This window comes from Agrobacterium tumefaciens (assembly GCF_031801495.1).
GTDB lineage: Bacteria > Pseudomonadota > Alphaproteobacteria > Rhizobiales > Rhizobiaceae > Agrobacterium > Agrobacterium tumefaciens_K.
Window position 1 is genome coordinate 1 of record NZ_JAOEGC010000001.1, and the last position, 56585, is coordinate 56585.

Below are 56585 nucleotides of genomic sequence, written 5' to 3' on the forward strand. Positions count from 1 at the left end.
CTGTTGGCGGGGGTCAGGACTTCGAGCTTCGACATGATGGTTCTCCGTAAGATTGATGAGCCGGTAGCGGCGGGTTGAAACGTCGTCGCGAGGGTTGACCGGCGTGTCGTGTCTGTTGACCGGTGTTTCCGTTGCGTCTCTGTTGGAACTATATCTAGCCCGATCAGCAGCAGCACAAAATTGCAATAATAATTGAGATTGAATTGCGATTATTGAAATAATAAATCGTTCCGTTTTTTGCGTGCTTCCATGATGGCTCTGGTTGCCGTTCTTATGAAGCATTTCCGGCATCGCCATCTTGTCTAAAACGCGCCGATTTTGGATATTTCTGACTTTTGCCGCAGCGCCGTTGTGCGACACTTTGCATCGCCTTGCATCAACGCTATAATGTCTCAGAACAGAACCTTAATCCATTGTAAAATAATGAATTTCAGAACCAACCGCTGAAGACTAACGTTGTCACGGATTGCGCAGAAGTTGTCGAAATCAATGTCCACAAACAACCAGTATATGGAGTACCTGCGGGTCAAAAAGGCGAACTCCGTCGCCGCATCCGTCCTGAGTAAAAGCCTGGTGACGGCGACGCGGATAGCACGCGAAACACCAAACCACGGCTATGTGGACCAACATGTGGCAGAAGATGCTTTTCTGCTCTCTGTCCAGCTTCGCGACTATTTTGGCGATCTATGGGTGGACGGACGAAGGGTGGAGTTTCAAAGCTTCCGAAAAGGCAATTTTTCACTCTACGACTACAATCGAAGCTGGCAGGCCAACTTGCGCTCCGCGTTCGATTGCGTCAATTTTCACATTCCCCGGGCCGCGCTGGACGCTTTGGAAGAAGACCACGGCACCAGGCGCATTGAAACGCTGAATGTCATGCCCGGCGCCGACGTCAACGACCCGACAATACGTGGCCTTGTCGAGGCGCTGCTGCCAGCATTCGCCAATCCGGCACAGGCAAGCCGCCTGTTCGTCGATCATGTCGGGCTGGCACTTGCAACCCACATGGCCACCACTTACGGCGAAGCGCGCAGCTTGCCTTTGATGCATCCCGGAGCACTCGCGCCGTGGCAGCTCAAACGAGCGAAAGCCGTGATCGACGCCAGACTCGATGGCGACCTGCCGGTTGCCGAACTGGCACGGGAATGCGGCCTTTCACCTTCCTATTTCACGCGGGCCTTCAAGGCTTCGACCGGTATGCCACCCTACCAATGGATGATGCGCCGCCGTGTCGACAAAGCTATGGAGCTTCTGAAAGGCGGTCATTTGCCGCTGAGCCAGGTGGCGGGCATCTGCGGCTTCGTCGACCAGAGTCACATGACGCGGGTGTTCACGCGAACAGTTGGCATCCCCCCAGGTTCCTGGCGACGGGCAGGACGCGACGATGGGAACGCATCCGAAAACTAACGATATTTCTGGCGCCAGCTTGCAGGGGAATCACCGACTGCCTCGGAAAAGACCCGCGTCATATGGCTCTGGTCGGCAAAACCGCACGCCGCAGCGATATCGGACAACGGAAGCGTGCTGCAAAGCAGGTCCTTCACTTTGGAAACGCGATAATCGATAAGCCACCGATGGGGCGTCTTGCCGAAGGTTTTTTTGAAAGCCTTGTTGAAGTAACTTGAGGATAGGCCGCATTCCTCCGCAAGCTGGGCAACGGAAAATCGCGCATCCAGATGCGCGACAAGAAACTCCAGCGCCCGACGTTCCTGCCAAGGCGCAAGGGCGCCTTTCCCCCGCGGCGGGAAATAAAGACCGCCATAGGTCTGCATCAGATGGATGATCAACGCAAAAGCAACATTTTCCAGAAACAGCCTGCTTGCCGATCGATCGCCGTGGCCATCGAAAAAAGGCAGCAAAGCGCTGGAAAGCCCGACGATCACCGGGTCCGCCGCTCCAAACGCACATTCCAGATTTCGAAACTCCGGGCGACCGGCCTCAGCGGCATGATGCTGGATGAAAGAAAGCGGAAACTTGAACTCCAGAACATCGAAAGGCGCAAGGTGGTGATACTGCCAGGGCTCCCTGAGATCGGTGATATCCGTGAGACCACGCGACCGGTGCCCCTCAAACGCAAGCTCACCGGCCTTCCATAACCGATAGTGTCCCGGATCCGCCAGATGGCTGATAACCCTCAAACCCTCTTCGAAGTCATTCGCAAGACCGACAGGAAAGGAAGCATCCGTATGCTTCCTCCTGGTGATCGTCATGTCTGAGACGTGAATCTGCACCCCATCACCTCCGGCTGAACTTTGTGCCTCGATATGCAAATCTGCCAGTGTCAATGCAGGAAAGGCTCATCACGGCCCCTCCCAGAAGACAGTGGTGACCTGCGATAGTGATGCAGGACGTGCGCACATATAGCCATCGCCAGATGCCGCAGCATCGCATCTACTGCCTGTGGATCCTGTAGGAACATCGGCAAAAGTGCCGTGCCCAGATTGGCCAGAACGGGATCAGGCTTACCGCGCAGACACCGAAGCTCCACATGGCTTCCAGGTGTAGAAAGGGCGGCAAGCTCGTCAATCAGGACATATGGAATGACGAAGGCCACGGCATCCAGCGACATGTGGACGCTGATACGCGCACCACAACGAAGGTTTATCAGGCAGATCGAGCCGCGGCGAAAATGCCTTGAATGAGAACGGCTTCCGTCTGTCGCCACATCGCAAATGACAGTATCGGACAGGTAAAGCATCAGAAAATAGCTGTCCTGCGCGGGAATGGTGACGCCGAAGTCTTCGCCCGTCTTCAACACCCGCCGGATCCGAGTGGCGCTGAAGGTGGCAAATCCCAAGGGCATGCAACGCAGGCAAACGGCATCCGGCTCTCCAAAAAGAGCGCCGACACAGTCGCTGGAACTGCCGAGTGAATTCATCCGATACGCCCCATGCAACCCTGACACCGAGCCCAAGGGCCTGCCGTGGCGCACCTCATCGTCTCGGGGAAAGGGTTAGCACACACCCGGCATATGGATATTGTTAATTCCTGCCATCCGCCTCGCACCGTTTTTTCGATCCGGATATGCCAGACAGGTAAAAATCCCATGCGAAGAACAGACGATGCCCCCGGATGATCAAGCGTCTTCCTATGGAACCCTCAACCCACATCATCCGTGTATCTGCAACTCGACAACACACGCCACCCTTGCTTTCGGCGGGATAACAGCTAACATGCCAGACAGGTTACTAACAAGTAAGGAACGGACATGGAAGCTGCGAACACGACCGTGCGTGGTGCATCACTTGCGGCAACCATCAGCGCTGCGCTTCGGAAGGATCTGACGGAAGGCGTCTTCCGCCCCGGCGACCGGCTTCCGAGCGAGAATGCGCTGACGCGTGAATATTCCGTCAGCCGTACCGTCGTACGGGAAGCAATCGCCATTCTCCGCGCCGACGGCTTGGTCGAGGCGCGGAAGGGTGCGGGTATATTTGCACTTGAGATGCAGCCGAAACCGAACTTGCCATTCAGGGATCTGACGACGGAGCGGATTTCGTCCGTTATCGAGCTTCTCGAACTGCGCACCGTTTTCGAGGTCGAGTCGGCGGGACTTGCGGCATCGCGCCGCTCCGCAGCACAGATCGAAGCCATCCTCGATGCCCATCAGCGCGTCGGCGAATGTCTTGCGACCGGAAACCCCACCCGTGATGCGGACTTCGAGCTGCATCTCGCCATTGCCGAAGCCACGCAGAACCGGCGTTTTCCTGAGTTTTTGCAGCTTATCCGTTCAGGTATCATTCCACGCGGGGAGCTTCAGGGCTCCGCACCTGGATCGCGACCAAAAGACTACAATCTTCACCTGCAGGAAGAGCACGGCCTGATTGTCGAAGCGATCATTGAGGGCAACGCAGAAGCGGCACGCGAACGGATGCGCGCGCATCTTCGCGGAAGCCTGGAACGTTACAACGTGCTGTTGCGGTCCCGAACGATGACGGCGGAAACGTCCTGACGAAAACGCTCGGCCTCGTTCACGGCGGCAGGCTATCCACTGTTTTTCCGTTCGTAAGCGCAACTCGAACGTACACGTCGAAAACCTTGCCAGCTGGCCATTTGCCCCGACAGACAAGAAGCATGCATTGGCTTGCACTTTCGCCGCTGCACGGCGGATTTCCCACTATCGCTTCTCGCATCCTCTCGAAATCTGCACCGGGACAGCAACAATTATTCTGCGCCCGAACCGCTATAATCGCGTGGCGTCCACCATCTACCGCCCAGTTGCGTTTGCCTGCGCCGGTAACCCTCGCTTGACAGCCCCGCAAACCTGTGACAGGTTTTAAGAAATTGTCATACAGGATGGGAGCCTGTATCGCCGCACGTTCTTAAAGCGGCCACAGGGAGGAACCATGTCAAAACGCCCCTTACGATTTTACGGTGCAGCCGGGCAGATCGGAACCATAGCGATCACGCTACTTGGTCTGCTGCTTCTGACCTTCTTCATCGGCCGTCTCATGCCTGCCGATCCGGTCCGCGCCATCGTCGGCGAAGATGCGACCCCCGAAACCTATGAACAGGTCTTTCGCTCGCTTGGCCTCGACCGGCCACTCTGGGAACAGTTCCTGTATTATCTAGGGGATGTATTCACCGGCAATTTCGGCACCTCCATCCGCACCGGACAGCCTGTCATCCAGGATATCCTGCATGTCATGCCCGCAACAATCGAGCTGGCTACCTTTGCGATCCTCATCGGCGCAGGGCTGGGCATTCCGCTCGGCGTCATTGCCGCCGTGAACAAAGATCGCTGGCCCGACCATGTCGTGCGCGTCTTCAGCCTCTTCGGCCATTCGATGCCGATCTTCTGGACCGGCATGATCGCGCTGATTGTGTTCTATGCGCATCTGGGACTTGTCGGCGGCAGCGGGCGGATGGACCAGTTCTACATCGGCCTCGTGGATGAACGAACGGGCTTCCTGCTGATCGACAGCCTGCTTGCGGGCGAAATGGACGTCTTCTGGTCAGCGGTCAATCACATCATCCTACCGGCTGCCCTGCTCGGCTACTCATCGTCCGCCTACATTACCCGCATGACACGCAGCTTCATGCTGGACCAGCTCGGCCAGGAATATGTCACCACGGCACGCGTCAAGGGTCTTTCGCAGAACCAGACAATCTGGCGGCATGCGTTCATCAACATTCGCGTCCAGCTGGTTACGATCATCGCGCTTGCCTACGGCTCCCTCCTTGAAGGCGCCGTGCTGATCGAGACGGTATTCGCATGGCCGGGCTTCGGCCAATATCTGACAAGCAATCTCATTACTGGCGACATGAATGCCGTCATGACTTGCGTGCTGATCGTCGGCGTCATCTTTATCGGACTGAATCTTCTGTCTGACGCTCTCTACCGTATCTTCGACCCGAGGACCCGCTAATGGCTACCCGCGCTGAACCCATCGTGCGACTGCCAGCGCCGCTGGCCGCACTCAAGAATATCGTTCTTTTCCTTCTCAAAAGCCCGACCTCGGCGTTCGGCCTCACCGTACTGGCTCTGCTCATTCTGACGGCCACGTTCGCTCCACTGATTGCGACGCACGACCCCTATGCCCAGAATCTGGCGAACACCCTGCAGGCACCCGGCAGCGGCCACCTGTTCGGCACCGATGAACTCGGGCGCGACATTTTCAGCCGCCTCGTCTGGGGCGCGCGCATCACGCTGACGATCATCTTCCTCGTTTCCATCGTCGTTGGTCCCATCGGGTTGATCGTCGGCGCCACATCCGGCTATCTCGGCGGCAAGGTCGATACCGTGATGATGCGCGTGACCGATATCTTCCTGTCGTTCCCGAGCCTCATCCTGTCGCTGGCTTTCGTCGCCGCACTTGGTCCAAGCCTTAACAACGCGATCATCGCCATCGCCCTGACGTCATGGCCGCCGATCGCTCGACTGGCACGCGCAGAAGCCATGACCTTTCGCAACGCCGACTACATATCGGCCGCGAGACTGCAGGGTGCGTCCTCCACACGCATCATCGTGAAATCGATCATGCCCATGTGCCTTCCGTCGGTTCTCATTCGCCTGACACTGAATATGGCGACCGTCATCCTCACCGCTGCCGGCCTTGGTTTTCTCGGCCTCGGCGCGCAGCCGCCACTGCCGGAATGGGGCGCGATGATCGCCACAGGCCGCCGTTACATGCTCGACAGCTGGTGGCTTGTGACCTTTCCCGGCGTGGCAATCCTTTCGGTAAGCCTTGCATTTAACCTTCTCGGTGACGGATTGCGCGATGCGCTCGATCCCAAGCAGATGAACCGGAGATAAGGCGATGGACAAGACAATTCTTCAGGTCGAAAACCTTCGCATCCGCTATGGTGGATCGCCCACGGACGCCGTGCGCGGCGTTTCCTTCACCCTTGGCCGGGAACGGCTCGGCATTGTCGGAGAATCCGGTTCGGGTAAATCGACGGTCGGCCGCGCACTTCTGCGCCTGCTGCCGGGAGCGACCATCACTGCCGACACGCTTCGTTTTGACGGCATGGATCTCACGGCGCTCAACGAAAAGGAAATGCTCCGCATTCGCGGCCGGCGCATGTCGATGATCCTTCAGGATCCGAAGTTCTCGCTGAACCCCATCGTGCGTGTGGGAGAACAGGTGGCGGAAACCTACCTGCGCCATTTCAAATGTTCCCGGAGCGAGGCGCGGGAGAAGGCGCTTTCCATGCTCGACGCGGTGAAAATCCGCGATCCGCAGCGTGTCTACGAGCAATATCCGCATGAAATATCCGGCGGCATGGGTCAGCGCGTGATGATTGCAATGATGTTGCTTGCAGACCCCGATCTGGTGATCGCCGACGAGCCAACGTCTGCGCTCGACGTGACCGTGCGATTGCAGGTGCTGAACATTCTGGACGGACTGGTGCGCGATCGCGGCATCGGCCTCATCATGATCAGCCACGACCTGAACCTTGTCCGCAACTTCTGTGATCGCGTTCTCATCATGTATGCCGGTCGCATCGTCGAAACGCTGGCGGCGAAGGATCTCGAAAACGCCGCCCATCCCTACACCCGCGGCCTGCTGGCGGCTCAACCGAGGATCGGCGGCGCCCGCGCCCCACTTGCCATGCTTGATCGCCGTCCGGAATGGCTGGAGGAGAGAGCCTGATGTCCGTTTCCGTAGAAACCCGTAATCTTTCCATCACCTTCGGCGTTGGCCCTGCTGCGACCAAGGTTCTGCCGGACGTCACCTTCAGGGTGGAACCGGGCGAGTGCTTCGGCCTCGTCGGTGAAAGCGGCTCCGGTAAATCCACCGTCCTGCGCTGCATTTCCATGCTCAACGACATATGGACCGGCAACATCCTGATCGATGGGAAGTCCGTAAGGGACATGCCCCTCATCGAACGTTGCCGCACGCTGCAAATGGTGTTCCAGGATCCCTACGGCTCGCTGCACCCGCGTCAATCGGTGCGCACCGTTCTTAATGAGCCTCTCGCCATCCACAAGCTGGATGACCGTGAAGCCCGCATGCGTAAGGCCATCACCGATGTCGGCCTTCCCCTATCTTTCCTCGACCGCTTTCCTCACCAGCTTTCCGGCGGGCAGCGGCAGCGTGTGGCGATTGCCCGCGCTCTTATCCTTGAACCATCGCTGCTGCTACTCGATGAGCCGACCTCAGCACTTGATGTCTCGGTCCAGGCCGAAATCCTCAACCTGCTTCAGCGCCTGCGCGAGGAGCGTGGTTTCACCTACATCATGGTCACGCACGATCTGGCCGTTGTCGATCACATGTGCGACCGCTTCGCGGTCATGCTGCGCGGCGAAATCACCGAAATCCTCCCGCGTGAGGCTATCGAAGGCAACAAGGCCAGCCACCCCTATGCACGCGAACTCATCGGCGCGTCGCTGGAGTATGAAGGGGCGCACTGACCATCCCGTCGCCTCACGTTCTCCGTCGTCAGCGAAAACGTCCTTCCTCCCAAACTTACCCGGCCCCAGCGCCGGGTATTTTTTTGACGAGCAGGACTGGAGCCGTTGAGCAGCAAGTCCTTGATTTTATAACAGACAAAAGAAAAAGGCGTGTCATGCGACACGCCTTTTCATTGGTTTAGCTATCGAAAGCCGGGATCAGCGCGCTTTCGTCACGCCTTCGAAGCGCGAGAGCCAGGGGCTGACGATCATGCCCTTGACATCGCTTCTGAATGCGGCCGTATCGACCACCTCCGAGAAGGGCTGGATCGACATGACGATCTCATCCATGTACTGCTGCACGCCTTCATAGAGCTTGGCCTGCTTGGCAGGGTCACGCTCCACAAGCGCGTCTTCGATCAGCTTGTTCAGCTTCTCGTCATAAAAACTCGTGCGCCAGCTCTGATAGTTCGTCAGCTTTGCTTCGTCCGAATTGTTCGGGTTATAGGCGATGGAGCGCAGGTTGTTGTCGGGATGCGGCTGCTGACCGCCGCCGCCGCGACCGAGAAGCATTTCGAACTTGCGTTCGCGCATCGCCCCATAGATCTGGTCGCCCGAACCGCTGATGAGTTCCGCCTGGATTCCGGCCTGCGCCAGCGTGTTCTGGATCGCCGTCGCTGCCTTCATGAACGGGTCTTCGGACAATACGCGCAGCGTCGTCTTGAAACCGTTCGGATAACCGGCCTCCGCAAGCAGAGCCTTGGCTTTTTCAATGTCGAGCTTGTAACCTTGATCCGGCAGCGCGCCCATGACGCCTGTCGAGAGCGGACGCTGGTGGAGTTTGCCATAATAAGGCATCACCGCCTTGTCGAGGCCGTCATAGTCGATCAGGTAACGCAGAGCTTCACGGACCTTCTTGTTGGCGAAGTGATCGTCCTTCATCGATACGCTGAGGTAATAGAAACCGGAACCGGGCGTGGATTCTATGGCAACTTCCTTGTCAGCTTCCAGCGACTTCAGGTCCGGCGCCTGCAGGGAATAGGCGACATCGATATCACCCTTTTCGAGCAGAAGACGCTGTGACTGCGATTCCGGCAGGTGACGCAGCAGGACGCGCTTCATGGCCGGTGCCGCGCCCCAGTAGTCGCCATTGCGCGTGAGGATGATGAACTCGTTCGACTTCCACTGCGTCAACTTGAACGGACCGGATCCGGCCGAATTCAAGGTCAGCCATGCGCCGCCCAGATCGCCGTCCTTCTCGTTGGCAAGAGCAGTCTTGCTATCAATGATCGAACCGGGGCCGTTCTGCGCCAGGATCATGAGGAGCAGGTTCGGATCGTCTGGCTTCGGCAGGTTGATCACGAAGGTGCGGTCGTCTTCTGCGACAAACAGCTTGTCAGCTTCTTCCTGCTTGAAACCGCGTGTCTTGAGAAAAGACGATTGCGCCAGATTGCGTACCAGAAGACGCTTCAGGCTCCATGCGACATCCCCGGCCGTAACCGGATTGCCGGAGGCGAATTTCACATCGCCGCGCAGGTGAAAACGGATCGATTTGCGATCCTCGGAAATTTCCCATTTTTCAGCAAGGCGCGGCTGAACGCTGCGGTCTTCTGGAGAGAGAACCACGAGCGTATCGTAGATATTGTTGAGAACCTGGACAGTCTCGCGACCGGTAATGGCGGCGGGATCGAGCGTCAGGATGTTGTTCATGGTCGTCGCAACAACAAGCTGATCTTGCGGCGTTTCAGCCAATGCACTATAGGGCATGGCAGACACGAGAAGGGCGCCGAACGCCACCGTTGCCAGAAAATGTTTCATATTTCCTCCTTTTGTGGCCGATCACACGGAATACGGCCCACGGTTACAAGACCCGCCAGCCTGTTCCTCCACAGGAACTGGACGGTTCAACCCAGTATCGAGCGGACGGGCGCGGCCAGCGCCCGACCTATCGCAGCCGTTTCCACGGCCTCGAGATGCACACCATCGACCGGCGACGCAGAGGCGACAGAACCGGCATCGAAAAACCCGTGGCCGGTTTCATCGGCGAATTTGCGATAAAGCGGCGCGAGCCTCTCAGACTCGGCAATGCTGCGTCCGGCGGCGGGCTGGCCGCCAGCGCCGGGCCCACAGGGTGGCGGCGCGACGATCAGAAGTTTCGGCTTCGCGCCGCTCGGCTTGTACGGGAAAGTTTCCACGATCTGGGCCAGACGACGCATTCCGGAAAGAGCACCTTCCGCACGCCCGCCATGCACCGGCTTGATATCGTTTGTGCCGAGCATGACGATAACGAGATCAAGCGGCATATGACTGGCAAGCGCAACCTCGAGCGCTTTCGCACCATTGCGGCAGGCAGGCCCGGCATGATCGTCGTAGCAGGTGGTGCGACCGCCAAGACCTTCGGCGATCACCTTCACGCTTCCGTCGAGTTCCTGCGCCAGAACCTCTGGCCAGCGACCTTTTGGCGGATGTCGCAGACCCGTGGCCGGATCTGCACCCCATGTCAGACTGTCACCAAACGCCAGAACATTCTTCATGCCAGCCGCCTCATCATCACCGGACCCGATTGTTTTCGATGAAGTCGAAATTGATGTCTTCGCCAAGCCCCGGACGATCCGGAACGTGAACGAAGCCATCCCGGTCCATCGGATCGGAGAGTTGCTTCAGATAATCATGCCCGTCATCATATTCGAGGAATGGATGCAGAAGGCCGCGCTCGTACCAACGGCAATTCTTCGTGGCGGCCACCACATGCAGGTTCATCGCTGTATTGCCGTGCACCTCGCACTCCATGCCAAAGGCTTCGGCCAGATGCATGGTCTTGAGTGCCGGCGTAATGCCGCCGACATCGTTGACGCCGGTGCGGAGAATGTCGCACGCGCCAGACTTGATCCACTCGGCACGGTGCCAGTGCTTGCCGGCAGCACTTTCCGGCCCGACAACAGGAATATCGAGATTGTCCGCCAGCCACTTGTAGGAAGACAGGGACTGTTCGTCCATCGGCTCCTCGATCCAGTCGAAGCCAAGCTTTTCGAGACCGCGACCGAGTTCAAGTGCGTCAGTGCGTGAATACCAGTGGAAAGCGTCGATCATCAGGCGGATATCCGGCCCGACCGCCTCGCGCACCGCAGCACAGGCCTTCAGGTCCATCTTCACGTCGGGCGCCCAGCTGACCGGTGGCATCCATGTGTGCAGCTTGATACCCTTGTAGCCCCGCTTGACCAGCGTTTCACCGAAACGGCCATAGTCTTCAGGAGTGGCCAGACCGCCTTCGAGTTCATCACCGCACATGATCGAGCCATAGGCCAGAACCTTGTCGCGATACCCACCGATCAACTTGTATACAGGCTGATTGAGTGTGCGCCCTGCGAGGTCCCATAATGCGCAGTCGACCACCGCCAGCGTGCGATCCGTGAGCTGTGCAGCGGAACCGCGCTGCCAGTGCGCCAGATCCTGCCAAAGGCGTTCGCGATCGCGGTGGTCCTGGCCGATCAGCACTTTCTTGACGAATTTTTCGATGACGTGCGGGCGCACGATTTCCGGCGCCGTAAAGGAGTGTCCTTCATGACCATCTTCCGTGCGAATGGTCAGCATTGCCTGCTCGACCTGATGTGGCGCGCCAGGATGTGCGTGTCCGGCACTATCCGAATGGCGGCGCGTGGTCGTGCGGAAAACCCGCACTTCGACGTCGGTGATAATCATTTTTCCTCCAGTATGCGAAAGGGCGCAGCCTTGTACGCCGCCTTGTCTAACACGATATTAGACAGACACCAGACAACTTGTCAAACTTGCATGACAAATAATCTACAAGATGAAACAGACTGCGGCATTCACCCAGCCAATCCGCTGGTTTCATCCAGCGAATGCGAGGCGATGTATGTCGGAAACCGACTTTGCCGCCTTCACCACAAAAGATGTTTTGCTGTCCTGCCAGCAGAAAGACCTGCTGGCACCTGACGGTTTGCGCCGTCTGATTGGCGATCAGAAACGCCCGCTCCCCGACGGTTTCTACGTGCGAACCTTCGGCCACCGTCGTCACATCCTGATCCATCGGCTCCCCCACGCGGGATGAATTTCGTGGGCCCACTCATCCGCGGCAGGATGCTTTGCATATCATCCACAACACGGCCCATTCGCTTGATCGTCTGGCTGGCCGGATCGACCGTGGCGGCAGTAAGCGAGACGTCAGTCTCCCTCCCCCGGGGCCTCATCGATCGTGATGGTGAAAGCATTCCAATCTCGACGTCGCCTGTGCTGACGATCTGCACGAGCGGCTGGTTCGACTCCGTTATCTCATGTTCATGCGCGCGCATGAAAGCGATCCGCTGGCCGAAGGCGCCCGGATGACGCATCTTGCTGCGGAACGCTTCCAGTTCTGCTGCCGCCTTGGTCCATACTGGCCTTGGAAAGATCAACCTCATATGAACCGACAGCCTTCTGGCGCGCCAGGCGCGCATTCATCAGCTGATCAACGGCCTTTACGATACCACGCAGCGACGAGTCCACATCCGAACGGACATCACGCCGGGCATGTTCTCCGAACATCTGTTTCAGCCGCAAATCTTTATCAAGATGACATTTCAGGATTGGGTCAGGCACTTGGAGGGGTGGAGCGAACGACCAAAGAACAAACGTTGCGATCTGTTGAAACGCAGCGTATGTTCTCTTTTTGTTTCGATCCACCATCCGTTCCTTTCAAGTGCACCGTCAGCCAGAACCGCAATGAGCGACACCGCCGAGACCCGAAAGATTATCCATGTGGACATGGACGCGTTTTATGCGTCCGTCGAGCAGCGCGATAATCCCGAACTGCGCGGCAAACCACTGGCCGTGGGTGGCGCCGCGGCTCGCGGCGTTGTCGCGGCCGCAAGCTATGAGGCACGAAAGTTCGGCGTGCGTTCGGCAATGCCTTCCGTCACCGCCGCCCGCAAATGCCCGGAGCTGATATTCGTAAAACCACGATTCGAGGTCTATCGGGCCGTTTCACAGCAGATCCGCGAGATCTTTGCCGAATACACGTCGCTGATCGAGCCGCTATCGCTTGATGAAGCCTATCTCGACGTAACGGAAAACTTCAAGGATATGCCCATCGCGACCGAGATCGCGCTGGAAATCCGGGCGAAAATCAAATCCGTCACGGGTCTCAACGCGTCGGCAGGTATTTCCTACAACAAGTTTCTTGCCAAGATGGCATCCGACCTGAACAAACCCAACGGTCAGGCGGTTATCACCCCGAAGAACGGACCGGCATTCGTGGAACAACTGGCTGTCAAGAAATTCCACGGTGTCGGCCCTGCGACGGCCGAAAAAATGCACCGCCTTGGCATCGAAACGGGGGCAGACCTGAAGGCCAGGTCATTGCCTTTCCTGACCGAGCACTTCGGAAAATCCGGCAGCTATTTCTACGGCATCGCCCGCGGCGTCGATGAGCGGCAGGTTCGCCCGGATCGCATTCGAAAATCGGTGGGAGCCGAGGACACGTTCATGCAGGATATAGATGATCTCGACCATGCAACGCGTGAACTGAAACCGCTTGCGGAGAAGGTGTGGAGTTACTGCGAGGACAAGGGGATCAGCGGCAAGACAGTGACCGTAAAGATCAAATACTCGGATTTCACGCAGGCCACCCGCAGCAAAACCTGCACCTTGCCGTTCATGCGTTGTGACGATGTCCTCGAGGCCGCCTCGGGATTGCTGGCAACGGTCTATCCGTTCAGGCGTTCGGTACGTCTGCTTGGCGTAACCCTGTCATCGCTGACGACGGAACAGGACCAGCCCGATACAGCGTATCAACCGCAGCTCAATCTCAATCTGTAGAACACGGTCCGAAAGTCTGAATTGATTGTCGGTAAGCACGGTGCTCCCGGGGCACAAACGAAAAAGCCTGCCGCGGGAGGAGGTGCGGCAGGCTTTCCGAAAAGAACCGAACAGCGACTGGGAGGAGGAGTGCCGCTGTTCCTTCAGACTTCCCTTGGGAGGAGGAGTGGGTCGCCTGAAAATACGAAGCTCTGTGGGAGGAGGTACATCGCTTCGTTGGGTTGATTTATAAAGAATTCCCCAAAACGGGCTAGTGGCTCCGCCGCAGCCCAGCCATGCATAAAACGCAACACAGGAGAAAGCCTGCCTAATTTTAGGACATCCCATGCTGCGATCATTCGGAAACTCGACCCATATTCTTGTCGCAAGCCCGCAGATCACAAGCCAGATCGGGGATGTCCAGCAGCTTGTTCTAGAAACGACACTTTCCACCACGGACGACCGAAGCGAGGTCAACGGGTTTCCGGAGACGGACGACGGCCGCGCTCATACGTTTCCGCCCTACGAGCCCCGTATCGGCTGCGCAGATGTTACCGCCGTCATAACGGCAGCGATTGCCGGACTCGGCGTCGACCGTCTGCCCGACCATACATGTCGCCAGGCGCTTGATGAGGGAAAGCTTGGGCGCGTGCTGCCCGCATGGCGCGGCATGAAGGGGCTCGTCCATCTCGTCTTCCTCACCCGCCTCGGACTTCCTCCGTGTTACGCAAGTTTATCTACACCTTGGGTGCGGATTTTCCCAAGGATACTCCGGCAAAATAAGAAGGGCGGTGAACCAAGCCTGCGTAGGATATCGGCTATCAGCCACCAGCCTTATCCGTCTCGCTCTGCTCGGGAATGCTGTTATGTCTTCCTAACCGCAGGCATGCCAGACTGGCTGCGGTGGTGTCCTTCCCGTCTTCCGTCGAGAGGGATTCATCTGCGATCAACACTACGCCATACGCCCGGCCGGTGCGCAGAGGATAGCCGGTTTCCATGCCCTGGTTGATCGACTGCAGACCATGATGCGCGCCGCCATCCCCGGCTACACATCAATCCGCTGCTCCGTTTTTGCGTCGAAGATATGGACGTTTTTACGGTCGAAGGTAAGCCGGACCGTCTTGTCGGAGCCAATGGACGATCTGCCGTTCAGGACGACGACGATTTCCGGGGTGGTTGCCGTCGTCACATATGTCATGGCGCCCGTGGATTCGATTGCGGCGACCGGTATATCGAACCCGTCTTCATCCGGCAGTGCGAGCACCAGATGTTCCGGGCGAACACCGACAATCACATCCAGATCGGGCCGCAGGGGTCGCACCAGCTCCACAACACGCGGACCGGCAAGATCGAGCGTCAGCGATTTTCCATCGGAAGACGATCGCGCCGGAATGAAATTCATCGCCGGAGAACCGATGAAACCGGCAACGAAACGGTTGGCGGGCCGGTCGTAGAGATCGAGTGGTCTGCCCTGTTGCTCGATGACACCGCTGCGCATGACGACGACGTGATCGGCCATCGTCATGGCTTCGACCTGATCATGCGTTACGTAAACGGACGTCGCCCCGAGCCTGTCATGAAGCGCCCTGATCTCCTTTCGCATGTGGACGCGCAGCGCGGCGTCTAGATTGGAAAGCGGCTCATCGAACAGGAACGCCTTCGGATGGCGGATGATCGCCCGGCTCATTGCCACACGCTGACGCTGACCACCCGAGAGCTCGCGCGGATAACGATGGAGGAGACTGGACAGGCCCGTGATCGCCGCAACCTCTTCTGCAGCCTTTTTCGCTTCCGCCTTTTTGACGCCCTTGATCTTCAGGCTGTAGGTGAGGTTCTGCTCGACCGTCATATGCGGGTAGAGCGCATAGGACTGAAAAACCATGGCAAGGTCGCGCTTTCTGGGCGGAACGCCGTTCATGCGTTCCCCTGCAATCATCAGATCGCCACTCGATATGGTTTCAAGCCCGGCGAGAGAGCGCAGCAGCGTCGATTTTCCACATCCCGACGGGCCGACCAGTGCAACGAACGTGCCCTTGGGAATGGACAGGTCGATATCCCGCAATGCGTGATAGGCGCCGTAATACTTGTTGACGCCGGAAAGTTCGATCTGTTGGTTCATTTGAGAGCTCCCGAGGTGAGGCCGGAGACGATGCGCCGCTGCAGAAGAACGAAGATCGCAAGGATCGGCGTCACGTACATTGTGGCGTAGGCCATGATGTTGTTCCATTCGCTGGTGTTCGGTCCCATGAAAGAATTGAGGCCGACACTGGCGGGCTGCAGGCTGACGTCCTGGATCATCGACTTGGAATAGACGAATTCACCGAAGGCCTGCATGAAGATGAGGATCGCGCTGACCAGAATGCCGTTACGGGCAAGGGGCAGAACGATATGGAAAAAGGCGCCGACGCGAGAATTGCCATCAACCAGCGCCGCCTCCTCGAGTTCCATTGGAACGGCCATGAATGTCGCCCGGACAAGAACGACAAAGAACGGCATGCTTTTCGCGGCAATCGCCAGAACGACCGCCAGTCGCGGATAGTCGAGCAGGCCGATCTGCGTGAAACCGACGAAGATCGGTGTCACCATCAGGGAAGCCGGCAGAACCTGCAGCATCAGGATCAGGAAAAGGCCTGTGTCGATCCATACGTTGCGGTAACGTGCCAGAACATAGGCGCAGCCGGTACCGAGAACCGTGATCAGCGCAACAGATCCGAAAGCGATGAGCGTCGAATTCCACAGATAGCGGCCCATGTTCCGGCTTTCCCAGACATAGGTGAATGTTCCCCACTGCGCCGACGAAGGCCAGAAACTTGGTGGGTTGGCGAACATCTCGGAGCCGCTCTTGATCGCGGTGATATACATCCAGTAGAGAGGGAACAGATAGATGGCCGCCATGATGAGAGCGATCGCCAGCATCAGACGGTTGCGGGAAGTTTCGGTCATCCGCGCACCTCATGCCGTGTCGAACGAACATAGACCGCAGCGGCAAACATCACGAACACCGTCATGATCACCGAGATCGTCGCTCCCCTGCCAAAGTCGTACTGGCGGAAAGACAGATCCCAGGCCCAATACTGGGCAACGTTGGAGGAATTGTTCGGCCCGCCATCGGTAATTGCCGCGAATAGATCGAACTGCTGAAGGGTGAAGATGAGGCCGAGCGATATGATCGCGCCGATGGTCGAGCGCATCATCGGCAAGGTGATCGTCCAGAACCTGTGCCACGCATTGGCGCCATCCATCTCAGCAGCCTCATAAAGATCACCCGGAATGGCTGACAGGCCGACCGACAGCAGGATCATGTTGAACGACGTACCAAGCCAGATATTGGCGATGACGACCGCCCAGAGAGAGAAGTTCGGGTCCGAACGCCAGAAGATGTTGCCGTCGATCAGGCCGCTTTCGCGCAGGAAGAAATTCAACACACCGAAATCGCCTGACAGGATCCAGTTCCAGATGGCGCCCACGACGAGGCCGGGCATCACCCAAGACACGAGGAAGAGTCCGCGCAGCCAGCTTGAACCGGGAAAACTCGTCCAGAAGAACAGTGCCAGGCCGAAACCGATGATGAACTGCCCGGCAATGGAGCCGACGACAAAGATCAGCGTGTTCGTCAGGATCGGCAGCGTTTCGGGCTGCTGGAAAAGCGCAACGTAATTGTCGATGCCGACAAATGGCCGAATGAAGCTGCCGAGGCTGAACATATCGACTTCCTGAAAGCTCATCAGGATATTGTAAATCAACGGCAGCCCGGCCAACGCAAACAGGAAGGCGAAGGGTACGCCGACGAGCATCAGGTCGAAGCCTCGGCCATCGCTGATACTGGAGAGTACTCGTCTCATCAGGACCTCTTTTCATCGTTCAAGACTGCCCGGCACCGCAGTGCCGGACAGTTTCGGCCGGGAGGAAAGGGATGTTCATGATCCACACGGATAAAAGACGGCGGATCACAAAATGCATCAGCCTTCGATCGACTTGATCTTCTCGGCAGCCTGATCGAGTGCTGCCTTGGGTTCCATCTGGCCGGTCAGAGCTGCCTGAATGGCATCCTGAATGGCCTTGGAGATTTTCGGCCATTCGGGTGACGGACCACGCGGCTGGGCGTACTTCAGTTGCTCGATGAAGGTGGCGAGAGCCGCATCCTTCACGGCATTGCCCGTTGGCGGAACGGGCAGATCGGCGCGGGCCGGAAGCTGTCCGAAATTCTTGTACATCGTGTCATCCTTGGACGCGAAGAACTCCAGCGCCTTGAAGGCTTCGTCAGGATGCTTGGTTTTCGAGAAAATCGCCCAGTTGTAGTCCCCCATTGCCGAGGAACGCTGCGCGCCCTCCTGCGGGACCGGCAAAAGCGCTGTACCCCACTCGAATTTGGCATCGGCCAGCATACGGTCGATTTCCCATGGGCCGGAAATGGCCATCGCCGCATTGCCCGCATTGAACGTTGCCGTGGAATCCCACTGGCTTCGCGTCAGCGTATCGGGCGACGTCAGTTTTTCATCCAGTATCTGTTTCCAGATCGTCAGGGCGCGTACGGCGCCTTCGCCATTGATCGCCTTGTAGCTTGCGCCACCCATCTGCGCCCAGGGAAGGAACTGGAACGTGCCTTCCTCATTGGCCTTGGCCGAGAACGTGATGCCGTAAATATTCTTCGACGGATCGTTCAGCTTTCTGGCCGTTTCGACAAGTTCGTCCCAGGTCTGCGGCGCCTTTTCCGGATCAAGCCCGGCAGCCTTGAACAGATCCTTGTTGTAGTAGAGAGCGATCGTATTGGTCGCTTTCGGAACGCCGTAATATTTGCCATCCCAGGTGGCCGACTTCAGCGGTCCGGGGAAGTAGTTTTCCGGCTTGATGACCGTCGATTCCTTGATCTTGTCCGTCAGATCGAGAAAGGCGCCACGCGACGCAAACATCGCATGATTGGGATTGTCGATGGCGATAATGTCAGGCGCCTTGCCGGTCGAGTAGGCGCGCATCGCCTCACTCACCACATCATCGAACTGGATCTGGCGATATTCGATCTTGATCCCGTTGTTCTGGGCGTTGAATTCCTTGATCAGGTTTGGAGCCGGCTGAATGTCGCGATCCAGCGACCACAGGGTCAGCGTGACGTCTTCGGCCTTCACGTCGAAACCGACGAATGAAGCGCATGTCATGGCCAGTGCAACGGCAATCGAATGCTTTCGGATACCCATGGTTCTCCTCCTTCAGGGTTATCGTGGCGTTACTTTGCCGATTGCCGGCCTCCTCCGGCAATCGGCGCATTGCTGCTAGATCTTCACCGTCAGGTCGGGTCGACGACGAAATTGCCGCCCCGCGCCTGTTTCAGGTGGTTCAGCGCGTGAACCTGTCCCGTCATTTCCAGCTGATCGCGATAGACCGGATCATGCCAACCCTCGATATCGATGGAGCCGGACCAGCCCGCAAGCCGCAGCTCCGAGATGATGTCTGTCCAGTTGCTGTCGCCAAATCCCGGCGTGCGCATGAAAACGAACGGGTGTTTGCCGAAAATCCCGTGTTCGCGGATGACATCCCAGCGGATTGTCGCGTCCTTCCCGTGAACGTGGAAAATCTTGTGCGCCCATTTGCGGATTTGTGGCAACGGGTCGATCAAATAGACCATCTGGTGGCAGGGTTCCCATTCAAGCCCGATGTTGTCGTCGGGCGTCTCGTTGAAGATCAGCTCCCAGGCATCCGGGTTATGAGCGATGTTCCAGTCGCCTGTCGCCCAGTTGCCATCCATGGCGCAGTTTTCAAAGGCGATCTTGATACCCTTGTCAGCCGCACGCTTGGCAAGCTCGCTCCAGATCTGCCGGTAGCGTGGCAGGCTTTCCGGCAATGGCCTGTTGCGGATACGCCCGGTAAACCCGGCCACGCAGGTGGCCCCGAAATGATGGGCATTGTCGATGCAGTCTTTCCAGCCCTGCAGGGTCTGCAGATCCATGTCGGTTTCCTCAAGCGGATTGCCGAACATGCCGATTGTCGAGATGGTGATGTCCCTGTCGCCGATCGCGTCGACGCAGCGCTTGCCGAGTTCGGCGATATCCTGACCGTTCGTGGTCTGCCAGAAAAACGGCTCGAAGCTTTCGAAACCCATATCGGCGATCTGCGCGATGCGCTGTGCGGCCTGCCCCTTGGTGGCGCTGACCATCGTACCGACGCGGATGGAATTGCTGTTCTTTTCGCTCATTACATTTTCTTCCTATGCTGCAAGATCGACAGAGCGGCCGGTCCGGGCGCTTTCGATGGCGCCAAACACCATGGCAAGGCTCTTGATGTTGTCCTGCCCGGCCGTTTCTGGAGCTTTTCCCGTGCGGATCGCGGCCAGGAAATCGGCAATGACGCTGGCGTGACCGTGGGTTTCCTCCTCGCGCAGCGGCGGCGGCACCTCGATCGGCGTGAAACCACGCAGCAGACCGCCCTCAGTCCCCGCGACGGATGCCTTGAAAGCGTCCTCTCCGTCCCAGGTCAGCATTCCGGCCGTGCCGACAATGCGCCAAGCGCTTTCCCAGCTCGTACGCTCACCTTCGGCACACCAGGAACCGCGATAGGTAAAGACCACGCCGTCCGAAAGCTGAAAGACGGCATTGGCCGAGGCACCATGCGCATACCATGAGCCACGCGGGTTCGTTTCCAGGCAGTAGACGGAAAGCGGCGCTTTTCCAGAGACATAGCGCGCCGCATCGAATGTGTGGATCGCCATGTCCAGAAGCAGTACATTGTCCATCTGCTCACGAAATCCACCAAAGTGCGGGCCGATGAAAAAGTCGCAGTGGATGCCGGTAACATCGCCGATCGCACCACTTTCAACGAGACGGCGCATACGTCTCACGCCGGAAATGAAGCGGCGGTTCTGCACCACGGAGTGAATTTTTCCGGCCGCGCTGGCGGCCTGGACAAGATCGGCAGCTTCGTTCATCGAGTTGGACATGGGCTTTTCGCTGAGCACATGGCAACCGTGTGCCAATGCGGTTCTGACGACGGCGTGTCGCGCTGCAGGGATGACGACATCGAAGACGATATCGGCCTTCGTCTGTTCCAGCACCGTGCCAAGGTCCGTACCGATTACCACCGAGCCCAGACCGAACTCGTTGGCAAGTGCCTGCGCGACGTTCCGGTCAAGATCGACGAGGCCAACGACACGCAGTACCGCTGTCAGCTCGGGCATCGATTGAACCGCGCGGATCCAGCCCTTGGCCATAGCTCCGCACCCACACAAAACGACGTTGTATGTCAAGATTATCCTCCCAAAAGGCGTTCGGATATTCGCCCTCCAGCGATCTCCGTAAACGTTTACGGTAACTATGGACATGTCCGGGATTTTGTCAATACTGTTTGCGGAAACGGTGATGAAGGACGGATTACATTATGAAGGGCATTCGCCAGCTGGCCGAACACCTCGACATTTCGATCGGTACGGTGTCGCGCGCCTTGAACGGCAAGACGGATGTGAATCCGCAGACACGTCAGCGCGTTCTGGAAGCCGCCGAAAAGCTTGGCTATGTGGCAAACCAGTCGGGACGGTCCCTCCGCAAGGGCACGACGGGCGTGATCGGTTTCATGATGCAGACCGGGCCGGAAATCACCGGCCAGGGCGATACGTTTTTCATGAGCGTCTTCGATGGCGTCCAGACAGTGCTGGCACGCCACAATCTCGATCTCGTGGCACTTCTGTGTTCATCATCGGAAGACCCCGACGACTACCTGCAGCGCACCGTGGCGCGTGGGTTCGCAGACGCGATCATCCTGTCCGCAACACGCCGCAACGATGCCCGCTTCGAACTTCTCGACCGGCACAAGATTCCGTTCATCGCGCTTGGCCGCAGCCTCACCGATGTCGGCCAGCCATGGATCGATCTTGATTTCGAAGGCATGGCAGAAACGGCAATGGAGCGCTTCGTGCGCGCGGGACACACGCAAATCGGTGTCGTCTGGCCGCATGGAGACCTCAATCTGGGATATATTTTCATCGAACGATGCCGTGCCGTTCTTGCGCGCCATGGTCTAAGTCTGCGCGACGACTACATTTTTCGCGCAAGGCCCAGTGAGGCAGGCGGCTATGCCGTTGCCCGGGAAATTGTCTCGCATCCAACACGCCCGACGGCCATCACGCTTGTCAACGAAACGCTCGTGACGGGCCTCTACAAGGGCTTTGAGGAAGCAGGGCTCCGACCCGGCAAGGATATTGCCATTGTTGGCCGCCACAGCCCCCATACGCAGTATCTTTCTCCCGCGTTGACAGGCTTCAACCTGTCACTCCGTGATCTCGGCATCAGTCTGGCGGAAAACCTTCTCTCCGTGATGCCAGCATATCAGGGCATCTATCCGGCCACCCACCACAAGGTCTGGCCCATGGAGCTGATCGAGGGAACCAGCGGCTAGAGCGTTTCGTCGTTAAATGGAAACGCTCTGCCGCAGACGGTTTTCGCCTCTGTCCTGAAGATTGGATCAGCGCTCTAGAAAATTGGTGAGCGTCAGGTCCACAAGCTCATCGCCCCGGCCATTCATGACTGTCCGCAGCGCCCAGAGACTGAAACCCTTTACCTGTTCGGCCTTGATCTGCGGCGGCATGGAAAGCTCCTGGGTGTTGGTGACAACATCAAGAAGCGCCGGCCCATCATGCGCGAGGATCTCCTTGATTGCATCCTCCAGCTCGGATGGATCCTCGACGCGAACCGCATGAACGCCGACCGACCGGGCGAAGTCCGCAAAATTCGGATTTTTCAGAGATGTTCCTGTTTCGATAAACCCGGACGCCTTCATTTCCATGGCGACGAAGCCAAGTATCGAGTTGTTAAAGATGATGACCTTGACCGGCAAGTCCTGCTGGACCAGCGTGAGGAAATCGCCCATCAACATGGCAAAACCGCCATCGCCGGAAAGACTTATGACCTGCCGGCCGGGATAGGCAGACTGGGCGCCAATCGCCTGCGGCATTGCGTTGGCCATCGATCCATGCGCCAGAGATCCGATCATGCGGCGCTTGCCGTTCATCTTGAGATATCGCGCCGCCCAGATGGTCGGAGTTCCGACATCGAAGGTGAAAACGGCATCTTCGGAGGCATGGTCGCTGACGAGTTTCGCCAGATATTGAGGATGAATCTTCCGACCAGCCTTGCCCGTGGCGAGGTCATCCAGACCAGCCCGGGCTTTCACATAACGTTCCTTGCAATAATCGAGATAAGACCTATCCGGGTTCGCCTCGACCAAAGGAAGAACCGCCTCGATCGTCGACTTCACGTCTCCAACCAGCGCAAGATCGAGAGGTACACGGCGCCCGAGATTTTCCGGGCGCAGATCCACCTGAACAACCTTTGCGTCCGACGGAAAGAACTGGCGATACGGAAAATCGGTCCCCAGCATCACGAGCGTGTCACAATCATGCATGGCGGCATAACCGGACGAAAAGCCGATGAGGCCCGTCATGCCCACGTCGAACGGATTGTCCCATTCGACGTGCTCCTTGCCGCCGAGAGCATGGACGATCGGGGCGCTCAGTCGCTCGGCGAGCTTGAGAAGTTCAGCATGGGCGCCCTGGCAGCCACGACCGCAGAACAGGGTCGTCCTGGAGCTTCCGTTGAGGATATCCGCAAACCGGGCGATTTCGCTGGGCTGGGGCGTGGTCATCGGCTGAGGCAGAGAAAATGCGGCTGGCTGGGAAATCTTTCCGGTGAATTCCGACAGTGCAACGTCTCCCGGAATAACGATGACCGCCACACCACGCTTGCCGACCGCCGCACGGATTGCAGATTCCAGAACGCCGGGAAGCTGGTCGGGATGGCTGACCATTTCGCAGAAATGGCTGCATTCACGAAACAACTGATCGGGGTGTGTTTCCTGAAAATAGCCGCGGCCGATTTCCGCCGAGGGGATCTGGGCAGCGATCGCCAGCACCGGAACGCGTGAACGATGGCAATCGAACAGGCCGTTTATGAGGTGCAGATTACCTGGGCCGCAGCTACCGGCGCATACGGCAAGTTCACCCGTAAGGTGAGCCTCGGCACCGGCGGCAAAGGCCGCCGTTTCTTCGTGCCGCGTGTGGATCCATTCCATGTCCTTGCGGACCCGCAACGATTCGGTCAGGCCATTCAGGCTGTCGCCAACGACTCCGTAGATACGACGCACGCCTGCGGCATGAAGAACTTCGGTGATAACGTCTGCTGCTTTCGCGCGCATGGCGCACTCCTTTGATGATTAGTGGGAAGGTATGGGCTGGCGGGGTTACTCGGTCAGTCCCGCCAGGGACATGATGAAGCGAAACACCATGGCGAAGACGCCGAGAGCGATGATTGAAAGAAGCCAGATGGCAATCAGCCACCCTAGCCGCCTGACGGGTTCCTGAACGTGGCTCTTGACCGGCATCAGTGATATTCCTCGCCCACGGCCTGCTTCCCACGGAACACGTAATACGACCATGTGGTGTAGACGAGAATGATCGGGATGATCAGAAGCGTGCCAACGAGCGCAAAGCCCATGCTTTCCGCGGGAGCTGCAGCATCCCAGATCGTGATCGACGGTGGGATGATATAAGGCCACATGCTGATCGCCAGCCCGGTATAACCGAGGAAAATGATCAGCAGGGCCAGAAGAAAAGGCGCTGCATGAACCTCGCGACTGCGTAGGACGCGCAGATGCAGCCAGGTCGCCCCGAGGACCAGAACAGGAACCGGCGCGAACAGAAAAAGGTTCGGGAAACTCAGCCAGCGGGCCATGATCCGCGGATGCGTGATCGGTGTCCAGACGCTCACAATGACGATCGCAACGAGCAGGGCGATGGAAATCCATTGCGCAAGATCGCGCATGCGCCGCTGCAGGTCATCCGTCGTCTTCATGATCAACCAGGTCGAGCCCAGAAGGGCGTAGGCGATCATCAGGGCAAAGCCGGTGAAGATGCTGAACGGGGTGAAGCAATCGAGTGCCGTTCCCGCAAATGTCGTACCGTTGAGATCGAAGCCATTGATGAATGCTCCGAGCGCCACACCCTGCGAGAAGGTGGCGATATATGAGCCACTTGCGAAGGCCCTGTCCCAGAAGGGCTTGTGGCGATCAGACGCCTTGAAGCGGAATTCAAAGGACACCCCACGCCAGATCAGGCCCGCAAGCATGAACATGAGTGGAAGGTAAAGGGCGCTGAGCAGGAAGCCATAGGCGAGCGGGAAGGCAGCGAACATCGCAGCGCCCCCCAGAACCAGCCAGGTTTCATTGCCATCCCACACCGGCGCAACGGTATTGATCATGGCATCGCGCTCATGGCGATCGCTCACGAACGGGAAGAGCATACCGATCCCGAGATCGAACCCGTCCATGATTACGTACATCATGACGCCGAACGCGATGATGATGGCCCAAATAAGAGGAAGATCGATACCCATCTCAAAACTCCGTGGTTTCGCGCAACGGCGCAGGATCGGTGATGTCTGGCGCAGCCGAGAATGGGCGTGCAGGTCGATGGATCTGATCTGTGTTCTCCGGGGAGGTGCCGCCACGTCCCTCATCCGGACCATGGGCAACCATCCTGAGCATGAAGCCGATGCCGGTGCCGAAGATCAGGAAGTACATGACGATGAACATGATCAGCGTGACGCTTAACGTCAGCACCGAGTGATTGGAGACGGCATCCTGTGTCCGCAGGATCCCGTACACCACCCAAGGCTGACGCCCGACTTCCGTGGTGATCCAGCCCGCGAGAACCGCGATCAGCCCGGCCGGCCCCATACAGAGCGCAAACATCAGGAAAAGGCGGGCATTGTAGAGCTTGCCGCGCCAGCGCTGGTAGGCGCCCCAGACACCCAGCAGCAACATCGCGAGACCAAGTCCGACCATGATGCGGAAGGTGAAGAAGATGATCGTCGAGTTCGGCCGATCCTCCGGCGCGAATTCTTTCAGGCCGGGGATCTTGCCGTGCAGCGTATGTGTAAGAATCAGGCTGCCGAGATAGGGAATCTCGATCGCGTATTTCGTTTCCTGCGCCTTCATGTCGGGAATGCCGAAAGCAATCAGCGGCAGGCTGGTCGCGCCTGGATCATTTTCCCAGTGACCCTCGATCGCAGCGATCTTCGCAGGTTGATGCTCCAGCGTGTTGAGGCCATGAGCATCGCCGACGACCATCTGCACCGGCGCCACGAGAAGTAGCATCCAGAGCGCCATCGAGAACATTTTGCGGATAGCAGGTGTGGAATGGCCGCGCAGCAGATGCCATGCAGCGGCGGCGGCGACAAAGAGTGCCGTCGACAGGTAGGCCGCCAGCGTCATGTGCGCCAAGCGGAACGGGAAGGACGGATTGAAGATCACTGCCAACCAATCGGTCGGCACGACCTTGCCGTTGATGATCTCGAAGCCTTGGGGCGTCTGCATCCAGCTGTTGGATGCGAGAATCCAGGTTGTCGAGATCAGTGTGCCGATAGCAACCATGGTTGTCGCAAACATGTGCAGACCGGGTCCAACCTTGTTCCACCCGAACAACATGACCCCAAGAAAACCGGCCTCGAGAAAGAAAGCTGTCAGGACCTCATAGGTCAGGAGTGGCCCGGTGACGCCACCGGCGAATTGGGAAAAACCGCTCCAGTTGGTGCCGAATTCGTAGGCCATCACAAGACCGGAGACGACGCCCATGCCAAAATTGACGGCAAAAATCTTTGACCAGAAGCGGTAAAGTTCCAGATAGACCGGATTACGGCGAATGAGCCATAACGCTTCCAGCACGGCCAGATAGCTCGCAAGCCCGATGGTAATTGCCGGAAAGATGATGTGGAACGACACGGTAAAGGCGAATTGAAATCGCGCAAGTTCCAATGCACTGAGACCGAGCATCAAGACGCTCCTTCGCGGAAAAATGGCTTCAGGACGAGCAAGGGTTGCTCGGTTATCCGACACTCTCAGGAGGAGTATCTGCCATATCATTCGCGATCGGGCTTCCCGACTGCAACTGAACCTAGGTATAGCCTGCTTACGCTTAGGTGCGGGGAGTGCCGGCGATTTCCAGATATACCATTCCAAATGGCGTGGATGTCCGACGGCAACTCATATCCGCGACAGTGATCTCTGTGATCCCGCATCTCCTGACCGAAGTCGGTCGAACCTATTCAAGCGTATAGTGTCGGGGCCGTTTGCGGCCGGTTATCTTGCGTATGAACATTCCAATCGCAAGCACGACAGGCTCCAGCATCCATGACCGACCACACCAGCATCGGGAGCGGCGATGTTCCCGCACAAGCACATTCCCCTTCCGCCAATTGGGGGGCAATCCGGCGCGTAAGCATCCCGTTTCTCGCCATCGTCATTGTCGGATCAGCGGTTGCATCTGTCATCATAGACTGGGACAGCTGGATTGCGGGCGCTGCGCGCCAGTCGACAGACGATGCTATCGTTAATGCCGATATTTCAACGCTTAGCGCACAGATCAGCGGCAAGATCGAACGTGTTCCGGTCGCCGATTATCAAAAAGTGACCAAAGGCCAGTTGCTGGCAGAGATTGATCCTCGCACTTACGCGGCCGCGGTCGCCGTGGCATCAGCCAACCTGGCTTCGGCAAATGCAACCCTTGCCAATCTCGGCAATCAGATCGATCTGCAGAAAGCGGCAATCGATGCCGCCGAGGCTCAGCATGCATCGGCGCTGGCACAGAACACGCAAGCGGAGGAAGAATACAGGCGCCAGTCGAACCTTGGCGGAGCGACATCCCAGCAGGCACTGCAACAAGCGCAAGCTGCGGCACTTCAAGCTGCGGCATCAGTGCGTTCGACGGCAGCAGCCATCGCACAACAGCAGGCGCAGCTGAAGGTCCTGCAAGGTCAAGATCCCCTGCTCCGCGCCCAGGTCGACGCTGCCCATGGGAATCTCGATACAGCCCAGATAAACGAAAGCTACACCCGGATTTACGCCCCCTTTGACGGCATGCTCGGCAAGCGGCTTGTTCAGGACGGAGATTTCGTCAGTGCAGGTACAGGCATTATCTCCGAGGTACCTCTGCCAAACGTCTATGTAACGGCAAATTTCAAGGAAACCCAGCTTTCCCGCATGTCGGCAGGCAACAAGGTCGAGATAGAGATCGACACTTTTCCGGGCTACACGCTGCGGGGTACGGTGATCGACCTGTCACCAGCAAGCGGCTCGATCTTCGCGCTGCTTCCGCCTGACAACGCAACCGGAAACTACACCAAGGTCGTCCAGAGAATTCCGGTGAAAATCGCCATCGACCCGAACCAACCCCTGCTCGCGCGGCTTCGTCCTGGAATGTCGGCAACCGTCACTGTCGATACTCCCGGTGAGGCGAGCCGATGACGGGCGTCGTCCACTCTTTCGGACCGGTTACCAGCGGGACGCCTGCCAGGAGGCCGGTCCTGATCGTTGCAGCGCTGCTGCTGGCATCGTTTGTGGTGGGTTTCGATACGCGCGTGTTCGTGGTCGGCCTGCCTGACCTAAGGGCGGCCTATCTGCTCAGTGTCGATGAAGCATCCTGGCTCAGCACGATTGCGAATGCGCCCCAGATCCTCATCGCCTCGGGTGTTGCCTGGCTTGTCACCGTATTCGGTGTGCGCCGGGTGATGATACCAACCGCACTTGTCTACGCGATCATCTCCCTTGAAATACCGCTGGTCAACGATGGCCCGCTGCTGTTTGCCCTGCATGCGATCAGAGGGCTTCTCCTGGGCGTGTTTATTCCCGCGACCATCATGGTGATCTTCCGCAATCTCGATAAAAGATACTGGTTGATCGGTATCGCCATCTATGCGTTACGCGTTCCCCTGTCGCAAAATCTCGGTTTTGTCCTTGTCGGTTTTTATGGCGATTATCTCGGCTGGCAATGGATGTACTGGCAGGATGTGATTGTCGCACCCCTTATCGCCGCGCTCCTGTTCTTCGCGGCTCCGAAAGAGGATATAAATTTCGGGCTTCTGGAACACGCGGACTGGGGCGGCATGATGCTGCTGGGTTCGTCCATGACGATGCTTTATGTCGGACTGGATCAGGGCAATCGGCTCGACTGGTTTCAATCGGGAGCGATCATCGCGCTGCTCGCAGGTGGCTCGATCCTTGTCATCGGTTTTCTGATCAACGAAAGCCTCGTCGCGCACCCCTGGGCCCATGCCAGCGTTATACTGACCCGCAATATCGGGCTCGGATATGCAATTATCTTCTGCTATGCGCTATCAAGCGCCGGTGCCTCGATCGCCATTCCCGGATTCCTGCAAAATGTTGTGGGCTTCAGACCGATCGCACTTTCAAAACTGTATCTGGCCGGGGCCGTCATCCCGGTCTTCCTGTTCATCACGCTTGCCGTAGTGCTGCTGCGCCGGTTCGATGCACGCTTGTGCATCATCCTGGGTGTGACGTTGATGGCAATCGGCTCCCGGTTCGGCTCTCAACTGACGCTCGAATGGGGACCCTGGAACTTCTTTCCGACCGTTATCCTGCACACGGCCGGTCAGTCCTTCGCTTTTTTCGCGACCATCGTCTACCTGATTGGAAGTTCCGACCCATCCCGCTCCACCGCGGTATCAGCCTATATTCAGGTCGTGCGTCTCGGCAGCGTCGAACTTGCCACCAGTATTCTGGCAACTCTGCAACGGCACCGTGAGCAATTTCATTCGGATATCCTCAACGCACCAATTTCCGCCACGTCGCGGCAGCTCAATGTTCTATTGGAAAAGTTACAGCATGTTTTCGGCGTCGGATCGCGGGCGCATCTGGAAAGTCTATCCGTTGCCGCCACGACGATACGGAATCAGGCAACCGTTCTCGCCTACAGCGATCTTTTCGTCCTGTCATTCTGGGCTGCGATCATCTGCCTGATCATCGCCGGCTTCATGGTTTCGATGCCATACGGCCCGCTTCATCCCGACTTCAGGCAAGACGATCAGAGCGGGATAAAAAAGTGAAATGACAGCTTCGGACGAGGCCGTATTCGAAACCAGCCAATCCGCTCCGGACACTCACGCGAATGTGGGAGTGAGATCCCTGGACGAGAAATGATGCCGTCCCGAAGAACCAGGCTGGACGATGTCAAGAGGTGCCGTCTGGTGCGGTTTGGTCGCGTCCGGCAACGGTGCAAACGTGGTTTCCGCAAGACGCTCGCAAGCCCGTCGAATGATGTCGGAAAAATCACTCACCGATATGTTGTCAGCCTTGAGCATCACATGGATCAACGGATCGGTCAGGATTTCAGAGAGGGTCAACTCGCGTTCCATTTTCTCGCCTCCAGGCCATTTTCATCAAGGAATCTTCCAACCCTCTTTAGCGCTTCGTGCAACTTGCGGTTATCATACGAAGATATAGGAGCAGCTAGATTTTTGTGCCTGTGACCGTGTATCGAAGGCTGCTGATGTCATGTTGACACCCCGGTCAGGCGACGACGTCCCTTTGATTGGCCACACGATCCAGCCCGCGGCGCGTGATCTCGCTTCCAGCCGTTGCGATGGCAAGCGGAAGCACCAGCGGAAACGGGAGGTTGGTGAACTCCATTACCAGGCACAGTGCAGTCAAGGGCATCCGCATCGACGACGACACGAAGGCCGTCGCTCCGATTATTGCGACGGCTCCGGGTTCGATACCTGGAACCCATGGCGCAATAAAGCTGCCGAAAAGCAGGCCGAGCAGCGCACCAACGGAAAGGCCGGGCGTGAGCAAGCCGCCCTTGGCACCGACATGTAGCGATATCCTTATCGCCGTCAGTTTCATGAAAAGCAGGACGATCAGTGCAGCTGGTGCGATGTCATTCGTGAACGCAAGTTCGGCTGGGCCTTTGCCATTACCGAGCACCGCCGGCACCTTCATTGCAAACAGACCTATGACGGCAAAAGCGCCAACAGCACGGATAATGCCCAGCAGATCGGGCGATGCGTTCACCGTGGCCTTTGACATCTGCCGACGGAACATGAAACCCAGAGTTCCAAAGACCGGACCCATGACGGTGCTCAGCACGACGAGCGCAAACGTCAATGAATAGGCCGGCATCGTATATTGGAGTTCATAACCAAGACCCGATCTCGCCACGAAAGCCGATGTGAGACAGGACACTGCGGCAGCCCACAAAAAGGCAATGCGAGCCTGACCCAGCATGACTTCCATAATGAAGACGGTGCCGGCGACAGGAACCTCATAGACAGCTGCCAGACCGGCGCCAGCGCCACAGGACAACAAAAGGCGATAGTGTTCAGGGCTTAGCTTAACGCTGGACAGCAAGCGCTGGGCAAGGAGAGCCCCCATTTCTCTCGGCGCAACCTCTCGCCCCAAGGGGGAGCCCAGGGCAACCGTAATGACCTGCAGCAATGCGTGCAGCACCGTCTCGGCTACGGGCATCTGGACCTGATCTGTCGCAGAGCGAGCGGATAGGCGATGGCGCCCGTAACGCGCCAGTCCACCCCAACCGATCCCCGCAACCAGACCACAGGCGCACAACACGAAAAAACGACGCCAGGGCGTGGCATCCGACACACCCTGGAAAAAACTCTCCGGCCCTATGATTTCATCGAGGCTGTAGCCATAAGCCACATGCTGGACCCAGTGCAGCGTCAGTACCAGACATAGTCCACCAATACCGGAAAGCAGACCACAGCAAACGGCAAGAACCGTCATTCTGGCTGCCTCCCGACCGGATGGGGTGAGCCGAAACGTCATGTAGCATCGAACGATCACGGTGTTATTCCGGCAACCCTTCTTCAACTCATTCCGGCTCCTGGGCAACGGCATGGTTCAACCAGCCCGCCGTCTCAAAGCGAGCCCGAAAGCGAGGAAGCCACATCCTTGAAACAAGAGATCGACCGTCAGCATTGCCCCGAGGAGCCCAAGACCGACCTGCGGCCAGGTTATCAGAATGACCACGCCCACAGCGGCCGTCATGACCCCACTGGCGAAAATCCAGACCCAACCCTTGTTGCTGCGGGCGTGCAAGCCTGTTGCGACCCTGAAAACACCAGCGGCTACCAGCAATGCACCGATGACAAGCGATATATCGATGGCCGACAGCACCGGATCCATGATCAGCACAGCACTTGCCGCACCGTAAAAGAGGGCACTGACGAGATCGAAGGCGCGGCGTTTCCAGCTTCGTGCAGAAAGCGCATGCGCGATCTGGAGAGCGGAGCCGGCCAGCATCATCGCCGCGATATAGATGATTGACGCAAGCGTGGAGGCAAAGAAATTGATGCTCGCTGCAAATCCGGCGAGGATCAAGCCGATCCCGAGGGCGACATACCAGCCCCAGTTGGCCTGCGCGCTTTTCAGGGCGGCGCTGAGACTGGAATTTTCAGTGACCATGATGAACTCCGTAATCGAAGGGGAATGAAATGCGGGCGATTTGCACAAAGCGCCGATCGCGATCGGCGAGATGCTTCACCGCGCCGGAGTGGTAGAGGAGGCGGTAGCGGATTTGCGCGTGAGCGAGGTACGCTGCTTGGGCTGCCTTACCCGCGGCTGCTTGGAGTGGCTTGGCAATTCGCTTTTTCCACGTCCAGGATTGGTGCTATGCTCTAGATGTTGAGCGTCAAGCGACCGCCATTGCTTGGCGATGATGTGATCTACCTTTTCATGCAGGCGGCGGATTTCCAGCTCAGCCTTCAGGTTGACCTTGTAATCATTGTTCGATCGAAGACGGTCCTTCGCCTCCTGTCGGCGCTGACTCATCATGATTACTGGCGCCTGGAAGGCCGCGACAGTGGAAAGAACCAGATTCAGCAGAACGAATGGATAGGCGTCAAAGGTTTCGCGTGATCCGAGCAGGGTATTATAGGCCATCCAGGCTGCCAGAAAGGCTGAGAAACCAATGATGAACGTCCAGCTGCCGCCGAAATCCGCCACGAGATCGGCCACACGGCTTCCCAGATTTTCGTTGTCGCCGAATTCCGTCTCCGTGTTTTCAGCAAGTATTTCGCGCGAGGAGATACTTTCTGCCACTTCGTTTTCAATGGGCGTCAGTTCGCCCCGGTCCTCACGCAGCAGATCCAGTATGGACTGGCGGCGAATGTCTTCCACGCTTTGCCTGTCGATGCAGTCATCCGGCCTCAGTGAGGGGTAGCGTCTGCGCAGATAGTCGACCACACCCGGCCTCAGCTCGGCGATTCGGCATTCCTGCCCCGCCTCAAGAAACCTGCCGGTTATCGCATCGATCGGTCGAACCATATTCTGCGTCTCCCGGTTTAACGAACATTCCAGGCTGGGATGCGGGCCATCGTCCACGGACAGAGCATTCAAGATGGATCTCCCCAAATCTATGTGGGTGTCGGCGCCGAGGCCAATGGGCCTGTACCGGCTTCAAGGACGAACAGCGCGCGGAGACTTTCCTCCGCACGCCCTGCTCGGGTCAGATCAATTGGCCGCTTGCAAAGTCAGCGCCGTGATGCCCGCTGCAATATTGATGCCCTCTTCAGCCTGCAGGGCGATTGGCTGCAGGGTTATGGTGCCGTGCAGCCCGCCACCAAGCACCTTGGCCCCCACGCCGACACCAAGCGCGGCATCGGCCGTGATGCCCGTGTAGGTTCCGGCCAGCGCAGCGGTGCTTCGCGATGCAGGGGCAAACACCAACCAGGAAAGCTTTGCCTTGCTGATTTCACCGAGATCGATCCCGAATTCGGTGATCTTTCCGGTGTAGTTTTCCTTCGCGCCGCCATCACTTGGCGTAAAGACGCATTTCATGTCCTGTTGCGAACCGACGATCACACCGAGGCCGGATGAGACATCGCAATCGAGGCGCCCGGCTTCGACATGTTCGGCGGCAAGGGCGGCACCTGCGCCAAGAACCGTGAGGGCGGCAAAGGCGACGGAATAGATAAGGGTTTTACGCATGGTAGTGTTCTTTCGATGGGGGGATCAATCAGGTCGGGGCGATCCTTCGAAAGGAACGCGAAGCCCCGATCGCGCGGCGGATATGGAGGTATGCGCCACAAGCGACATGAGCGGAGGAAGGCGCCTGGTCCAGAAGATGGACCAGGCCGAGTCAATTATCGCAGCCAGAAGGTGACGGAGCCGTCTGCAGCCTGCTGAGCGTTCACCACGTCATCGAGAATGACGCCGCGGCGGACCAGACGACGCGTGAGGGGCTTGTTGGATTCGATGGCGGCCTGAAGCTTCTGGATTTCAGGAGCAGGCAGTGCAACAGCGTAGGGGTTACGGTCATCAGCAGCCGTGTTGTAGTCGTTGGAATACTCGATGTTGAACGGCTGATTGAAGGTCGTCAGGTTCTTTTCAAGTTCCGGAGCCCAGTTCATTTCTGCACTGTCAGCAGCGTGGCTTGCGCCGGCGAAGGAGATCGATGCGAGGAGTGCAGCAGCTGCGAGTTTCGAGGTGCGGTTCATAGCTTTTCCTTTCTGTGTAAATCTCTGCGTGAATGGAGGGTGTCGCAACGTCTGTCAGAAGCGTCATCTCCAGCACCGCCTTGTTTGCGGTAAGGAAAATTTATGAGTTGAGAGGCGAAAGCGATATTACACTCAAGTGTTGTAAACCTAGACGAACGTTTGATCTGTCGACCGGGAAAAATGGCTGTCGGACCTTCGGCGTAGAACTTCGAAAAAACATTTTAAAATCAGAGACTAACAACAAAAAAATGCGCGCCCTCGACAGAGGCCGCGCATTGAGGCGTCAACATTTTTCGCCCAGGCTTTTACCAGCCGTAACGGGGACCGAACGGACCATAAAAACCGGGGAAATCAGGCCCCCAGCCGGACCAATCCCAGTTCGCGTCCGCGTAGGTCTGCGCTGCCAGAAGCTGGCGGTTGGCAATCCGCTCCTGGGTCTGGTTCTGCCGATATTTTCCGTAGGCCTCCTGCGTTCCGACATACAGGCAATTGCAGTTGACCGGATCGGCGTAAACGTAGCTCACGGTGTTGCCCCGGCTGCGCATGAGGAACTTGTTGGCCGGAAGTCGCTTGAGCATCGCCGCGCGCGCTGGGGTATTCGCCGGTCGAGCGATAAAGCCAGCGGCCGCCAGATCGTTTTCCTTGTACTGAAGGCTTTGTGACGTCGTTTCGCACGATGCAAGCGCCATCGACAGGCCGGCCAGGGCCAGGATTGCGAAAGCAGGTCTCTGACGAAGCGCGGATTTCTTTAACGGCATGATAATCTCCTGTTTTAAAAGAACGCTCAGACGCTCCTTCTTTCTTGCCGCTCGGAAAATCATACTGGTGGTCAGTCCGCCTATCCGTTCGTATGAGCGCCTGACGCCTGTCGCCTATCTGTACCTGGGGAGCTGCGCCACGGAACATTCCGGATTGAACTCACATGCCGCACAGTATGTATTCCGGCGAAGAAGCCGGTCTATTGAGCGACCTATGCTTCTGTATAGCTTCAGGCGTCCGTACACGCTGCTAAGCTGGCAACTCACCAATAGTGGAGATTGCGATGACCAAGAAACGCCCGGACGGCATCAAGGCATATAATGAACCGGCAGGTGGCTGGGGCGCGCTGAAGGCTGTCGCGGAAACACTGGCAAGACAGCAAGTCATCGCGCAGGGCACGGTAACCCTGCTGAAAGCGAACCAGCCGGAGGGTTTCGACTGCCCCGGCTGCGCCTGGCCGGACCCGAAACACACCTCATCCTTCGAATTCTGCGAAAACGGCGCCAAGGCAATCACCTGGGAGTCAACCGCAAAGCGGGTAAGCCCCGATTTCTTTACGACCCACACGGTGGCCGAGCTGTGGAAATGGACCGATCACGAGCTGGAGAACGAGGGACGCCTGACACATCCCATGATCTATGACAGGGCAAGCGACCGTTACAAGCCGATTGAATGGGAAGAAGCATTCGCCCTCATAGGCAAGGAACTCAATGCGCTTGAAAGCCCGCATCAGGCCGAATTCTATACGTCCGGGCGTGCCTCCAACGAGGCTGCTTTCGTCTACCAGGCATTCGTCCGCGCTTTCGGGACCAACAATTTCCCGGACTGCTCGAACATGTGCCACGAAGCGACAAGCGTGGGCCTGCCGGAATCGATCGGGGTCGGCAAGGGGACGGTGACGCTGGAAGATTTCGACCACTGCGATGCGATCTTCAGCTTTGGACACAATCCCGGAACCAACCACCCGCGCATGATGACGACGCTACATGAAGCGTCACGACGGGGTACTCCGATCGTTGTCTTTAATCCTTTCAAGGAACGGGCGCTAGAGAAATTCGCAGCGCCTCAGGATCCGATCGAAATGGCGACGTTCTCATCGACCGAGATAGCATCCTCCTACCATCAGGTCCGGACCGGTGGCGATCTCGCCGCGCTCAAGGGCATGATGAAACTCATCTTCGAGCGAGATGCAAAAGACATTGCCAATGGCGGACCCGGCGTCCTCGACCGGGCCTTCATTCAGGAGCACACGCTTGGCATCGACGAGTTGCGTCATGACGTGGAGGCGACGAGCTGGGAGGATATCCTACACTATTCTGGCCTTTCACGCGCATCGATCGAGAGCGCCGTGGATGTCTATCTCAAAGCCAAAAATGTCATCCTTTGCTATGGAATGGGGCTGACCCAGCATGCGAACGGAACCCACAATGTTCAGCAGGCAGCCAACCTTCTGATGCTGCGCGGCAATCTGGGACGCGAAGGTGCCGGCATCTGTCCCGTCCGCGGTCATTCCAACGTTCAGGGCGACCGCACCGTTGGGATCACGGAAATTCCGAATTCCGCCCTTCTCGACGGTATGGAACGCGCTTTTGGTTTCCGGCCAACCGGCGACAAGGGACACAATGCCATCGAGGCTATCGAAGCGATTGCCGAAGGGCGTTCGAAGGCACTGGTCTGCCTCGGCGGCAATCTTGCGGTTGCGATGTCCGATCCGACGGTGACGTTTGCCGGCATGCGCAAGCTCGATCTCGCCGTTCATATCTCAACGAAACTCAACCGGTCCCATCTCCTGACGGGCAAGACGTGCATCGTCCTGCCATGCTTCGGACGTACGGATCTCGATACACAGGCATCCGGCCCGCAATCCGTCACCGTCGAGGATTCCATGTCGATGGTGCACGCCTCACGCGGTTTCCTCAATCCGCCAAGCCCGTTGCTGAAATCGGAACCAGCGATCCTCGCAGGCATTGCGCAGGCAACTCTTGGCGAGAGGTACGGGATCGACTGGGCGGGCATGATAGGTAACTACGACCGTATCCGTGACAAGATCGAAATCGTTTTCCCCGACTTCAAGGATTTCAACAGGCGGGTGCGAGTGCGTGGCGGTTTCCGGCTCAATGTCCCGGCGTCTCATCGCGAATGGCGTACGGCAACAGGCAAGGCGAATTTCCTGATTTCCTGCGGCCTCGATGAAGATCCGCGGTTGAAGGATCCCGATACGCTGGTCCTAGCAACGATGCGCAGCCACGACCAGTACAATACCACGGTATACGGTCTGGATGATCGGTATCGCGGTGTCTTTGGCCGGCGTGATGTCATCTTCATCAGCGCAGCGGATCTCAAAGCCCGCGGCCTGCAAGATGGCGATCGCATCGACGTCCATGCCGTCACGTCGACGGGCCCGGAACGATCGGTTCGCGGATATACTGCAGTTGCCTATGACCTCCCCCGCGGATCTGTCGGCGGCTATTATCCGGAGATGAATGCCATCGTGGCTCTTGGCCATTACGATCACAAATCCGGAACGCCAGCCTACAAGGGAGTTCCGGTCAGGATCGTGCGCTCGGCATCGGCATGAGGGCATGGCTATCCCTCAGCATGACACGGAGCGCTGCCCCTATCCCGCGCCTTCTTTCGAAGCGAGCTGCAGATCATGCGGCTCGCTTTCGAACCAGTAATGGTCGACGTCTCAGGAGAACGGAAGCACCAGGCGATTCTGACGGACGCTCAGGAGAGGCAACCTGCTCCCTCCATCGATCGCTGAGCGAACATGGTGAAATCTAGTCCATTTTCCGTCGCAAAAAGCATCATCCAGCCTAGGTCCGCAACTCCGGCGTTTTGGCAAGCATGCGCTGCAGCGTACGACGATGCATCAACAAACGATCCGCTGTTCGGGAAACATTCGAGCCGTATGAGTGCAGCATCTGTCTGATATGCTCTTCGCGAACCACCTTGGGACACTGTACGCAGGCCATGCCATCCAGATCCGGCATGTCTTGCTGTAACAGAATGGCCAGCAGAAAGTCAGCCGCCATAGGCTTCGGCAGGACGTCGGCGGCGCCCGCGCGCGTGGCGGAAACAGCTGTCGCTACGTTGCAATAAGCGCTGTGAACGATCGTCCGGCAGTCGGGTTGATACGATGACAGCAAACGCAGAAGTTCGCCAACCGTGCCATCGTCGAATTTTATCTCTGTGACGCAATAGCCTATCGATGAAGAGCGTATGTGGCCGGCGGCGCTTTCAAGGTTGGTTGCAAGCAGCACATCATAGCCGTAGGTCACCAACCGCTGAACGAGAGGCGATCCGGCCGACTGAGCGGGATCGGCAATCAACACCCTCGGCTGCGCAATGGCGTTCAACGGAGATGTTCCAGCAAGTTCTTCGGCCATGTTTTTGCACCTCTTCGATCGTTTTCTGGAGGGTACGGACCTTGCCTCGTGTTCTGAATTACACCTTAGGGTAGGTCACATAACACAGGTGGGCAGATAGGCGGATTTCGGTCAGGCAGCGCCGTTGCACCGCCCGGCGCAGTCCGTCCTGTGACGATTGCCCTATTGCAGTCGCGCGTCCCTGCGTCTTTCAGCGGCAATTTCCTGAAGGTCGAGATCCTGCTCAATGCTCCTCATGATCGCGTGAGAGACATGCCCCGTCCGATACATCGCCAGGATCTCCTTTCGGCCAGCGCGAATGGCGCAGAGAATGGCGTCAAAATGATCAGCTGACAGCAGTCGGCGATGTTCTGGCACAGTATCGAAATGCGGGCTTTTCTCGACGCTGAACAGATCGCGGGCCAGCAAACGCGGCCAACGAGGGGATCGCACGGCGTGGCAGTGATCCAGCAGAGCCTGACGCTGTACCTCCGCAACCCTCCTGCGCGCCGCGGCCTCATCTCTGGCAAGCTGTGCATTGCTTTTGAGCGCAACCGAAGGAAACATCCGGATCAGCAGGGGCAGCGTGGTTCCCTGAATGAGAACCGTCACCAGGATCACACCGAATGCCGATGCGAGGATCAGATCCCTGCCCGGGAAGTTCATCGGCAGCGACAAGGCCGCGGCCAGCGTAACGACGCCTCTCATACCGGCCCAGCTCACGATCACCGTCACAGGCAACGACGGCAGATGCCTGGGGTGAATATCGACCCACGAAAGGACCGTCCACATGAAATCCGAACCGACAAGCCAGACGAACCGCGCAACAATCACTGTCACAACCACGGCTGCGACAGGCAGTGCAAGGGTCCGAAACCCATCACCACTGCTATAAAAGTGGTTGAGTGCCTCACGCAATGAAAGGCCGATCAGCACAAAAAGCAGCGATTCCAGCAGGAATACGAGTACGCGCCAGAAGGCCTGTGCCCTGATGCGGGTCGCCGCTGAAAAAATCTCGTGTTGTTGCCAGCCGAGCATGAGGCCGGTGGTGACCGTTGCAAGAACACCGGAAGACCCCAGCTGATCGGCGCTCACATACGAAACCGCCGCAAGAAGCAGAGTGCCTGTGATGATAAGTTCGCTGTTTCCGAACTGCCTCAGCAGGCGTAAGCCAAGCCACCCGACACAGAAACCGGTCATCACGCCTCCAAGGGAGACCGCTATGAATGTTTCAAGTCCGGTCGGAGCGTCGAACGTACCGCTGCGCGCCGAGGATAAGGCAAAATGAAAGAGGACAAGGCCGCTCGCATCGTTGATGAGGCTTTCGCCGGTCAAGACGGTCGTAACCCGGTTCGGAAGCCGCAGCTTGTCAAGAACCGCCTTGGCTGCGACGGCATCTGGCGGCGAAACGATCGCTCCCAACGCAAAGGCCGCAGACCACGGTATGTCCGGTCGCAGAAAGTGGACCACCCAGCCGACTGTCAGCGTTGTGAACGCAACCGCTCCCACGGCAAGCGATGAAATCGCCGCGAAATATTGTTTGAAATCGAGCCAGACGGTTTGATAGGCGCTGCTGAGCAGCAGCGGCGGCAGGAATACGACCATCACGAGGTCCGGATCCATCGCAACAACCGGAATGCCCGGAATGAAAGCGAGCGCGATACCCCCAACAATCAAGGCCGCCGCCGATGGCAAATGGAACTGGCGGGCAGCCAGCGCGAGTACGACGACCGCCGTCAGAAGTCCAACGAGAAAATCGTATTCGAGTTCAATGGACATGTCAGCTGTCTCGCGGATCAGAAAATACGCTGAAGGGAAAGCCGCAGGCACGCCTGATCGACGGCCAGCGGCTTCAAGCGCGAGGAGTACGAACTCTGTCTGTGTCTGGGTTTGTCAGAACGCCCATAGGCAAGACAGAGCGTATCCGCCTTGCCGCGTGATTGGCTTTACTCTGCTGCAACCTTGGCGGCTGCCCTGGCACGCGCCTTGCTGGCGATGCTCTCGGCGAACTTCGGCGTTTCACGATGGTTGTGGTCACCACCGGCGGCCTGGCGGGCTGCGGCGGCATCTTCAAACGTCTGGCCGTGCTTTTCGATAAACGCCATGAAGGCGTCGGTCGGGTGGCACGTTACCTGGTTGGTGTAACGGGTGCGGTTGCCATCGACCGCCTCGGCAATCAGTTCCCAGATGACGTTGACCTGCGTACGTTCACCCGTGGGCGTGAAGACGTCCGAAATCGAGTTCATACGGCAATAGGAAGGAGTTGCCTCGTCAGCAACGTAATGCTGGATCACCAGACCCGTACCGATCTTCTCGACGTTGATGGACATCTTGCGGCCATCGTCCGTAAAGGTTGCGCCGCATGCGATGTGATCCGGTTCGCAGCAACGACGATATTCGGCTTCCGGAAGGTTGAACAGCCAATCGGCGATATCGATCTGGTGAAGTGGAACGTCAATCTCGTGCGAATACGCGGACTTGGAAAGCAGCTTGTCGGTGAGAACTTTCATGGTCTTTTCCTTTCGGTCTGATTTCGGCACCGTGAAATGAGAGGCCTTGGCGGCAAGGCTCGTGGCACCCGAATTGCTATTTTTTCGAGCAAAACCGTCGTCCGCTCTCAGACAAAAATTGGCACCGATAGAGCGCCGCCTCAATTATACGGATGGGTTTTGATCCTATGCTTTGGTCGGGGCCGGCCGGTTTTTGCTTGCGCGGCAGACGCCGCTCGATGGCCTATACTTGTGTATGGTTGCCCTGCCGCTCTGTCCGCGAGAATGATGCAGCCAACGCGGAAGGAAATTCGATGCAGATGCTCGCCCGGAACACAGCATACGACTGGAAAGAGCCGTCGAGCGGCGGCCTGACCGACCCTTTTGGCCGCGCCGTCACTTATCTGCGAGTGTCCGTAACCGACCGCTGCGACTTTCGCTGCACCTATTGCATGGCCGAAAACATGTCCTTTCTGCCAAAAAAGGATCTTCTGACCCTCGATGAGCTGGACCGGCTCTGCTCCGCCTTCATCGCCAGAGGTGTCCGCAAGGTGCGGCTGACGGGAGGCGAGCCGCTGGTGCGCAAGAACATCATGCATCTCGTACGACAGCTGAGCCGCCACCTCGGCCACAACCTTGATGAACTCACGCTGACGACCAACGGTTCACAGCTTGCACGTTATGCTGCGGAACTATCCGATTGCGGTGTCCGGCGCATCAATGTCTCCCTCGATACGCTCGACCCGGAAAAATTCCGAAAAGTCACCCGCTGGGGCGACCTTTCCAGGGTGATGGGCGGCATCGATGCCGCACAAAAGGCGGGCATCGCGATCAAGCTGAACGCTGTTGCACTGAAGGATTTCAACGAGGCGGAAATACCCGCACTCATTCGTTTTGCGCATGGCCGGGGAATGGATCTGACCGTCATCGAAACGATGCCCATGGGTGAGATCGATGAAGATCGCACCGATCAGTACCTCCCGCTCTCCGCGCTCCGGGCCGATCTCGAAAAACACTTCACTCTAGAAGACCTGACCTATCGAACCGGTGGGCCTGCACGATACGTTAGGATTGCGGAAACCGGCGGCCGTCTGGGCTTCATCACCCCGATGACCCATAATTTCTGCGAGAGCTGCAACCGGGTACGTCTTACCTGCACCGGCACGCTCTACATGTGTCTCGGCCAGAACGACGCCGCAGATCTGCGAGACGTTCTGCGATCGAGCGAGAGTGACGAAACCCTTCACAGGGCGATTGATGATGCCATAAGCCGGAAGCCCAAAGGTCACGACTTCATCATCGACCGTTCGAACAATCGCCCGAGCGTGGGCCGCCACATGAGCGTTACCGGCGGCTGAAAAAATCTCAAGGCTGGCTGCGGATAATGGCAGACAGATCGGTATGGAGCCTACGAGCGCTTCGGCATGGCGAGTGCCGTGTCGATACAGGAGATGAGTTTTGAAGGGTCGACGGGTTTACCGAGGAATGCCAACGCCCCGCCTGCAAGAGCACCCGCACGCGTTCGTTCGTCATGATAAGACGTCATGAAGATCATCGGCGGACGATCTCCGTCCTGGTTCAGGCGGCTCTGGAGTTCGATACCGCTCAGCCCCGGCATTCTCACATCCACGATCATGCAATCAATCGCCGAACGAGGGCTGAAATCGAGAAAAGCTTCAGCAGACTCGAACATCCTGCTTTCATGACCGAGAGACTTTACCAGATCGTCGAGGGCTTCACGGATTGCCATATCATCGTCAACGATGGCGATTAAGGAAGATTGAGGCACCTATTTCAACTTTCGACTGTTTGCGCATCTCTATCAAGCCTACTGCCTGATTGCGGGAAGGGTCGGCAGCGCTACACATTCGCCAGTCTCCCTTCCAGCTTGACGGAATGCGGCACTGATTTCACGGACCCCACGTGCAAACGCAATTTACCTGTACACCGTTCCCATCACTACGGCTTCTGTCCGTAAATCGATAGCCCAATCCCCATGTCGATGTACTGGGTTTTGGAAAAATAATGAATTCGGCGTTCCACCATGGAAGACACGATTGTGACAGCCGCGCCTTTTGTCTTCCCAATCCCACGTCAGGCGCCGCTTCCCCCGAGATGGATTCAAGCCTTCAGGATTGACGGATATCGCTAATTGGCCGCCACCCGACCTATCGATCGTCGGGCTGAGCGCCCTACGACCGAGCGTGCGTTGTAACGGGAACAATTCCAGCTGGTGCTTCAAAGAAGCCTTGCTCGATCCGGCAGACCGAAGCCGACATCTGCTCAATGAGGAAGGGACCATAACTCTCTGTTGCGATTTCTGCCGCAGAGGTGCGGAAAGACGACGAAAGATACGCCAGCATCGCCTCCAGGTCGTCCCGGGCACGTTGACTGGCGATCAGCGCTACGTCCTCAAGCCTCGATGCAAGCTCCATGATGATGTCCTGTCGAGCACCGACAGAGATGGAAAGCAGATCTTCTTTCGTGACCGGATGGCTGACATCATGATCAAAGGCTCTGTCCGTTGCTGCTGCTATTGAAGGTTGCATGTGAGTTCTCTCTAGTTTCGGAAAGAGGCGCATGTTTGGACAGCGGACTGAACGAAGAGCAGCTTGCGGTTCCTCACTACGCCCAGTGCGCTGACCGGACTTCAGTCTCGCACCGTTCACCGTGTGGGTTATCGAACGGTATCCTTCATCCCGTCACGGCTGAACCATACTTACGTTTAGGCGAGCAGCCTCATCGTATGGTTCTTTCCCCCTATCGCGCTCGACATCTGCCAGCACGTTACTTTGACCGCCGCGCACCTCGTTGCGACAAGCCTCATACGCATGGGTCTTGCCAGACCTAGACCTAAGCGTGATTTCGCTACGGCCAGAGACAAGCCTAGGCTTTTCCTTAGCGAGGTAAAAACAAGTTCGATGCGTAACAGACTGCATCGACCATGAGGGTGCATCCACCCTCTGCGCTGAACTTGTGTGACCGAAATGCGCGTCACAAAACTCAAACCATTGATATGTTGGAGGATAATCGTGACTCAGGCCGACAATAGCAATATTGGGAAAGAGGCTTTTTCAGAAACGCCTGGACCAACCGCCCAGCCGATGAAAATCGATACCGGCGCCTCTCAGGCCAAACGCTCTTTTTTAAAAAGCCCACTAGCCGCTGTTGCTACCATCGTTCTCGTATCAACGCTGGGTGTCGGCTCCTACTTCACATGGTTACGCTTCTTCCACCCATATGAAACGACAGATGACGCATTCGTCGATGCCCGGGCGTTTGCGGTTGCGGCAAAGGTTCCCGGCTTCATCCAGAATGTCAACGTCACGGACAACCAGCATCTCGAAGCCGGTGATACCATCGCCCGGATTGATCCGCGCGACTATCAGATCGCGCTTGATCAGGCTGATGGCCAAATACAGGCAGCTCAGGCATCGATCGCCAATGCCGATGCCCAGATCGAGGTCGCGGATGCCTCGATTGCGGAGATGCAGGCACAGCAGGCATCCTCGAAAGCGGCACTGGATTTTGCCGTGGAGAACGCAACGAGACAGCGTGAACTGGCGGATGGTGGCGCAGGCACGGTGCAAACGCTGCAACAGTCCACCTCCACACTCACGCAGGCGAAAGCCTCCTACGCGCAAGCGACAGCAAGCGTCACTTCGGCCATAAAGAGCAGGTCTGCCGCCGAAGCGCAGCGGGCAAGCGCTCTCGCGGCTCTCAAACAGGCGCAGGCACAGAAGGAAAGCAGCCAGAGAAACCTTGAATATACGGTCCTCAAGGCAGAACAAGCGGGCCGCATCGTGCAGATCAGCGGTTCCAGAGGAGAGTTCGTCGAGGCCGGTCAGGGCATAGCAACCTTCGTTCCAGACGAGATGTGGGTGACCGCAAATTTCAAGGAAACACAATTGGCGCACATAAGGCCCGGCCAGACGGTAGACGCCACCATCGATGCCTATCCCGACCACGTTCTGCACGGCACAGTCGCCTCGGTCCAACCTGGCTCAGGCACCGCCTTTTCACTGCTGCCGGCCGAAAACGCGACGGGCAACTATGTAAAGGTAACCCAGCGTGTCCCGGTGAAAATAACAATCGATCACTGGCCGCAAGATGTTGCGATAGGTCCCGGGATGTCTGTCGTTCCGACCGTGACCGTCGCGCCGGAGCAATAAAGATGGGCTCCGCCGGCGAGACGATGGGCAACCCGGAAACCACCCAAGCCGCGCCAAGCCCCTGGCTGGTGGCGATCGTCGTGGCGCTGGCGGCCTTCATGGAGGTCCTGGACACGACAATCGCAAATGTGGCGTTACGCTATATATCCGGCGGTCTGGGCATCAGTGCCGATGAATCGAGCTGGGTTGTGACAACCTATCTCGTATCCAATGCCGTGGCGCTCATCGCCAGCAGCTTCATCGCCAGACGTTACGGTCGCAAGCGCGTCTATCTCACATGCCTCGTGACGTTCACGATCGCTTCGGTATTTTGCGGCATCGCCTGGGATCTACAGTCACTGCTTATTTTCCGAGTGATTCAAGGCTTCGCTGGCGGCGGCATGGTTCCCGTGTCGCAATCGATCCTCACGGATTCATTTCCGCGGGAAAAGCGTGGACAGGCGTTTGCGGTATTCGGCATAGCGGTCGTCGTCGCGCCGGTTATCGGACCAACACTCGGCGGTTATCTGTCCGACAACCTTTCCTGGCACTGGTGTTTCCTCATCAACGGACCTGTCGGTGTTTTTGCATCGCTCCTCGTTTACATGCTCATACAGGACCGGCCTTCTGCGAAACTGGAAAGCGCTCGGATGAAGGCGGAAGGCGTCAATTTCGACCTTGTAGGCTTTCTGCTGATCGCGACGTTCCTTGGGTCATTGGAACTCGTGCTTGACCGTGGCCAGACCGACGACTGGCTCGATTCCTCCTTCATCGTGATGACCGCCGTTATCTGCGTGACGGCCCTCGCCGCCTCAATTCCATGGCTCGTGACGGTAAAAAATCCGATCATCGATGTGCGCATGCTTGCGACCCGACAGTTCGGTTCGTGCTTCATCGCTACGCTGGGAATAGGCGCGATCCTGATCGCAACCACGCAGTTCGTACCCCAGATCCTCCAGACCAACTACGGTTATACGGCGACCTGGGCCGGACTGGCGCTCTCGCCGGGTGGTCTGGTGACCATGGGCATGATGGTGGTAACCGGAGCGCTGGTTGGAAAAGTGCAACCGAAATACCTCATAGCGGCCGGCGCGGCTGTCATTGCGTACTCGATGTGGTTTCTCACCAGCCTGACCCCAGACGCGAATTTCGGTTTCTTCGTTGAATCGCGTTTCTACCTGGGGATCGGCCTCCCGCTGATATTCATCCCGATTACAGCCGCATCGTATGACGGCCTAAGGCCCGATCAGACCGATCAGGCATCCGCACTGATAAACGCGGCCCGAAATACCGGTGGCTCCATCGGCGTATGCATAGCAACCAATGTGCTGGATTACCGCGAACAATGGCACCAGAGCCGGCTGATTGAAAATTTCGTTCCTTCACGCCAAGCATTTCAACAGGCGGACCAAGTTGTGCAAGGGTACTTCCTGCAACACGGCGCTTCCGCACTGGATGCGCAAAATCAGGCAATCGGCTGGCTAGGCAGCCAGGTTCAGGTGCAGGCCAGTTTTCTCGCCTACATCGATGTTTTTTATGTTCTGGCTCTGATTTCAGTGGCGATCATTCCACTTGCGCTCATCCTGCGCAACATCGACGTCCCCTCGGGCCATCACAGTGAGCTGGAATGATGTGTCTGAAGATGGTCCCGACAGTCGGATCGTCCAAAACTTACCAACGTTTAATCGCACGGATATGCGCCCGTAATCAACCCGCGACTAGTGTCATATCTACGGTCAGGACGTAACGCGTATGGCCGTCGACCAATTAAGAAGGATCACGACCATGTTGACTACAACACGTCAGTTCGTCACCGCCGGTCTGGTCGCCTTGACGATTGCAGGTACCGCTCTCGTCACCGCCTCCCAGGCTGAAGCACACAATAATTTCGGCCGCGGTCTTGCCACCGGCATCGCCGGTGCCATCGTGGGAGGTACACTACTCGCCGGCGCATCACATGCCCATAACTACGGTGTACCGGCCTATGCCCCCGCTCCCTACGGACCTCCGTCCTATGCCTACAGCCCAGGCCCCGACGCCCGTTATTACCCAGCCTGCCATGTCGTATGGCGTCAGGACGGGTGGGGTGACATGTACCGCGCCCGCGTCTGCAACTAGCCCATCGCCAGGAGGCCGGATCTCAGCGGCCTGACACTGCCAAATCATGAATGCCGGCACGTCACCTCACCGGTGGCGATGCCTTCGCCTGTCCCATTCCAGCCAGAAAGTGAAACGCATATGTCAAACATCATTCACAGAAACCGGATCCTGGCCCTGGTCGGCGCCGCCATAATCGCCGTGCCGCTGGCCACTCCCTTTATCGTTGGCGGAAGCTCCGCGTTCGCAGGGCCCTCGACTGCACCGGCAGTCGCAGGCATCGTCGCACCGGCGGGATCCTTTGCTTCGATCGTTGCAGCCGACAAGCCCGCCGTCGTGACAATCACCACCACGATGAAGGCGGAACCCGTTACGGCACCGGGAACATCTCCGTTCGGTGAAGATTCACCGTTCAATGAACAATTCAGGCAGTTTTTCGGCCAGCAGGGCATCCCCATGCCGCGCCAGGCGCCGGAGCAACCCCAATCCCAGCGCGCACAGGCACTGGGCTCGGGCTTCATCATCAGCCCCGACGGCTACATCGTCACCAACAACCACGTGATCGACAAGGCCATGAATATCAAGGTCACGCTCGATGATGGAACCGAACTGCCCGCCACACTCATCGGCGCGGATCCGAAATCCGATCTCGCCGTCGTGAAGGTCGAGGCGAAAAAACCGCTTCCCACCGTTGCCTGGGGAGATTCCGACAGGCTGAAACTTGGCGATCTGATCCTGGCGATCGGCAACCCGTTCGGGATCGGCACGACGGTGACAGCTGGTATCGTCTCGGCCCGTGGGCGCGACCTGCATTCGGGTCCATATGACGATTTCATCCAGATTGACGCACCGATCAATCACGGCAATTCGGGTGGTCCCCTCGTCGATGGGGATGGAAAGGTCGTCGGCATCAATACGGCCATCTATTCGCCAAACGGCGGTAGCGTCGGCGTCGGCTTTGCCATTCCCTCGGACCAGGCACAGGCCATCGTCGCCAAACTTATAAAGAGTGGCTCTATCGAACACGGCTTCATCGGTGTGCAGATCCAGCCCGTTACGGCCGATGTGGCCAACGCAATCGGCCTCGACAAGCCGGAAGGCGCCCTGGTTGCAAGCGTCAACGAAGACACTCCGGCCGCAAAAGCCGGTATAAAGACTGGTGACGTCATTACTGCGGTCGGTGGAAAGCCGATTTCGTCCCCAAGGGATCTGTCGCGCATGGTTGCCGATCTAGCTCCTGGCGACCGTGAAGCTTTCACGATCTGGCGTCAGGGTGCTTCGAAAGATCTGCGCCTGACGATTGGAGAAAGCGGGCAGGAACAACAGGCGTCGGCTGACACCGGCAAGGACGCTTCTGCGGCCGAAAAGGTGCCGACCATCGGTATCGGCCTTGCCGATATCACCGACGATATCCGTCAGGCCCTCAACCTGCCAGCACAGGAAAAAGGCGCAATCATCGAAAGCGTGGCGCCCGATAAACCGGCTGCCGATGCGGGCCTTCAGGCAGGCGACATCATTGTATCGGTCAACCAGCAGACGGTGAAGTCTGCGGCAGAAGCCAAGACCGCGGTTGCCGATGCGGGCAAGGCCGGTCGCAAGGCTGTCCTCCTGCTCATTCAGCGGGGTGATACCAAAAGCTTCATCACCGTCCCGTTCTCGATCGGCTGACGTTCCGCGGCCGTCCGGAACGCTCCGGCTCCAACATGAGGTTGGAGCCGGAGCGCTTCTTTGCAGACAGGTGACAATCAGAACATGGGAGTGGTGGAGGAAGCGATCCGCGCAATGAGGATCGATCCACGTCAATGATCCTTGGGAATTCTCCACCGGAGAAAACATTAGCACCGCATCGAACGTGTCATACCGTGATGTCATCCGCAGTGTGACGCTTCTGCCTGCGACGCCAGGCCGTCGGTGTCGCGCCCGTGACACGCCGGAAGATACGCGAAAGATGCGCTTGGTCAGCCAAGCCGCACTCAAGGGCGATCTGGCATAACGGGGTGTTGCCTTCAAGCATACGTTGCTTGGCAAAATCGACACGACGCCCGATGATATAAGCATAAGGCGAAACACCGAAGCTGCGTCTGAATGCGGCGGAAAAATAGCTGCTGCTCAGTTTGACCAGAGCAGCAACATCGTCCAGGCGCAGCGTATCGGCCATGTGCGTCTCGACATGCGCCATCACTCGCTTGACCTGCCAAGGTGCCAGTCCACCGGGCACCGGCGTTATCAACGACGCAGTGGCCGGGTTAGATACGGGCTTTCGTGCTGCGGCTAAGCCATCCTGAGCAGTCGACCCATGTGCGTTTGCCAAACTTGTCGCCTGCCCGGCAGCAACGTTGTCGACGTCCATTGTCGATCTCCAGTGCGGCTAATCTCTGGTCCCGATTGTGCAGATCAGGGCGATGTGCCGAAACTCGACTGATATGCGGGTGCGCTATCCCTTGGACTGATGAGAGCATACGGAGATATAGGTTTTCGATGGCGAAGGATTTCAGAGGATCTGAAATTCCTGGCGCTAGATTGTCGGCTTCAGGCGTTGTGCCGCCACAAACCTGGTGTCATTCCCACGGCATTCACAAACGCTCGGGTAAAATGGCTCTGGTCTGCGAAACCGCAGGCGGTTCCTATCTCCGACAGGGACAGATCGGAGACTTTAAGCAATTCGCATGCCCGTGAAATTCGTGCGCTCTGGAGCCAGCGATAGGGTGTCATACCCGTCGTTTCGCGAAATGCATGGATGAAGTATCCGCGCGACAGATTACACGCCTTCGCAACATCAAGGATCGACACGTCGCCATTGAGGTTTTCCAGAAGGATGTTTTTTGCCAACGCCTCATGCGCTCGCGACAACTTTCTAACACCCTTTGCGGCTGATGTTTTCCCACCATAGTCGTGGACGATATGGACACCGATTGCCGAAGCCAGCTGGTCCACGAACAGCTTGCTGGCGTGTGCGGGCCGCTCCAACGCAGGGATCAGCGTTTTGGCGAGATTGGAAAGCACCGGATCGCAAGATCCGGTCCTGGCTTCGAGAAACGTCACTCCCGCCAGATCGCTTTCCTGCGCGATCCGCTGCAGTGCCGCCGTGGATATCTCAAGCAGCAGGAAATCAAAAGGTCCATTGAGATCGGCCTTATAGGGATCCGCAAGGTTACGAATGTAGATGGAGTTCTCTGCGAACTCGTGGACCGTTGCATGGTGCTCGTGGAAAATCCGCCGCCTGTGGCCAGCCGTCGTGGAGACACCGATGACAAATCCGCGATCGCTGGCGGCGGTTGCTACCTGCTCGAGACTGCCACTTTTCGTCCCCTTTCGGAAAAAATTGATATCGGCCCCTTGCACCGACTGGTTCTTGTAAAGCTTGTCAAACGGGCAACCAAAGCTGTCCGTGGCACTCGCCATCTGCATCTTTGAGCCTCTGACGACATTCTGGTCCAAGATGCATGACCTTTTCTGCTTGAATGACCGGAAATGTGGGGAGGAGTGATGATATATTTCACACCTTAAGATGGTGACCGATTTCACAAACGGACGCCATAGCAATGTTTCATCCCCATGCAGAAAAGAGCAGGATTGTACAAATCCGCGCTCGACACTCCGTAAGCCGCTAAGGCGTTTCCGGGCAGCTTCCAATCGAGATTTCCGAAATCCGATTTAAAACTTCAATCCGATACCGACCTGAACGATGTTCTGCTTTAAATTTACATTCGTACCCAGCAGGTCGCCCTTGCCGAAGTCGTTGCAACGACATTCAAGGCGACCAACAATGTTGTCCGTGAATGCGTCGTCCACACTGACGCCAATTGTCCAACCGTTCAGCGTATCGTTCTCGCTACCCAGCGATCCTTTGATTTTCGCCTTGCTCGCCGTCCAGCAACCGGCGGCGCAGATGAGAACGGTCTTACAGCATAACCGGCATCCAATTTCGATCCCCACCTGTTTCGGACCGCCGGCTTGAGGAGATAAAATACGGCGCGTAGCGCTCGAGCGACCGCGAGCATGGATAGGAGGTCCTTATTCCATCGGTCGCATTCAAAAACTCTGGCTCCTCCTTCTTCGGAGAGAACGGTTCCGACCGATGCTGCCCCATATGCCCGGAACCCGGCTCGTCAAGACAATGAAGACGACCAGCAGCGACGCGGCTTACCACTCCAGCACATTCTACGAGACTTTGCGGACCGCCCCCCGCCACGATACGGCCGATAGCGGCAATGCAGCCGTCGGTGATCCCGATATCCTGAAGCGTATACTGTTTTCACTGGAAAGCGCCGCCCAACACGAGATCGAAGGAAACCTGAAAAGACATATTGCAACCCGGAGGGTAATTTGCATAACAAATCCTGTATGCACTTTTGGCATTCCACTCGCAACAGTCTTGGAGTTTTCGATGCATGAGACAACAGAGCGCGATCTGCAGGCGGTGAAGGATTATCTCGCTGCCTCCATGGCGCCGGATCCGGTCCGTGCCGCATCTTACGTCGCTCCCGGTTTCACCTGCCGTTTCACCGGTAACCGGGTTTTCGACAAGCCGAGCGGCCCGACCAGCTTTAATGCCGCCCGCTACAAATGGGTGAAGAAGCGCATCGAGCGTTATGACGTCGTGCCGGGCGACACCCAAACCATCGTCTACAGCCTCGGCTACCTCTATGGCGAATGGCCGGACGGCACGCCTTTCGACAACAACCGCTATATCGACCGGTTCACGGTCCGCGATGGCCTGATCGTCGATACTGACGTGTGGAACGACAGTGCGGAATGGATTCTCGACCCGTCCATCGCACGCTGAGAACTCGCGAAGGGGTCTTCAGACCCCTTCAGTCCGCATAGGGCGCGAGGATATCCATCAGGTCACGCGGCTTGGCGCCCGAACTTTGCAGCAGCGCACGCGATGCGACGGCTTCGAGATGCTCCCCCATCATCGCCTCCGCCTTCTCCGCCGGCCCGGTGCGAATCGCCTCGATGAGTTCAAGGTGCTCGCTGACTGCGCAGTCGGAGGAATGCGGGCGACCGAAGGCGGCAAGTGACAGCCCGGCACGATAGCATATTTCCGTAACGTAGCGGATGAGGATCGGCTTGCCGGTCATTTCCGCCAGAAGCACATGAAACTCGGTGGCAAGCCGGATCGATGCGCCCTCCGGCCCATGCCGCGCCTCATGTTCCGCCTCAACGATCGCCTTCAACTGCTTCGCCTGGGCATCCGTCAACCTGCCGGCCAACCGCCGCACCACCTGCTTTTCGAGATCGAGACGAATGTCAAAAATATCCCGCGCGTCCTCGAAGGATGGCGTGGCGACAACAGCGATGCGGTTACGCCTGAGATCGACGAGGCCTTCCGCCGCGAGCTGGCCGAGTGCATGGCGAGCGATCGTTCGGCTTACCCCGAACCTCTCCCCAAGCGAATCCTCCGGCAACCGATCTCCAGGCAGAAGCGCCCGCTCAATGATGGCACGGCGCAAGGCCATACAGATCGCCGCGACCCGATCACCCTCACTTCTTGCCGCGCCATTTCTGCTTACCATCACAAACCCTCTCGCTGACAATTCGATAAGCGAGACCACGGAAAAGATCAACTCAAAGCCCTGCTGCTTTTGAGTGCACAGGTGCCGATTGATGCTCAAATTAAGTGCATGCAATTAGTGCATGCACTTAATTTGGTTCTATATGTCAAAATTGGCGTTCATTTTCCATGAATCTGAAAAATGGCACACACATTGCATGCACTTTTGAGAAACGCTTTCGATGGAGACAAGATGCCAACAGATACCCACCCCGCGACATCCGCGCCTGCCGCCGTGGAACTCTCCCAGGCCGCTGTCTCCTTCGGCCGACAGGACAAGGCTGTCGTCGCGCTGCAGGAAACAAGCCTGCGCATTGCCGATGGTGAATTTGTCGCGCTTGTCGGCCCGTCGGGTTGCGGCAAGTCGACCATTATGCGGCTCGCCGCGGGTCTGTTGCAGCCGACCACGGGTGCGGTCATCGTCGGGGGCCGGGAAGTTGGTGCCAAGGCAATGCGCATCGGCATGGCGTTCCAGAACCCGACCATGCTCCCGTGGCTGACGATCGAACGCAACGTCATGCTGCCGCTCAAGATCGTCAAGCCGTTCCGGTCCGAATACGGTGCAAAGAAGAACGGCGAATTCCGCGACCGGGTGCGTACGCTGCTCGCCGATGTCGGGCTGGAAAAATTCGCCAACCACTATCCGTGGCAACTCTCTGGCGGCATGCTCCAGCGCGCCAATCTCTGCCGCGCCCTTATCCACGAGCCTAGCCTGCTTCTGCTGGACGAACCCTTCGGAGCGCTCGACCAATTCACGCGCGAGGAGCTGTGGGGTACGATGCAGTCGCTCTGGATGAAGCGCAGACCGACCGTCCTGCTCATCACCCACGACCTGAAGGAGGCAGGCTTCCTCGCCTCTCGGATCTGCGTCATGAGCGCTCGGCCGGGCCGCATCATTGATGACAGCACAGTCGATTTCCGGCGTCCCCGCACCGTGGAAATGACTTTCGAGCATGATTTCGTTGCACTTAACCAGCGCCTTCGCGAGCTCATCATCGATGCTCGGTCCGACACCGCGATCCAAGGAGCCTGACCCATGAGCTACGAATTGCGCCGCCGCTTCTGGGCCGCCGCCCTCATCATCGCCTTCTTCGGCCTGTGGGAAATCCTCTGCCTCGCTCTGCAGGTATCCGATCTCGTCCTGCCGCGCCCGAGCCAGGTCTTAGAGACGCTGGTCGATCGCTTCCCCGTGCTCATGCCGCACATCATCCAGACACTCTGGACGACCATGGTTGGCTTCGTCCTCGGTGTTGCCGTCGGCGGCGTCATCGGCGCGGCGATCGGCGTGTCGCGCACGGCCTATGATACGGCCTATCCGCTGCTGATCGGCTTCTCTTCCATTCCCAAGGTCGCGGTCGTGCCGATCTTCGTGCTCTGGTTCGGATCCGGCTCGGTGCCGGCCATACTGACGGCACTTGCCATGTGTTTCTTCCCGATCGTCGTCAACATCGCCACCGGACTTGCAACGACCGAGCCCGAACTGGAGGATGTGCTGAAATCACTCGGCGCCAGCAAGCTCGATATTCTCTGGAATGTCGGCCTACCGCGCACCATGCCGTTCTTCTTCGCCTCCCTGAAGATCGCCGTCACCTTCGCCTTTGTCGGCTCCGTCCTGTCGGAAACCGTCGCGTCGAATCGCGGCATCGGCAATGTCATGATGTCGGCCTCGTCCAATTTCGATGTGCCGCTGGTCTTTGCCGGCCTCTTCATCCTCGCCCTTCTGGGCGTGCTTCTCTACGTCGCCTTCTCCCTGATCGAGGCGCGCGTCACCGGCTGGGCCACCCGCCGCCAGGATTTCACTGCCGCCTGAACATCTACCCAAACCAAACGGAGCCAGACATGCTGAAGAAACTGATCTCGACTCTTGCGCTTAGCCTTTGCCTCGGCGGTACCGCCATGGCCGAAACGAATATAAAGTTCACCCTCGGCTGGAAGACGCAAGGCTCGGACGCCCCCTTCCTGCTCGCCATGCAGAAGGGCTATTTCAAGGAAGAAGGCCTCAACGTCACAATCGACCAGGGCGAGGGCTCGGCCGCCACCGTCACCCGCATCATGTCGGGCGTTTATGATGCCGGCTTCGGCGATATCAACGCCATTATCCAGAACGCCGCCACCAGGCCCAACGAAGTGCCTGTGATGGTCTACCAGCTGTGGAGCAAGCCGCCCTTCGCCATCGTCAGCAAGAAAGAGACCAATATCACCAAGCCGACCGATCTCGAGGGCAAGAAGCTTGGCGGCGCGCAGGGCACCCCGACGACCCGCCTCGTCACCGTGCTTGGCTCGATCAACAAGGTCGACATGACGAAAGTCGCGATCGAGAACATGGGCCCCAACCTGCAGGAGCCGATGCTTATCAAAGGCGACATCGATGGCGCGCTGGTATTCAACATCACCAGCTGGTTCAACCTCATCAACAACCGCCAGGATCCCGCCAAGGACTACAACTGGCTCTCCTTCGGCGATTACGGCCTTGATCTCTATGCTAACGGCATGATGGTCTCGCAGAAACTGGTCAAGGAAAACCCGAAGGCCGTCGAAGGCCTCGTCCGCGCCGTCAACAAGGCGACGAGGGAGATCGCCGGGAATTCCAAAGCTGGTATCGAGGCCGTCATGGCCTATGACAATCTGGCCAAGGAAGAGCTCGAACTGGCGCGTATGAAATTCTCCTACGAGAACCTTATCGTCTCGCCGGAAGTCGACAAGCTCGGCCTCGGTGACGTCGATGATGCCCGCCTCGCCCGCTCGATCGACATCGTCGTCGACGGCTACCAGCTGCCGTCCAAGCCTAAGCCGGAACAGATCTTCACCCGCCAGTTCCTGCCGGCGCTCGAAGACCGCAAGCTGGTCTACAAGGCCGACTGATCTGCAGAGATGCTTGTGCTGGCCGGAAGTATCCGGCCAGCCTATGAAGAGCGGAAACATGACCCGAAACCCCTGTTCCCTCCGCGATTTCAGATACTCCCTGGTTTTCAATCTGGCTCTATGCGACCTGTTTTCCTCTCGTCATTTTCATAGCGAATTCGTTGGGGATTATGTTGTCCAGCGATGAATGCGGTCGTAGCCTTTTGTAATCTTCATTCCATATGGTGATCGCGGCTCTGGCGTCAGGCAATGACGAGAACAATGTTGCGTTGAGGCACTCGTCGCGGAAACCTCCATTGAAACTTTCTACGAAGCCGCTTTGCATCGGCTTTCCGTGTCAGCCGCGGCTAGATTTCCGCATCAAAAGAAACGTGCAGGCGGAGCGCTCTGCCCCGCCTGTTCTCCACCCGAACCAAACTGAACGGTGAGGACCATTCCCTGACTGCGATCGTGGAATGCATTTGCCGTGCATCCAAACTCTAAACTGTTTGCGGCTTCCTCTCCAGCCGGCCCGAAAGCCGAACCGCAGGCAAAAGGATCACAAGATAGATTATCGCTGCCAGTGTCAGCGACGAGGTGTTGAATGTCACCGACCGTATCGTGCTGGCCGAATAGAGAAGGTCGTAAACACCGACGATCGAGGCCAATGACGTCGCTTTCACAACCTCGATCGTGTTTGAGGCGAGATCCGGTAGAACGTTGCGCAATGCTTGGGGCAGTACAACGTATCGGAGAGAGTCTTTGTACCCAAGGCCGGTGGAGCGGGCGGCTTCCATTTGCCCCGACGAAACCGAACCGAGGCCAGCGCGAATGATCTCACAATAATAAGCCGTGTTGTTGAGCAGCAGCGCGATGATCGCGCACATGATCGCAGGCAGCCTGACGCCTAGAAACGGCAGGGCGGAGAAGGTTACGATGATCAGCACCAGTGGCGGCATGGTGCGGAAGACATTGGCCCATGTCCGCACGATCCAGCGCAGGATCGGCGAGCGCGCTTCGGATAGCAGCGCCAACCCAAGGCCGATAACGAAGCCGACGGGTGCCAGCACGGCCGTCAACAACAAGGTGATCATCAGCCCTGACATGAGATACGGTAGCGCCTGGCGCATGATGTCGAGGTTGAAGAACTGTTCGATCAGGTCGGTCATGTCCGCGCCCCCCAGGCCATGCGCTTTTCAAGGCCGCCTGCCAGAGCCATCAGCGGCATGAAGATGATCAGGTATAGGATCGCCGCCATGATCAGCGGCGTTGCATTGCCGGAGAAGGACAGCGCTGTCTGCGCTTCGTTCAAAAGTTCCGGCATGCCGATGGCGGTCCCAAGCGCCGTATTCTTGGAAATGGCCAATGCACGGTTGGTCAGCGGCGGGATGCAAAGCCGCATGGCCTGCGG

General features: G+C 57.8%; 57 protein-coding genes and 2 pseudogenes (1 of these 59 running past the window's edge). 23 read left to right on the forward strand and 36 right to left on the reverse strand.

Features of this window, described 5'->3' with window-relative positions:
* Positions 1-360, reverse strand: a 360-nt coding sequence (locus N7578_RS00005; protein ID WP_311108278.1) for a hypothetical protein, incomplete at its 3' end; no start/stop codon positions are given.
* Positions 361-630: 270 nt separating this feature from the next.
* On the opposite strand from N7578_RS00005, the gene N7578_RS00010 reads away from it, so the two are divergent.
* Positions 631-1407 (forward strand): AraC family transcriptional regulator, encoded by a 777-nt coding sequence (locus N7578_RS00010; protein ID WP_311108279.1) that lies wholly within the window; start codon positions 631-633, stop codon positions 1405-1407.
* Here the strand turns inward: N7578_RS00010 and N7578_RS00015 are convergent.
* Positions 1404-2231 (reverse strand): AraC family transcriptional regulator, encoded by an 828-nt coding sequence (locus tag N7578_RS00015; RefSeq protein WP_311108280.1) that lies wholly within the window; start codon positions 2229-2231, stop codon positions 1404-1406. The two genes, N7578_RS00010 and N7578_RS00015, sit on opposite strands and share 4 nt — an antisense overlap.
* A gap of 50 nt (positions 2232-2281) precedes the next feature.
* Positions 2282-2878 carry a hypothetical protein gene (locus N7578_RS00020; RefSeq protein WP_311108281.1) on the reverse strand — a complete coding sequence of 199 codons (597 nt, stop codon included), beginning with the start codon at positions 2876-2878 and terminating at the stop codon, positions 2282-2284.
* A 330-nt stretch (positions 2879-3208) separates the two neighbouring features.
* On the opposite strand from N7578_RS00020, the gene N7578_RS00025 reads away from it, so the two are divergent.
* The 5 genes from N7578_RS00025 to N7578_RS00045 all read left to right on the forward strand — a co-directional run bounded on the left by N7578_RS00025 (position 3209) and on the right by N7578_RS00045 (position 7855).
* Positions 3209-3949 (forward strand): FadR/GntR family transcriptional regulator, encoded by a 741-nt coding sequence (locus N7578_RS00025; protein WP_311108282.1) that lies wholly within the window; start codon positions 3209-3211, stop codon positions 3947-3949.
* 394 nt (positions 3950-4343) lie between these two features.
* Complete coding sequence (locus N7578_RS00030) at positions 4344-5366, forward strand: ABC transporter permease (RefSeq protein WP_311108283.1); 1023 nt, start codon at positions 4344-4346, stop codon at positions 5364-5366.
* On the forward strand, positions 5366-6253 hold the full coding sequence (locus tag N7578_RS00035) for an ABC transporter permease (RefSeq protein ID WP_311108284.1): 888 nt from the start codon (positions 5366-5368) through the stop codon (positions 6251-6253). The genes N7578_RS00030 and N7578_RS00035 overlap by 1 nt, the downstream gene beginning before the upstream one ends.
* Positions 6254-6257: 4 nt before the next feature.
* On the forward strand, positions 6258-7094 hold the full coding sequence (locus N7578_RS00040; RefSeq protein WP_311108285.1) for an ABC transporter ATP-binding protein: 837 nt from the start codon (positions 6258-6260) through the stop codon (positions 7092-7094).
* Positions 7094-7855, forward strand: a complete 762-nt coding sequence (locus N7578_RS00045; RefSeq protein WP_311108286.1) for an ABC transporter ATP-binding protein — start codon at positions 7094-7096, stop codon at positions 7853-7855. Before N7578_RS00040 ends, N7578_RS00045 begins: the two co-directional genes overlap by 1 nt.
* Before the next feature lie 198 nt (positions 7856-8053).
* On the opposite strand, the gene N7578_RS00050 is transcribed toward N7578_RS00045, so the two are convergent.
* The 3 genes from N7578_RS00050 to N7578_RS00060 form a co-directional block, all read right to left on the reverse strand.
* The gene (locus N7578_RS00050; RefSeq protein WP_311108287.1) at positions 8054-9652 is read right to left on the reverse strand and encodes an ABC transporter substrate-binding protein; all 1599 of its coding nucleotides are present in this window, start codon (positions 9650-9652) and stop codon (positions 8054-8056) included.
* 86 nt (positions 9653-9738) lie between these two features.
* Positions 9739-10368 carry an SGNH/GDSL hydrolase family protein gene (locus N7578_RS00055; protein ID WP_311108288.1) on the reverse strand — a complete coding sequence of 210 codons (630 nt, stop codon included), beginning with the start codon at positions 10366-10368 and terminating at the stop codon, positions 9739-9741.
* Between the two features lie 16 nt (positions 10369-10384).
* On the reverse strand, positions 10385-11533 hold the full coding sequence (locus N7578_RS00060; RefSeq protein ID WP_311108289.1) for a mandelate racemase family protein: 1149 nt from the start codon (positions 11531-11533) through the stop codon (positions 10385-10387).
* Positions 11534-11708: 175 nt separating this feature from the next.
* On the opposite strand from N7578_RS00060, the gene N7578_RS00065 reads away from it, so the two are divergent.
* Positions 11709-11903 (forward strand): hypothetical protein, encoded by a 195-nt coding sequence (locus N7578_RS00065; RefSeq protein WP_311108290.1) that lies wholly within the window; start codon positions 11709-11711, stop codon positions 11901-11903.
* A gap of 227 nt (positions 11904-12130) precedes the next feature.
* Here N7578_RS00065 and N7578_RS00070 read toward each other — a convergent pair whose 3' ends face one another.
* Positions 12131-12517 carry a hypothetical protein gene (locus N7578_RS00070; protein WP_311108291.1) on the reverse strand — a complete coding sequence of 129 codons (387 nt, stop codon included), beginning with the start codon at positions 12515-12517 and terminating at the stop codon, positions 12131-12133.
* A gap of 36 nt (positions 12518-12553) precedes the next feature.
* Here N7578_RS00070 and dinB point away from each other — a divergent pair, with 36 nt between their 5' ends.
* Entirely contained in the window at positions 12554-13648 is a 1095-nt protein-coding gene (gene dinB / locus N7578_RS00075) for a DNA polymerase IV (RefSeq protein WP_311108292.1), read from the forward strand.
* Positions 13649-13973: 325 nt separating this feature from the next.
* Positions 13974-14636, forward strand: coding sequence for a LysR substrate-binding domain-containing protein (locus N7578_RS00080; RefSeq protein WP_311108293.1), 663 nt, complete (start codon positions 13974-13976; stop codon positions 14634-14636).
* 36 nt (positions 14637-14672) lie between these two features.
* Here N7578_RS00080 and N7578_RS00085 read toward each other — a convergent pair whose 3' ends face one another.
* The 6 genes from N7578_RS00085 to N7578_RS00110 form a co-directional block, all read right to left on the reverse strand.
* Positions 14673-15746 carry a sn-glycerol-3-phosphate ABC transporter ATP-binding protein UgpC gene (locus N7578_RS00085; protein WP_311108294.1) on the reverse strand — a complete coding sequence of 358 codons (1074 nt, stop codon included), beginning with the start codon at positions 15744-15746 and terminating at the stop codon, positions 14673-14675.
* On the reverse strand, positions 15743-16570 hold the full coding sequence (locus tag N7578_RS00090; protein WP_311108295.1) for a carbohydrate ABC transporter permease: 828 nt from the start codon (positions 16568-16570) through the stop codon (positions 15743-15745). The genes N7578_RS00085 and N7578_RS00090 overlap by 4 nt, the downstream gene beginning before the upstream one ends.
* Complete coding sequence (locus N7578_RS00095; protein WP_311108296.1) at positions 16567-17469, reverse strand: sugar ABC transporter permease; 903 nt, start codon at positions 17467-17469, stop codon at positions 16567-16569. The genes N7578_RS00090 and N7578_RS00095 overlap by 4 nt, the downstream gene beginning before the upstream one ends.
* A gap of 117 nt (positions 17470-17586) precedes the next feature.
* On the reverse strand, positions 17587-18819 hold the full coding sequence (locus tag N7578_RS00100; protein ID WP_311108297.1) for a sugar ABC transporter substrate-binding protein: 1233 nt from the start codon (positions 18817-18819) through the stop codon (positions 17587-17589).
* 89 nt (positions 18820-18908) lie between these two features.
* Positions 18909-19814, reverse strand: coding sequence for a sugar phosphate isomerase/epimerase (locus tag N7578_RS00105; protein ID WP_311108298.1), 906 nt, complete (start codon positions 19812-19814; stop codon positions 18909-18911).
* Positions 19815-19826: 12 nt separating this feature from the next.
* On the reverse strand, positions 19827-20861 hold the full coding sequence (locus N7578_RS00110; protein WP_311108299.1) for a Gfo/Idh/MocA family oxidoreductase: 1035 nt from the start codon (positions 20859-20861) through the stop codon (positions 19827-19829).
* Between the two features lie 131 nt (positions 20862-20992).
* On the opposite strand from N7578_RS00110, the gene N7578_RS00115 reads away from it, so the two are divergent.
* Positions 20993-22006, forward strand: a complete 1014-nt coding sequence (locus N7578_RS00115) for a LacI family DNA-binding transcriptional regulator (protein WP_311108300.1) — start codon at positions 20993-20995, stop codon at positions 22004-22006.
* Between the two features lie 66 nt (positions 22007-22072).
* On the opposite strand, the gene poxB is transcribed toward N7578_RS00115, so the two are convergent.
* From poxB to N7578_RS00135, 4 genes are read right to left on the reverse strand one after another with little or no spacing between them, the layout of a single operon-like run.
* Complete coding sequence (gene poxB / locus N7578_RS00120; protein ID WP_311108301.1) at positions 22073-23800, reverse strand: ubiquinone-dependent pyruvate dehydrogenase; 1728 nt, start codon at positions 23798-23800, stop codon at positions 22073-22075.
* Between the two features lie 45 nt (positions 23801-23845).
* The gene (locus tag N7578_RS00125; protein ID WP_311108302.1) at positions 23846-23986 is read right to left on the reverse strand and encodes a DUF2474 domain-containing protein; all 141 of its coding nucleotides are present in this window, start codon (positions 23984-23986) and stop codon (positions 23846-23848) included.
* On the reverse strand, positions 23986-24996 hold the full coding sequence (cydB, locus tag N7578_RS00130; RefSeq protein ID WP_311108303.1) for a cytochrome d ubiquinol oxidase subunit II: 1011 nt from the start codon (positions 24994-24996) through the stop codon (positions 23986-23988). Before cydB ends, N7578_RS00125 begins: the two co-directional genes overlap by 1 nt.
* Position 24997: 1 nt before the next feature.
* The gene (locus N7578_RS00135; RefSeq protein WP_311108304.1) at positions 24998-26434 is read right to left on the reverse strand and encodes a cytochrome ubiquinol oxidase subunit I; all 1437 of its coding nucleotides are present in this window, start codon (positions 26432-26434) and stop codon (positions 24998-25000) included.
* Between the two features lie 357 nt (positions 26435-26791).
* Here N7578_RS00135 and N7578_RS00140 point away from each other — a divergent pair, with 357 nt between their 5' ends.
* Together N7578_RS00140 and N7578_RS00145 are read left to right on the forward strand one after the other, a co-directional pair.
* Positions 26792-27904 carry an HlyD family secretion protein gene (locus tag N7578_RS00140; protein ID WP_311108305.1) on the forward strand — a complete coding sequence of 371 codons (1113 nt, stop codon included), beginning with the start codon at positions 26792-26794 and terminating at the stop codon, positions 27902-27904.
* Entirely contained in the window at positions 27901-29502 is a 1602-nt protein-coding gene (locus tag N7578_RS00145; RefSeq protein WP_311108306.1) for an MFS transporter, read from the forward strand. The genes N7578_RS00140 and N7578_RS00145 overlap by 4 nt, the downstream gene beginning before the upstream one ends.
* Positions 29503-29556: 54 nt before the next feature.
* Here N7578_RS00145 and N7578_RS00150 read toward each other — a convergent pair whose 3' ends face one another.
* The 7 genes from N7578_RS00150 to N7578_RS00180 all read right to left on the reverse strand — a co-directional run bounded on the left by N7578_RS00150 (position 29557) and on the right by N7578_RS00180 (position 34733).
* The gene (locus N7578_RS00150; protein ID WP_311108307.1) at positions 29557-29811 is read right to left on the reverse strand and encodes a hypothetical protein; all 255 of its coding nucleotides are present in this window, start codon (positions 29809-29811) and stop codon (positions 29557-29559) included.
* Positions 29812-29965: 154 nt separating this feature from the next.
* Complete coding sequence (locus tag N7578_RS00155; RefSeq protein WP_311108308.1) at positions 29966-31198, reverse strand: chloride channel protein; 1233 nt, start codon at positions 31196-31198, stop codon at positions 29966-29968.
* 117 nt (positions 31199-31315) lie between these two features.
* A complete protein-coding gene (locus N7578_RS00160) occupies positions 31316-31879 on the reverse strand; it encodes an HdeD family acid-resistance protein (RefSeq protein ID WP_311108309.1) in 564 nt (187 codons plus the stop codon).
* Positions 31880-31954: 75 nt separating this feature from the next.
* Positions 31955-32740, reverse strand: coding sequence for a DUF1003 domain-containing protein (locus tag N7578_RS00165; RefSeq protein WP_311108310.1), 786 nt, complete (start codon positions 32738-32740; stop codon positions 31955-31957).
* A 186-nt stretch (positions 32741-32926) separates the two neighbouring features.
* Positions 32927-33403, reverse strand: a complete 477-nt coding sequence (locus tag N7578_RS00170; RefSeq protein WP_311108311.1) for a DUF992 domain-containing protein — start codon at positions 33401-33403, stop codon at positions 32927-32929.
* Between the two features lie 155 nt (positions 33404-33558).
* A complete protein-coding gene (locus N7578_RS00175) occupies positions 33559-33912 on the reverse strand; it encodes a hypothetical protein (RefSeq protein WP_311108312.1) in 354 nt (117 codons plus the stop codon).
* 305 nt (positions 33913-34217) lie between these two features.
* On the reverse strand, positions 34218-34733 hold the full coding sequence (locus N7578_RS00180; protein WP_311108313.1) for a hypothetical protein: 516 nt from the start codon (positions 34731-34733) through the stop codon (positions 34218-34220).
* A gap of 221 nt (positions 34734-34954) precedes the next feature.
* Here N7578_RS00180 and N7578_RS00185 point away from each other — a divergent pair, with 221 nt between their 5' ends.
* Positions 34955-37249 (forward strand): FdhF/YdeP family oxidoreductase, encoded by a 2295-nt coding sequence (locus tag N7578_RS00185; protein WP_311108314.1) that lies wholly within the window; start codon positions 34955-34957, stop codon positions 37247-37249.
* A gap of 238 nt (positions 37250-37487) precedes the next feature.
* Here the strand turns inward: N7578_RS00185 and N7578_RS00190 are convergent, their stop codons facing one another.
* The 3 genes from N7578_RS00190 to N7578_RS00200 form a co-directional block, all read right to left on the reverse strand.
* Positions 37488-38060 carry a response regulator gene (locus tag N7578_RS00190; protein WP_311108315.1) on the reverse strand — a complete coding sequence of 191 codons (573 nt, stop codon included), beginning with the start codon at positions 38058-38060 and terminating at the stop codon, positions 37488-37490.
* Between the two features lie 162 nt (positions 38061-38222).
* On the reverse strand, positions 38223-39818 hold the full coding sequence (locus tag N7578_RS00195; protein WP_311108316.1) for a Na+/H+ antiporter: 1596 nt from the start codon (positions 39816-39818) through the stop codon (positions 38223-38225).
* A gap of 167 nt (positions 39819-39985) precedes the next feature.
* On the reverse strand, positions 39986-40549 hold the full coding sequence (locus tag N7578_RS00200) for a hypothetical protein (protein WP_311108317.1): 564 nt from the start codon (positions 40547-40549) through the stop codon (positions 39986-39988).
* Positions 40550-40848: 299 nt separating this feature from the next.
* On the opposite strand from N7578_RS00200, the gene moaA reads away from it, so the two are divergent.
* Positions 40849-41886: a GTP 3',8-cyclase MoaA gene (gene moaA / locus N7578_RS00205; RefSeq protein WP_422646681.1), complete on the forward strand. Its 1038-nt coding sequence runs from the start codon at positions 40849-40851 to the stop codon at positions 41884-41886.
* A gap of 50 nt (positions 41887-41936) precedes the next feature.
* Here the strand turns inward: moaA and N7578_RS00210 are convergent, their stop codons facing one another.
* Together N7578_RS00210 and N7578_RS00215 are read right to left on the reverse strand one after the other, a co-directional pair.
* Positions 41937-42317, reverse strand: coding sequence for a response regulator (locus N7578_RS00210; RefSeq protein ID WP_311108318.1), 381 nt, complete (start codon positions 42315-42317; stop codon positions 41937-41939).
* A 403-nt stretch (positions 42318-42720) separates the two neighbouring features.
* Positions 42721-43077, reverse strand: coding sequence for a hypothetical protein (locus N7578_RS00215; protein WP_311108319.1), 357 nt, complete (start codon positions 43075-43077; stop codon positions 42721-42723).
* Between the two features lie 483 nt (positions 43078-43560).
* Between N7578_RS00215 and N7578_RS00220 the strand changes: the two genes are divergently transcribed.
* The 4 genes from N7578_RS00220 (at position 43561) to N7578_RS00235 (ending at position 48444) form a co-directional block, all read left to right on the forward strand.
* On the forward strand, positions 43561-44700 hold the full coding sequence (locus tag N7578_RS00220; protein ID WP_311108320.1) for an HlyD family secretion protein: 1140 nt from the start codon (positions 43561-43563) through the stop codon (positions 44698-44700).
* Between the two features lie 2 nt (positions 44701-44702).
* Positions 44703-46310 carry a DHA2 family efflux MFS transporter permease subunit gene (locus N7578_RS00225; RefSeq protein WP_311108321.1) on the forward strand — a complete coding sequence of 536 codons (1608 nt, stop codon included), beginning with the start codon at positions 44703-44705 and terminating at the stop codon, positions 46308-46310.
* Positions 46311-46464: 154 nt separating this feature from the next.
* Positions 46465-46797 (forward strand): hypothetical protein, encoded by a 333-nt coding sequence (locus N7578_RS00230; RefSeq protein WP_311108322.1) that lies wholly within the window; start codon positions 46465-46467, stop codon positions 46795-46797.
* A 120-nt stretch (positions 46798-46917) separates the two neighbouring features.
* Positions 46918-48444, forward strand: a complete 1527-nt coding sequence (locus N7578_RS00235; protein WP_311108323.1) for a DegQ family serine endoprotease — start codon at positions 46918-46920, stop codon at positions 48442-48444.
* A gap of 187 nt (positions 48445-48631) precedes the next feature.
* Here N7578_RS00235 and N7578_RS00240 read toward each other — a convergent pair whose 3' ends face one another.
* The 3 genes from N7578_RS00240 to N7578_RS00250 all read right to left on the reverse strand — a co-directional run bounded on the left by N7578_RS00240 (position 48632) and on the right by N7578_RS00250 (position 50712).
* Positions 48632-49126 (reverse strand): AraC family transcriptional regulator, encoded by a 495-nt coding sequence (locus N7578_RS00240; protein ID WP_311108324.1) that lies wholly within the window; start codon positions 49124-49126, stop codon positions 48632-48634.
* A gap of 179 nt (positions 49127-49305) precedes the next feature.
* A complete protein-coding gene (locus N7578_RS00245) occupies positions 49306-50178 on the reverse strand; it encodes an AraC family transcriptional regulator (RefSeq protein WP_311108325.1) in 873 nt (290 codons plus the stop codon).
* A gap of 252 nt (positions 50179-50430) precedes the next feature.
* Positions 50431-50712: a hypothetical protein gene (locus tag N7578_RS00250; RefSeq protein ID WP_311108326.1), complete on the reverse strand. Its 282-nt coding sequence runs from the start codon at positions 50710-50712 to the stop codon at positions 50431-50433.
* Here N7578_RS00250 and N7578_RS00255 point away from each other — a divergent pair.
* Both N7578_RS00255 and N7578_RS00260 read left to right on the forward strand, forming a co-directional pair.
* Positions 50712-50956, forward strand: a pseudogene (locus N7578_RS00255) (hypothetical protein); the annotation flags it as partial. The gene N7578_RS00250 and the pseudogene N7578_RS00255 overlap by 1 nt on opposite strands.
* A 207-nt stretch (positions 50957-51163) precedes the next feature.
* Complete coding sequence (locus N7578_RS00260) at positions 51164-51562, forward strand: nuclear transport factor 2 family protein (RefSeq protein WP_311108327.1); 399 nt, start codon at positions 51164-51166, stop codon at positions 51560-51562.
* A 28-nt stretch (positions 51563-51590) separates the two neighbouring features.
* On the opposite strand, the gene N7578_RS00265 is transcribed toward N7578_RS00260, so the two are convergent.
* Complete coding sequence (locus N7578_RS00265; protein ID WP_311108328.1) at positions 51591-52295, reverse strand: GntR family transcriptional regulator; 705 nt, start codon at positions 52293-52295, stop codon at positions 51591-51593.
* Between the two features lie 231 nt (positions 52296-52526).
* Here N7578_RS00265 and N7578_RS00270 point away from each other — a divergent pair, with 231 nt between their 5' ends.
* The 3 genes from N7578_RS00270 to N7578_RS00280 are packed head-to-tail and all read left to right on the forward strand — an operon-like array spanning position 52527 to position 55195.
* Entirely contained in the window at positions 52527-53366 is an 840-nt protein-coding gene (locus N7578_RS00270; protein ID WP_311108329.1) for an ABC transporter ATP-binding protein, read from the forward strand.
* 3 nt (positions 53367-53369) lie between these two features.
* Positions 53370-54143 carry an ABC transporter permease gene (locus N7578_RS00275; protein WP_311108330.1) on the forward strand — a complete coding sequence of 258 codons (774 nt, stop codon included), beginning with the start codon at positions 53370-53372 and terminating at the stop codon, positions 54141-54143.
* Positions 54144-54172: 29 nt separating this feature from the next.
* The gene (locus N7578_RS00280; protein WP_311108331.1) at positions 54173-55195 is read left to right on the forward strand and encodes an ABC transporter substrate-binding protein; all 1023 of its coding nucleotides are present in this window, start codon (positions 54173-54175) and stop codon (positions 55193-55195) included.
* Between the two features lie 151 nt (positions 55196-55346).
* On the opposite strand, the pseudogene N7578_RS00285 reads toward N7578_RS00280, so the two are convergent.
* The 3 genes and pseudogenes from N7578_RS00285 to N7578_RS00295 form a co-directional block, all read right to left on the reverse strand.
* Positions 55347-55529, reverse strand: a pseudogene (locus N7578_RS00285) (transposase); the annotation flags it as partial.
* Between the two features lie 145 nt (positions 55530-55674).
* Positions 55675-56343 carry an amino acid ABC transporter permease gene (locus N7578_RS00290; protein WP_311108332.1) on the reverse strand — a complete coding sequence of 223 codons (669 nt, stop codon included), beginning with the start codon at positions 56341-56343 and terminating at the stop codon, positions 55675-55677.
* Positions 56340-56585, reverse strand: partial view of an amino acid ABC transporter permease gene (locus tag N7578_RS00295; RefSeq protein WP_311108333.1) — the 3' end only. 438 nt of this gene lie beyond the right edge of the window; the window shows 246 of its 684 coding nt (coding positions 439-684); its start codon lies beyond the right edge, outside the window — the gene reads right to left on this strand; it ends in the stop codon at positions 56340-56342. The genes N7578_RS00290 and N7578_RS00295 overlap by 4 nt, the downstream gene beginning before the upstream one ends.

Bases quoted from the DNA above. Each gene is read 5' to 3' on its own strand.
- N7578_RS00145 (WP_311108306.1), top strand. From the start codon at position 27,901: ATGACGGGCGTCGTCCACTCTTTCGGACCGGTTACCAGCGGGACGCCT.
- N7578_RS00070 (WP_311108291.1), bottom strand. From the start codon at position 12,517: ATGGTGGATCGAAACAAAAAGAGAACATACGCTGCGTTTCAACAGATC.
- N7578_RS00165 (WP_311108310.1), bottom strand. From the start codon at position 32,740: ATGGTTCGACCGATCGATGCGATAACCGGCAGGTTTCTTGAGGCGGGG.
- cydB (WP_311108303.1), bottom strand. From the start codon at position 24,996: ATGGGTATCGATCTTCCTCTTATTTGGGCCATCATCATCGCGTTCGGC.
- N7578_RS00155 (WP_311108308.1), bottom strand. From the start codon at position 31,198: ATGACGGTTCTTGCCGTTTGCTGTGGTCTGCTTTCCGGTATTGGTGGA.
- N7578_RS00195 (WP_311108316.1), bottom strand. From the start codon at position 39,818: ATGTCCATTGAACTCGAATACGATTTTCTCGTTGGACTTCTGACGGCG.
- N7578_RS00025 (WP_311108282.1), top strand. From the start codon at position 3,209: ATGGAAGCTGCGAACACGACCGTGCGTGGTGCATCACTTGCGGCAACC.
- N7578_RS00085 (WP_311108294.1), bottom strand. From the start codon at position 15,746: ATGAACCAACAGATCGAACTTTCCGGCGTCAACAAGTATTACGGCGCC.
- N7578_RS00020 (WP_311108281.1), bottom strand. From the start codon at position 2,878: ATGAATTCACTCGGCAGTTCCAGCGACTGTGTCGGCGCTCTTTTTGGA.
- N7578_RS00045 (WP_311108286.1), top strand. From the start codon at position 7,094: ATGTCCGTTTCCGTAGAAACCCGTAATCTTTCCATCACCTTCGGCGTT.
- N7578_RS00260 (WP_311108327.1), top strand. From the start codon at position 51,164: ATGCATGAGACAACAGAGCGCGATCTGCAGGCGGTGAAGGATTATCTC.
- N7578_RS00175 (WP_311108312.1), bottom strand. From the start codon at position 33,912: ATGAACCGCACCTCGAAACTCGCAGCTGCTGCACTCCTCGCATCGATC.
- N7578_RS00180 (WP_311108313.1), bottom strand. From the start codon at position 34,733: ATGATTTTCCGAGCGGCAAGAAAGAAGGAGCGTCTGAGCGTTCTTTTA.
- N7578_RS00225 (WP_311108321.1), top strand. From the start codon at position 44,703: ATGGGCTCCGCCGGCGAGACGATGGGCAACCCGGAAACCACCCAAGCC.
- N7578_RS00125 (WP_311108302.1), bottom strand. From the start codon at position 23,986: ATGCCGGTCAAGAGCCACGTTCAGGAACCCGTCAGGCGGCTAGGGTGG.
- N7578_RS00090 (WP_311108295.1), bottom strand. From the start codon at position 16,570: ATGACCGAAACTTCCCGCAACCGTCTGATGCTGGCGATCGCTCTCATC.
- N7578_RS00050 (WP_311108287.1), bottom strand. From the start codon at position 9,652: ATGAAACATTTTCTGGCAACGGTGGCGTTCGGCGCCCTTCTCGTGTCT.
- N7578_RS00035 (WP_311108284.1), top strand. From the start codon at position 5,366: ATGGCTACCCGCGCTGAACCCATCGTGCGACTGCCAGCGCCGCTGGCC.
- N7578_RS00290 (WP_311108332.1), bottom strand. From the start codon at position 56,343: ATGACCGACCTGATCGAACAGTTCTTCAACCTCGACATCATGCGCCAG.
- N7578_RS00270 (WP_311108329.1), top strand. From the start codon at position 52,527: ATGCCAACAGATACCCACCCCGCGACATCCGCGCCTGCCGCCGTGGAA.
- N7578_RS00280 (WP_311108331.1), top strand. From the start codon at position 54,173: ATGCTGAAGAAACTGATCTCGACTCTTGCGCTTAGCCTTTGCCTCGGC.
- N7578_RS00060 (WP_311108289.1), bottom strand. From the start codon at position 11,533: ATGATTATCACCGACGTCGAAGTGCGGGTTTTCCGCACGACCACGCGC.
- N7578_RS00230 (WP_311108322.1), top strand. From the start codon at position 46,465: ATGTTGACTACAACACGTCAGTTCGTCACCGCCGGTCTGGTCGCCTTG.
- N7578_RS00095 (WP_311108296.1), bottom strand. From the start codon at position 17,469: ATGAGACGAGTACTCTCCAGTATCAGCGATGGCCGAGGCTTCGACCTG.
- N7578_RS00275 (WP_311108330.1), top strand. From the start codon at position 53,370: ATGAGCTACGAATTGCGCCGCCGCTTCTGGGCCGCCGCCCTCATCATC.
- N7578_RS00065 (WP_311108290.1), top strand. From the start codon at position 11,709: ATGTCGGAAACCGACTTTGCCGCCTTCACCACAAAAGATGTTTTGCTG.
- N7578_RS00115 (WP_311108300.1), top strand. From the start codon at position 20,993: ATGAAGGGCATTCGCCAGCTGGCCGAACACCTCGACATTTCGATCGGT.
- dinB (WP_311108292.1), top strand. From the start codon at position 12,554: ATGAGCGACACCGCCGAGACCCGAAAGATTATCCATGTGGACATGGAC.
- N7578_RS00140 (WP_311108305.1), top strand. From the start codon at position 26,792: ATGACCGACCACACCAGCATCGGGAGCGGCGATGTTCCCGCACAAGCA.
- N7578_RS00240 (WP_311108324.1), bottom strand. From the start codon at position 49,126: ATGGACGTCGACAACGTTGCTGCCGGGCAGGCGACAAGTTTGGCAAAC.
- N7578_RS00185 (WP_311108314.1), top strand. From the start codon at position 34,955: ATGACCAAGAAACGCCCGGACGGCATCAAGGCATATAATGAACCGGCA.
- N7578_RS00190 (WP_311108315.1), bottom strand. From the start codon at position 38,060: ATGGCCGAAGAACTTGCTGGAACATCTCCGTTGAACGCCATTGCGCAG.
- N7578_RS00245 (WP_311108325.1), bottom strand. From the start codon at position 50,178: ATGGCGAGTGCCACGGACAGCTTTGGTTGCCCGTTTGACAAGCTTTAC.
- N7578_RS00100 (WP_311108297.1), bottom strand. From the start codon at position 18,819: ATGGGTATCCGAAAGCATTCGATTGCCGTTGCACTGGCCATGACATGC.
- N7578_RS00080 (WP_311108293.1), top strand. From the start codon at position 13,974: ATGCTGCGATCATTCGGAAACTCGACCCATATTCTTGTCGCAAGCCCG.
- N7578_RS00135 (WP_311108304.1), bottom strand. From the start codon at position 26,434: ATGCTCGGTCTCAGTGCATTGGAACTTGCGCGATTTCAATTCGCCTTT.
- N7578_RS00215 (WP_311108319.1), bottom strand. From the start codon at position 43,077: ATGCAACCTTCAATAGCAGCAGCAACGGACAGAGCCTTTGATCATGAT.
- N7578_RS00170 (WP_311108311.1), bottom strand. From the start codon at position 33,403: ATGCGTAAAACCCTTATCTATTCCGTCGCCTTTGCCGCCCTCACGGTT.
- N7578_RS00235 (WP_311108323.1), top strand. From the start codon at position 46,918: ATGTCAAACATCATTCACAGAAACCGGATCCTGGCCCTGGTCGGCGCC.
- N7578_RS00200 (WP_311108317.1), bottom strand. From the start codon at position 40,549: ATGAAAGTTCTCACCGACAAGCTGCTTTCCAAGTCCGCGTATTCGCAC.
- poxB (WP_311108301.1), bottom strand. From the start codon at position 23,800: ATGCGCGCGAAAGCAGCAGACGTTATCACCGAAGTTCTTCATGCCGCA.
- N7578_RS00055 (WP_311108288.1), bottom strand. From the start codon at position 10,368: ATGAAGAATGTTCTGGCGTTTGGTGACAGTCTGACATGGGGTGCAGAT.
- N7578_RS00160 (WP_311108309.1), bottom strand. From the start codon at position 31,879: ATGGTCACTGAAAATTCCAGTCTCAGCGCCGCCCTGAAAAGCGCGCAG.
- N7578_RS00105 (WP_311108298.1), bottom strand. From the start codon at position 19,814: ATGAGCGAAAAGAACAGCAATTCCATCCGCGTCGGTACGATGGTCAGC.
- N7578_RS00150 (WP_311108307.1), bottom strand. From the start codon at position 29,811: ATGGAACGCGAGTTGACCCTCTCTGAAATCCTGACCGATCCGTTGATC.
- moaA (WP_422646681.1), top strand. From the start codon at position 40,849: ATGCTCGCCCGGAACACAGCATACGACTGGAAAGAGCCGTCGAGCGGC.
- N7578_RS00030 (WP_311108283.1), top strand. From the start codon at position 4,344: ATGTCAAAACGCCCCTTACGATTTTACGGTGCAGCCGGGCAGATCGGA.
- N7578_RS00040 (WP_311108285.1), top strand. From the start codon at position 6,258: ATGGACAAGACAATTCTTCAGGTCGAAAACCTTCGCATCCGCTATGGT.
- N7578_RS00265 (WP_311108328.1), bottom strand. From the start codon at position 52,295: ATGGTAAGCAGAAATGGCGCGGCAAGAAGTGAGGGTGATCGGGTCGCG.